The following is a 57,671-nucleotide window of genomic DNA, read 5'->3' on the forward strand; positions in this document are numbered from 1 at the left end:
ACGAGGTCCGCCGGGGGCGGGCCGAGCGCGCTGGCGATCAGCCGGATGTTGTTGGAGAAGGCGACGTCGAGCAGCGGCTCGTAGGTCTTGGGCGAGATGTTCAGGCCGCCGAGGGAGCCGCGCGGTTCCGCGGCGGGCGCGGTGACCCCGTAGCGGGCCAGCAGGTCGTCGACGAAGGCGCGGTGCTCGTCGGGCAGCAGGGTGCGGGCCTGGCTGGTGTCGATGCCGCCCTGCTCGGCGCCGACGTATTTGGGCGGCAACAACAGGTCGACCCCGTAGGGCTTGCCGCCGGTCTGCTCCTCGATCCAGGCCAGCTCGCTCTGTAGGCGCTGCGGGCTGTGTGCGGTGGCGCCCAAGATGCCGAAGCCCCCCGCGTTGGTCACCGCGGCCACCACGTCACGGCAGTGGCTGAAGGCGCAGATCGCGAATTCGACTCCGAGCATCTCGGCGACCCTGGTTCTCATTGCCCGACGCTAAGATCTATCGATTGCGAAGTCAATCGGCCACGGGGCGTGGGCAACTCAGGTGCGCGCCGCGCTCGCGATCACCCCTAAGCCGATGGGGGCGACCCGCTTCGCCCGGCCGCGCCGCGCTCGCGATCACCCCTAAGCCGATGGGGACCGGCCGTCCGGCGGCCAGCTCGCCACGCCCTCCTCCAGCGGCACCTCCAGGCTCTGCAGGATCGAGGCGACCATCCGCCAGGCCCCGATGACCGTGACCAGTTCGACGAGAATCGTTGTGTCACCGCTGAATTCGCGCTCACATGCCGCCCAGTTCGCGGCGCTCACCGCGCCGTCGCGCACCACGTCGTCGGTGGCGGCGAGCACAGCCCGCTCGACGACCCCGAACCCGGCGTGGTTCTGCCAATCCCGCACACCCAGCAGATCATCGGCCGGCACGCCGAGCCGGGATGCGACGCGCCAGTGCTGGGTCCACTCGTAATCGCAGCCGGTGAGCCAGCCGATCCGCATGATCACCAACTCGCGCAACCGCGAATCGAGGGCGCCGTGCCAGAGCATGGTGGCGAGCAGGTCGTTGATGCCGCGCGCCAGCGGCGGATGGTTGAGCAGCACCTGAAAGATGCTGAGTTCGGCCATATAGTTGGGGACGGCCGCCTCGTCGGCCGCGGCCTTGGCTTCGTCGAGTGGCAGTTGAGGCAGGCGCGCTGTTGTCATCGGATGAGCACTCCTCCGTGCGGGCGGGACCGTCGCGTTCTCCCGTCATGGTAGCCAGCCGACGGCGCGGCGACGACGGGTTTGAATGCGGCAACGAAAACCGCTATCACCCAACGGATTTCAGAGCAGACCGAGCAGCTCCAGGTCGGTCACGTATTTGACGATCACGGACGGGCTGATCTGCGGAATGTCGTTATCGGGACCGATCTTGGCTTCCTGCACCGCGGCGCGGAAACGCTCGGTCGGCCCCAGGCACCCGCGGGCGGGATCCGCCGCCGGCACGTGCAAGGCGTTGCGCAACTGCAACAGTTGCAGCACCGACTGGTGGCGCTGCCGCTCCGGCAGGGCGTGCAGGGCGGTCTCCATCCGCTGCAGCCATTCGGTGAAGTCGTCGACCCGCTCGATCGGGTAACCGGCCTCGATGAGCCAGTCGACGTACTCGTCGAGGCCGATGCCGTCGTCGTGCGGGTTCATCACGTGGTAGGTCTCGAACCCGTCCATCACCTGGGCGCCCAGCGTGGCGATCGCCTCGGCGACAAACTCAACCGGCAGCGCGTCGAAGTGCGCGCGTTGCCGGTTGCCGCGCGCGTCAAGCGCATAGAACGAGCGCGGCGCGACGCCGCTCGCCACCACGCTGTGCACCATCCGGGTGAACATGTCCGACAAGTTCAGCTGGCCCCGATAGGTGGTGTCGGCCAGGATCATGTCGCAGCGGAACACCGAAACCGGCAGCCCGCACAGGTCGTTAGCCTCGCGCAGCAGCACCTCGCCCGCCCACTTGCTGTTGCCGTAGCCGTTGCCGTAGCTGCCGTCGACGGTGCGAATCGGGCCGGCCGTCCGGACGTCGGCGTCCTCGGTGAACGCCGCCGGCTCTATCTGGTCACCGACGTTGGCCGTCGACACGTAGGTGTATGGCTTGAGTTTGGTGGTGACCGCCAGCCGGATCAGCTCGGCGGTGCCCGCGACGTTGGGGGCGAACAGCTCGCTGTAGGGCAGCACGCCGTTGACTACGGCCGCGCAGTCCACGATCAGATCGACGGTGTCGGCCAGTCGCTGCCAGGTCCGTTCGTCCACGCCGAGGTTCGCGCGACCCTTGTCACCGGCGATCACCTCGAGATGGTCGTCGGCGAGTTCGTGGAAATACCGCAGCAGCGCCGGATCGCCGCTGTCGAAGGTCTTTTCGAGCCGGCGGCGCGCATCCTCGTCGGAGGTGGCCCGCACCAGGCAGATCAGCTTTCCGTCCGCCAGTTCCAGCCGTTCGAGCCACTGCAGCACCAGGTAACGGCCGAGGAAGCCGGTGGCCCCGGTCAGCAGGACCGTACGCACGTCGCCGCGCGGGGCCGGCAGCGCCGGCGCGGTCGACAGCGTCGGGGCGTCGATGAACTTGTCCAGCGTCAGGTCGCTGGCGTACACCTCGGTCGCGTCGCGGCCGTGCACGGACGCGAAGTCGGCCCGAAGGCCTTCTGCGGCACCGTGTTCGGCGTTGAGCTGCTGGCTCAGGGCGCGCACCGACGGCGCCTCGAAGACTGCCCGTACCGGCAGGTGGACATCGAGGGCGTTGTAGATCGCGGCGACCAGGCGCATGGCCGACAGCGAATCCCCGCCCAGGTCGAAGAACGATTCGGAGACCCCGACCCGTTCCAGGCCGAGCACCTGGGCGTACAGCCAGGCCAGGATCTCCTCCACGGCGGTGGCCGGGGCCAGGTAGTCGTCGGTGCCGTAGTCGGGCGCCGGCAGCGAGCGGGTGTCGAGCTTGCCGCTCGGTGTCAACGGGAGTGCCGGCAACACCACCACCGCGGACGGCACCATGTAGGCGGGCAGGCGCTCGGCCAGCACCGTGCGGATCTCTGCCGGGTTGGCCGTGCCGGTGACGTATCCCACCAGCCGCTTGTCGCCCGGGCGGTCCTCGCGGACGATCACCAGCGCCCGCTCCACGCCGGCCAGCCCGGCCAGCGCGGCCTGGATCTCGCCGAGTTCGATGCGGTAGCCGCGGATCTTGACCTGCTCGTCGGCGCGCCCGACATAGCGGAGCTGCCCGTCGGGGCCCCACCAGGCCAGGTCCCCGGTGCGATACATGCGCGCCCCGGTCCCGCCGAACGCGCAGGCCACGAACCGCGACGCGGTCAGGCCGGCCCGGCCCAGGTAGCCGGTCGACACGCCGGCACCGGCCACATACAACTCGCCGACCACACCCGCGGGCACCGGCCGCAGGCACCCGTCGAGCACGAACAACGCGGCGCCCGACACCGGCGAACCGATCGGCGGCGCCTCGGGTCCCGGGGTGAGCGGGGCGCTGACGGCCGCGACGATCGTGATCTCGGTGGGGCCGTAGACGTTGACCATCACGCGTCCGGCCGCCCAGCGGTCCACCACTTCGACGGGGCAGGCTTCGCCCGCGACGGCCAGCACCGTCGAGTCCAGCCCCTCCGTGGCGAGCATCCCCACCTCGGACGGCGTTTGGGTCAGCATGTCGACGCGTTCGGCCACGAGCAAGGCGTGCAGGTCTTTCGGCGAGCGCACCACCTCGTCGGGCACCACCAGCACCCGTCCGCCGTGCAGCAGCGCACCGAAGATCTCCCACACCGAGAAGTCGAAAGCCAGCGAGTGGCATTGGCTCCACACCTTCCCCGGCGCCGCGGGCAGGCCGGCGGCGCCCAGCGAGGCGAACAGTTGGGTGGCGTTGCCGTGGGTCACGGCCACCCCCTTGGGGACACCGGTGGTGCCCGAGGTGTAAATCGTGTAGGCGATGGCCTGCGGCGCCGGCACGGGCAGCGGCGTCGCTGGCTGGTGCTGGATCTTTGGGTCGTCGATCTCGATGACCAGCGGGCCGAGATCTGCTGCGTGCGAACGATACTCGGCGGTGGTGAGCACGACCGTCGGCTCGGCATCGGTGAGCATGAAGTCGATCCGGGCCGCCGGCAGGGCCGGGTCGATCGGCATGTACGCGGCGCCCGTCTTGAGCACGGCCAGGATCGCGGCGACGGCCCGGGCGGAGCGTTCGACGAGCAGCGCCACGCACCGGCCCGGGCCCGCGCCGTGGTGAATGAGCAAGTGCGCCAACCGGTTCGCGGACTCGTCGAGTTCACGGTAGTTCCACGAACACGCTCCGTCGGTGACGGCCACCGCCTCGGGAGCGCGCGCGACGTGCTCGGCGAACACCTCCGGGATCGACGCGGGTGGGTGCGCCTCGCGTGTCAGCGCCGGCCGGTTGCCGATCGCATCGAGGCGGGCGTGCTCGTCGGCGCCCAGCACGTCGATCGAAGACAACCGCGCGGCGGGGTCGGCGGTGATGGCCGTCAGCACCCGATGCAGCCGGCACACCAGGCCTTCGATGGTGGCCGTGTCGAACACGTCGGTGCGGAACTCCACCGCGCCGCCGATCCCGGCGGGCTGGCCATCTCGAGTCCAGCGTTCGGCCAGCGACCACGCGAGATCCATTCGCGCGGTGCGGGTCTCTACCGGGACCGGGGTGACCCGCACGTCGCCGAGGCTCAGTTCGGCGGCATCCGTGTTCTGCCAGGCCAGCATGACCTGCACCAGCGGATGATGAGCCAGGCTGCGGGTCGGGTTGAGCCGCTCCACGAGTACCTCGAAGGGCACGTCCTGATGTTCGTAGGCGGCCAGGCTGCGCGCGCGCACGTGCGCCAAGACCTCGGCGATGGTGGGGTCACCGGTTAGGTCGACCCGCAGCACCAGGGTGTTGACGAAAAAGCCCACCACGTCGTCCAGGGCCGGATCGCGCCGCCCGGCGATCGGAAAGCCCACCGCCACATCCGAACTCGCGCTGACCTTGGCCAGCAACACCGCCAGGGCGGCCTGCACCACCATGAAGCTCGTCGCGTTGTGAGTGTTGGCCACCGCCCGTACCCGCTGCTGCAACTCCGCCGGCCAATCCACCGCCACGCTGGCCCCGCCGAAGTCGGCCACCATCGGGTAGGGCCGATCGGTCGGCAGTTCCAGCCGCTCGGGCATTCCGGCCAGGGTGTGTTCCCAATAACGCAACTGCCCGGCGATCAGGCTGTGCGGGTCCTGCAATTCGCCGAATTGCGCGCGCTGCCATAGCGTGTAGTCGACGTACTGCACCGGCAGCGGCGCCCAGCCCGGGGCCTGTCCGGCCACCCGGCTGGCATAGGCCTCGCCCAGATCGCGCACCAGCGGCGTCAGCGACCACCCGTCGGCGGCGATGTGATGCAGGACGGCCACCAGCAGATACTCGTTGTCGTTCACCCGAAACAGCAGCGCCCGCAACGGGAGTTCGGTGGCCAACTCGAAGCGGTGGCCCACCACGGTGTCGATGGCCTTGCCCAGCCGGGCGGCCGACCACCCACGCGCATCGCTGATCTGCCATCCGAAGTCGGCCTCCCCCGCCTCGACCACCAGTTGCTGGGGTATGCCCTCGTGCGCCGGGAACAGGGTCCGCAGGCTTTCGTGGCGGGCCACGACGTCGGCCAGCGCGGCGCCGAACGCCTCGTCGTCGAGGCGCCCGTGCAGTTGCAGGGCGATGGCCATGTTGTGCACCGGTGAGGGCCCATGCAATTGGCCGATGAACCACAACCGCGACTGGGCGAACGACAACGGCACCACCGCCGGCCGCGCTGCGGCGACCAGGGGCAGGCGCCCACCCCCATCGGCGCCCAGGCGGCCCGCCAGGCGGCGAATGGTGGGCGCTTCGAACAGGGCCCGCACGCCGAGGTGGACGTCGAGACCGGCGTTGATTTCGGCCACCAGCCGCATGGCCGATAGCGAGTCGCCACCGAGGTCGAAAAAGGAGTCGTCGATCCCGACGCGGTCGACGCCCAGCACGTGGGCGTAGATGTCGGCCATGGTCTGCTCGACGGCGGTGGCCGGGGCGCTGTATTGGTCACGGACGTGATAGTCCGGTGCCGGCAGGGCGCGGACGTCGAGTTTGCCGTTGGGTGTCAACGGTATTGCGTCGACGGCGACCACCGCGGCCGGCACCATGTAGGCCGGTAACCGCTCGGCCAGCCGGGCACGGGCCTCGGCCGGATCGGCGGTGCCGGTGAGATAGCCGACGAGTCGCTTCTCGCCCGGCCGATCCTCACGGGCGATCACCGCCGCCTGCTTCACCCCGTCCAATTCGGCTAAGGCGCTGTGTATTTCGCCGAGCTCGATGCGGTGGCCACGGATCTTGACCTGCTCGTCGGCGCGTCCGAGGTAGTGCAGCTGACCGTCCGGGCCCCAACGCACCACGTCCCCGGTGCGATACATGCGCGTCCCGGTCCCACCGAACGGGCAGGCCACGAACCGCGACGCCGTCAATCCGGCCCGGCCCAGGTAACCGGCGGCCACTCCGGACCCGGCCACGTACAGCTCGCCGGGCACACCGGCGGGCACCGAGCGCAGCCACGGATCCAGGACGAAAAACGCCAGGTGCGCCAACGGTTTTCCGATGGGACTGACGTGACCGTCGATGTCCGCGTCGCAGATCTCCCGGAAGGAGGCGTGCACCGTCGTCTCGGTGATCCCGTACATGTTGATCAGCCCCGGGCGGCGCGGATGGTTATGCAACCACTTGCCCAGCCGCTGGGGAAGCAGCGCTTCGCCGCCGAACACCACGGTCCGCGGGGTGAACTGATGCGCCGACCGCGACGCGTCGGCGCCCTGTAGCGCGAAGAAGGCCGACGGGGTCTGGCTCAGCACGCTGACGTCTTCGTCAATCAGCAAGGCGCGCAGGTCCTCCGGTGAGCGCACGACGTCGTCGGGGACGATCAGCAATCGTCCGCCCGAGAGCAGCGCCCCGAAGATCTCCCACACGGAGAAGTCGAAGGCCAGCGAATGGCACTGGCTCCACACCCCGGTCGGCGACGTCAGCCGGCCGTTCATCGAGGCCAGCAGTTCGGTGACGTTGCCGTGGGTGACTGCGACGCCCTTCGGGGCCCCGGTGGTGCCGGAGGTGTAGATGAGGTAGGCGATGTCGGCGGGTTCGGGCGCGGTCAAGGCGCTGCCGGGCCCGGTGTGCACGGCGGGCCCGTCGACGTCGATGATCGCGACGCCGCATCCGTCGAGCCGCGACCGCAGGTTCGTCGTGGTGATGGCGGCGACGGGCGCGGCGTCGGTGAGCATGAATCCGATGCGCTGTTGCGGCACGGCGGGGTCGATCGGCAGGTAGGCTGCGCCGGTCTTGAGCACCGCGAGGATGGCGACGACGGCGTGCGCCGAGCGCTCCATCAGGACCGCCACGCATTGCCCGGACCCGCATCCTTCGTCAATGAGCCGGTGCGCCAACCGGTTCGCGGCCGCGTCGAGCTCGCGATAGGTCATCGACAGGCCGCCACACGTCAGCGCCACCGCCATCGGGTCGCGGGCCACCTGATCGGCGAACAGCGCCGGAATCGAGGACGGCCCGCCGGCCTGCCGCGTCAGCGCCGCGCGGTTACCGATGGCGTGAAGGCGCGCGTGCTCGTCGCCGTCGAGCAGATCGATCGACGACAGTCGCCGGGCGGGGTCGGCCGTCATCGCCGCCAAGACCCGCCGCAAGCGCTCGATCAGCGTTTGCACGGTGTCGGTGTCGAACACGTCGGCGCGAAATTCCACCGCGCCGCCGATCCCGGCGGGCCGGCCGTCGGAGGTCCAGCGTTCGGCCAGCGACCACGCCAAGTCGGTTCGGGCGGTGCGGGTGTCGACCGGCAGCGGGGTGACCCGCAGGTCGCCGAGGCTCAGGTCGGTCGGCTCGTGGTTCTGCCAGGCCAGCATGACCTGCACCAGCGGATGATGCGCGAGGCTGCGGGTCGGGTTGAGCCGCTCGACCAGCGCCTCGAAGGGCACGTCCTGGTGCTCGTAGGCGGCCAGGCTGCGCCGGCGAACCTGGGCGAGTAGTTCGGCGATGGTCGGGTCCGCACCGACGTCGACCCGTAGCACCAGGGTGTTGACGAAAAAGCCCACCACGTCGTCCAGGGCCGGATCGCGCCGCCCGGCGATCGGAAAGCCTACCGCCACATCCGAACTCGCGCTGACCTTGGCCAGCAACACCGCCAGGGCGGCCTGCACCACCATGAAGCTCGTCGCGTTGTGCGCGTCGGCCAGGGCGCGAATGCGCTGCTGCAACTCCGCCGGCCAGTCCACCGCCACGCTGGCCCCGCGGTAGTCGGCGACCGCCGGATAGGGCCGATCGGTGGGCAGCTCCAGCCGCTCGGGCAGCCCGGCCAGCGCCCGTTCCCAATACGCCAGTTGCTTGGCGATCGGGCTGTCCGGATCTTCCAGATCGCCGAACCGCGCGCGCTGCCACAGCGTGTAGTCGGCATACTGCACCGGCAACGGCCCCCAGTCCGGGGCCTGTCCGGCCGCACGGCTGGCGTAGGACAGCGCCAGATCGCGCACCAGCGGCGGCAGCGAACCCCCGTCCGCGGCGATGTGGTGCACCACGGCCACCAGCACGTGCTCCTCATCCTCGAGGCGGAAAAGCTTGGCGCACAGCGGGATCTCGATTGCCAGGTCGAACGTGTGCCGCGCCGTGTCGCGGATGGCGTCCTCCAGGCGGGCAGGTGACCAGCCCGTGGCGTCGACGTCCTGCCATGGGAGGTCGGCGCGCTCGGGGGGCAACACCACCTGCTGCGGTATGCCCTCGATGGCGGCGAACACCGTGCGCAGGCTCTCGTGGCGTGCCACCACGTCGCGCAATGCCGCCGCGAGCGCGGTGGCATCCAGGCGTCCGCTCAGCCGCAGCGCCGCGGCCATGTTGTAAACCGGTGAGGGGCCGTGCAGCTGGTCGATGAACCACAACCGCGACTGGGCGAACGACAACGGCAGCACCGCCGGCCGTTGGTGCGCCACGAGCCCGTCGAGCCTGCCGCCGCCCGCGCCGACGCGTGCGGCCAACTCGCCAACGGTGGGCGCCTCGAACAACATCCGCACCCCGATGCCGGCGTCGAGGGTGGTGTTGATCGTGGCGATCGCCCGCATCGCCGACAGCGAGTCGCCGCCCAGATCGAAGAACGAATCGTCCACCCCGACCCGCTCGAGCCCCAGCACCCGGGCGTAGATGTTGGCCAGGATTTCCTCGACCGGGGTGGCCGGGGCCCGATACTCACCGGCGGCGTAATCGGGTGCCGGGAGGGCGCGGGCGTCGATTTTGCCGTTGGGCGTCAACGGCATCGCCTCGATGGCCACCACTGCGGACGGGACCATGTAGGCGGGCAGCCGCGCGGCCAGCTGGGCGCGGATCTCGACCGGGTCGGCGGTGCCGGTGTGGTAGGCGACGAGCCGCTTCTCGCCCAGCCGGTCCTCACGGGCGATCACCGCCGCCTGCTTCAGCCCGTCCAATTCGGCGAGGGCGCTTGTTATTTCACCGAGCTCGATGCGGTGGCCACGGATCTTGACCTGCTCGTCGGCGCGCCCGGCGTAGTGCAGCTGACCGTCCGGGCCCCAACGCACCAGATCCCCGGTGCGATACATGCGCGTCCCGGTCCCGCCGAACGGGCAGGCCACGAACCGGGATGCGGTCAGACCGGCGCGCCGCGGATAGCCGACGGCCACCCCGGCGCCGGCCACGTACAGCTCGCCGACCACGCCGGCGGGCGCTGGCCGCAGCCACGCGTCCAGCACGAACAGCGCGGCCCCGGCCACCGGCGAGCCGAGCGGTGGCGCTCCGGTGTCCGCGGCCAGCGGCGCACTGAGGACCACATCCACCGTGGTTTCGGTGGGCCCGTAGGCGTTGATCATCACCCGGCCCGGGGCCCACGGGTCGGCCAATGCGGCCGGGCAAGGTTCGCCGCCGATGATCAGCGCGGTATGCAGACCTTGCGGTGACAGCGCCGCCAGCGCCGATGGGGTTTGGCTGAGCACGGTGACGCTTTCGGCGATCAGCACGGCGTGCAGTTCGTCCGGGGAGCGCGTCACCTGCTCGGGCACGATCACCAGGCGGCCGCCGCCGGCCAGGGCGCCCCAGATTTCCTGGATCGACACGTCGAAGCCGTAGGAATGGCACTGCGACCACACGCCGGCTTCGGGCAGCGCGGCGTGCAGCGATTCCAGGAGTTGGGCGACGTTGCGATGAGTGACGGCAACGCCTTTCGGGACGCCGGTGGTGCCCGAGGTGTAGATGATGTAGGCGACGTTGTCGGGTGCCGGCGCCGGCAACGCGGTGCTGGAGTGATCGTGGACCGCGGCGGCGTCGATGTCGATGACCGGCAGTCCGGACCCGGCCAGGCGCGAGCACAGGCCCGTCGTGCTGAGTGCGACGGTCGGTGCGGTGTCATCGATCATGAATTCGATCCGGGCCGGTGGGAGCGCCGGGTCGATGGGCAGGTACGCCGCCCCGGCCTTCAGGGCCGCCAGGATGGCCACGATCGCCTCGGCCGATCGGGAAAACAGCAGCGCCACAACATGTCCCGGCCCGATGCCGTGGTCGACCAGCAGGTGCGCCAAGCGGTTCGACGCCTCGTCGAGCGCGCGATAGGTGATCGTGCGGCCCTCGAAGGTCACCGCGACTGCGTCGGGGCTGCGGGTCACCTGGGTCGCGAACAGCGCGGGCAGTGACAGCGGTGCGGCCGCGCCCCCGGTCAACGCCGCCCGGTTCCCCCAGTCGGCAAGCCGCGCGTGTTCCCCGCCGTCGAGCGCGTCCACGGACAGCAACGGCCGGGCCGGATCGGCGGCCATGGCGACCAGCAGCCGGTGTAACCGCGTGGTCAGCGTGTCGATGCGGGCCGGGTCGAACACGTCGGTATCGAATTCGACCCGCAGGCGCAGCTCTTCACCGGGCACGGCCTGCAGCGACAGCGGGTAATGGTTGTATTCGTGGCTGGTGAATTCGGTGGCGGTCACGTCGTGGGCGGCCGACAACGTCGTGGCGTCGACCGGATAGTTCTCGTATACGAGCAAGCTGTCGAACAGCTGGTCGTGTCCGGTGATGCGGTGAATCTCGTTGAGCGCCAGGTGCTGGTGCTCGAGGGTGTCGTTGTGGGCGCGTTGCAGCTGGCCCAGCAAGTCGGCGACCGTGGTCGCCGCGGTGACTCGCGCGCGCACCGGCACGGTGTTGATCAGCAGGCCCACCATGGATTCCGCGCCGGGCAGATCGGCCGGGCGGCCCGAGACGGCGGTGCCGAAGACGACGTCGCGTTGACCGGTCTGCCACATGAGCAGCTGCGCCCACGCCGCCTGCAGCACGGTGTACACGGTGGTGCGACAGGAGCGCGCGAGTTCGCCCAGCGCACTGGTGGTTTCGGCCGTCAGCCGCAGGGTCGCCACGGCGCGCGGGCCCAGCTCGATGCGGCCCGCCGTGCCCACCAGGGTGGGGGTGTCGAAACCGTCGAGCGCAGCGCACCACGCCTGGCGGGCGGCGGCGACGTCCCGATCGGCTAGCCAGGTGAGGAACTCGCGGTACGGCAGCACCGTCGGCAATCGCGAGCCGTAGTAGCAGGCGAAGATCTCTTGCAGCAGGATCGGAAGCGACCAGCCGTCCATCACGATGTGGTGGACGGTGAGGAGGAACCGGTGTTCGTGATCCGCGGTGCGGATCAGCGCGGCCCGCAACGGTGGATCCTCACCGAGCTTTCGCGCCGCGACCCGCTCGGCGGTGCAAAGCCGCTGCACCTGTTCCTCGACGTCGCCGTCGCGGATCTCGACATGCTGATAGGCGAGGTCGGGAGCGGCGGGGATGATCTGCACGGGATCGCCGAAGTCCGAACGGAATCGGGCGGCCAGGTTGGGGTGGCGGGTGACGACGGTATGCAGGGCACGCTGCAGTCGGTGCGCATCGAGGGCGCCGCGCAGCGTGATGTTCAGCTGGACGGCATACACGTCGGCGTCGCCCCGGCCGGCGGTCGCATGGAACAGCAGTCCCTGCTGCAGCGGGGTCAGCGGCAGGATGTCGGCGACGTCGTATTGCCGTTCGAGTTGGTCGATCTGCTGCTGGCTGAGCCTGGCGAGGGCGATGTCCGACGGGGTCAAGCCGCCGCCACCGCGCCGGACCAGGGCGCAGATGCCGACCAGTGCCTCAAACCACAACCGGCTCAGCCGCTTTGCCTCGCCACGGGTCAGCGCCGAGGGTGCCCACGTCCAGTTCGCCTGCAACTGGGGGCCGTCGTCGGTATCCATGGTGCCCGCATTGAGCTCCAGCGTGTGCGGCAGCGGCAGCGCCAGCGCCGCTGCCGCCGCACTCAACGATGGACTGTTCGGGCTCGGGCGCCACCATTCGTCGGACAACCCGGCGGTTCCACCGCCGACGCGACCCAGATAGTTGAACCCGATGCCCGGATCCAAACCAGCCAGTGCCACTTCGGGATTCAGGTAGCGCAACAGCCCGTAGGTCATACCGTTCGGCAGGGCGCGCAGTTGCTCCTTGGCGTCCTTGATCACCGCGCTCAGCGCGGCGTCACCGACCCTCACTCGTCCCCAGTCCAGGCCGGGGATGTCCAGGGCGACCGGGTGTTTGGCGGTGAACCAGCCCACGGTGCGGGAGAGATCGACGTTCGGGCCCAGCTCTTCACCGCGCCCGTGGCCCTCGACGTCGATGCCGATGGGGTTCACCGTGCCGGAGAATTCGGTGATCGCCATCGCGAAGGCGATCAGCAGGATGTCCTGCACCCCGGCGTGGAACGCCGCGGGCACCTCTCCCAGCAACGACCGGGTCGTCTCGACGTCCAGCGACGCCGACAACTGCCCCGCGGTCGCGTAGGTGTCCTCGGGCCGCGCCGGCGGCAACAGCGTCGGTGTCTGCTCGATGCGCCGCCACGCGTCTGCCTGGTCGAGCACCGCCGCGCTGCGGGCGTAGTCGGCCAGCAGCGACGACCACCGGGCGAACGAGGTCCCGCCTGCGGGCAGTTCGATCGGGTGGCCGCTGTGGTGCTGCGCCCAGGCGACGTTGATGTCCTCGATCAGCGTCCGCCAGGACACGGCGTCGACGGCCAGGTGATGAACGATCAATGCCAATTGGTTTGTCGCGCAGGCCCATACCGCGCTCAGCAGCACGCCGGCGCCGGGGTTCAGTCGCGCCCGCGCTTGGCTGAACGCCGCATCGGAGAGCACGTCCACGGTCCGCAAGCAGGCGCGGGCGTCCACCGCACCCACCTCGGGCACCTGCAGGGACCAGTCGCCCGCCCCGTCGTCGTTGACGCAGAGCCGCAGCATGGGGTGCCGGTCCAGCAGTGCCTGCAGTACCACCGGTACGTCGGCCTGACCAACGCCCGCCGGTGCCGCCAGCACCATCGTCTGGTTGAACTGCTCGATGGGGCCGTCCATGTTCTGCAACCACCGCATGATCGGGGTGGCCACCACCGGTCCGGTCCCGTCGTCGGCCGCGTCATTTTCGGCGGAGACCAGCGTGACGACCCGCGCCAGCCGGGCCACCGTCTGTTCGACGAAAACGTCACGCGGCCGGCACATTACGCCGGCGGCGCGGGCCCGGGCGACCACCTGCATCGACAGGATGCTGTCGCCGCCCAGGTCGAAGAACGAATCGTCCACGCCGACTCGCTCGAGCCCGAGGGCCTGGGCGTAGATGCCGGCCAGGATCTCCTCGATCGCGTCGGCGGGGGCGCGGTAGGCCTTCGAGCCGTAATCCGGGGCGGGCAAGGCGCGGGTATCGAGTTTGCCGTTGACGGTCAGCGGCAGCGCGTCGAGCGTCACGACGGCAGCCGGCACCATGTAGGCCGGCAACCGCTCGGCGAGCCGCGATCGCACTTCGGCCGGGTCCGCCGTCCCGGTGACGTACCCCACCAGCCGCACGGTCGCGGAGTGGTCTTCGCGGGCGATCACCGCGGCCTGCTCGACGCCGTCCAATTCGGTGAGCGCGGACTGTATTTCACCGAGCTCGATGCGGTAGCCACGGATCTTGACTTGTTCGTCGGCGCGCCCGAGGTATTCGAGCTGCTCGTCGGCGCCCCACCGCACCAGGTCACCGGTGCGATACATGCGCGCGCCGGGCCCACCGAACGGGCATGCCACGAACCGCGATGCCGTCAAACCGGCGCGGCCCAGATAACCGGCGGCCACCCCACGGCCCGCGATGTACAACTCCCCCACCACACCGGGCGGCACCGGGCGCAACCGGTGGTCCAGTGCGAACAGCGCGGCGCCGGGCACCGGCGAACCGATCGGCACCACGTCGAGATCAGCCGTCAGCGGCGCGGTCATCGCCGCATACATGGTGGTCTCCGTCGGGCCGTATTGGTTGATCATCACCCGTCCGGGCGCCCACCGATCCATCACCTCGACGGGGCACGGTTCGCCGCCGACGATCAGCGCCACCGATTCCAGGCCGTCGGTCGCCAGCGCCGCCACCGCCGACGGGGTCTGGCTCAACACCTCAACACCTTCGGCAATCAGCAAGTCGCGCAGGTCTTCCGGAGACCTGACCACCTGATCGGGCACGACGACGAGGCGTCCGCCGCGCAGCAGCGGGCCGAAAAGTTCCCACACGGAAAAATCAAAGGCCAGGGAATGACAGTGGCTCCATACCCGCCCCAGGCCCAGTTCGGGATCCAGCGACAGCAACAGTTGGGTGACGTTGTGGTGGGTGACCGCGACACCCTTGGGGGCGCCCGTGGTTCCCGAGGTGTAGATGACGTACGCGATGTTGTCCGCCGCCGGCGCAGGCAATCCCGTGGTGGGTTGGACGCGCACGGCGGGGTCGTCGATGTCGATGACCGGTCCGCACCGGGGCAGATCGGCGCGGATCTCGGCAGTGCTGATCGTCGCGATCGGTGCGGCATCGGTGAGCATGAATTCGATGCGGGCCGACGGTAGCGCCGAGTCGATCGGCACATACGCCGCCCCGGTCTTGAGGACCGCGAGGATCGCCACGATCGCCCCGGCCGACCGGGGCATCGCCACCGCGACCCGCTGGCCGGGGCCCGCGCCGCGGCCGATCAGTATGCGCGCCAACTGGTTAGCCGACGCGTCGACCTCGCGGTAGGTCCACGACCACCGGCCGCAGGTGATCGCCGCCGCCGCGGGCGCGTGAGTCACCTGTTCGTCGAAGAGTGCCGGGATGGACACCGGACCGGTCACCGGCTGGGTCAACACCGCGCGGTTGTTGATCGCATCGAGGCGGTCGCGCTCCGATTCGGCGAGGACGCCGATCGTCGACAGCGCCCGGTCGGGATCGGCGGTCATGGCCGAAAGCACTTGCCGCAGCCGGGCGATCATCGTCTCGATGCTGGGCGCGTCGAAGACGTCGGTGCGGAACTCCACCCGTCCGGTGATGCCGGCGGGCCAGCCGTCTTCTCCCCAATGTTCGGCGAGCGAGAAGACCAGATCCATCCGGGCGACCTGGGTCTCCAGGGCCAGCGGCGTGACCTGTATATCGCCCAGATTCAGGTCGACGGGCTGGTTGTTCTGCCAGGCCAACATCACCTGGACCAGCGGGTGGTGGGCGAGGTCCCGGGTGGGGTTGAGCCGTTCGACGAGCACTTCGAAGGGCACGTCCTGGTGTTCGTAGGCCGCCAGGCTGCGTTGCCGAACCCGGGCCAGCAGTTCGGCGACGCTGGGATCGCCGCCGAGGTCCACGCGCAGCACCAGGGTGTTGACGAAGAAGCCCACCACGTCGTCGAGCGCGGGATCGGCGCGTCCGGCGATCGGAAAGCCCACGGCGACATCGGAACTCGCGCTCAGGCTGGACAGCAGCACGGCAAGGCCGGCCTGCACAACCATGAAACTGGTCACGTGGTGGCCTCGCGCCAGGTCGGCGATATGTTGCTGAAGGTCGGCCGGCCACTGCACGGCCACGCTGGCCCCGCGGTAATCGGCCACCAGGGGATACGGCCGGTCGGTGGGCAACTCGACGCGTTCCGGTAACCCGGCCAGGGCTTGTTCCCAGTAGGCGAGCTGCCTGGCGATGGGGCTGTCCGGGTCGTCGAGGTCGCCGAATTGCGCACGCTGCCACAGCGTGTAGTCCACGTATTGCACCGGCAGCGGCGCCCAGTCCGGCACCCGGCCGGCGCGGCGGCTGGCATAGGCCGTCCCGAGGTCGCGCACCAGCGGGGTCAGCGACCACCCGTCCGCGGCGATGTGGTGGGCCACCGCCACCAGGACGTGCTCATCGTCGCCGGTGTGGAAAAGCCATGCCCGCAAGGGCAATTCGTCGGTTAGATCGAAGGTGTAGCGCGCGGCCTCGTGGGTGGCCTCCGCCAGCCAGGAGGCCGGCCACCGGGTGGCGTCGACGACCTGCCAGCCGACCTCGCTGCGCTCGGGCGGAACGACCACCTGTTGCGGCGTGCCTTCGGGCGCGAGGAACAGGGTCCGCAGGCTTTCGTGGCGGCCCACCACGTCGGCCAGGGCCGCCCCCATCACCTCAGCATCCACCGGCCCGCTCAGCTTCAAGGCGACCGCCATGTTGTACACCGGCGACGGGCCCTGGAACTGGTCGATGAACCACAAGCGCGACTGGGCGAACGACAAGGGCACCAGCGCCGGCCGTTCGGCGGGCGCCAAGCGGTCGGTGCGACCGGCGCCGGCCTGCACGTGGGGGGCAAGTTGTGCGACGGTGGGTGCTTCGAACAGGGATCGGACGTTGAGGCCGGCGTCGAGTTCGGCGTTGACGGCCGAGACGAGCCGCATCGCCGATAGTGAGTCGCCGCCGAGGAGAAAGAAGGAGTCGTCGATCCCGACGCGTTCGACACCCAGGATCTGGGCGTAGATGCCGGCCAGGATCTCCTCGAGGACGGTCCGCGGCGCGCGGTAGTCATCGCCCTGGTAATCCGGGGCGGGCAACGCGCGGGTGTCGAGTTTGCCGTTGAGTGTCAACGGCAACGCCTCGAGCACCACCACCGCCGCGGGCACCATATAGGCAGGGAGCCGCTGACCCAACCGGGCCCGAATATCGGCGGGGTCAGCGGCTCCGGTCACATAGCCGACCAGACGCCTCTGGCCGGCCTGGTCTTCACGAACCAGCACCGCCGCCTGTTCAACGCCGTCCAAATCGGCGAGAGCGGTGCGGATCTCGCCCAACTCGATGCGATACCCACGCACCTTGACCTGCTCATCGGCACGCCCCAGATACCGCAACTGCCCATCGGGACCCCAGCACACCAGATCCCCGGTGCGATACATGCGCTGGCCCATCACACCGAACGGGCACGCCACAAACCGCGACGCGGTCAGCCCAGGACGGCGCCAATACCCGACACCCACCCCCGCCCCGGCCACATACAACTCCCCCACCACACCCGCGGGCACCGGGCGCAGCCATTCGTCGAGCACGAAAAACGCCGCACGGGTCACCGGTGAGCCGATCGGCGCCACCCCCGACCCCGCCTGCAACGGGGCGCTCTTGCACGCCCACATGGTCGTTTCGGTGGGCCCATACACGTTGACCATCACCCGCCCCGGCGCCCACCGCTCCACCAACTCCGGCGGACACGGCTCGGCACCGACCACCAACGCCGTGCAACCCAAGCCCTGGGCCGACAGCATCCCGGCCGCCGACGGCGTCTGGGTCAACACCGTCACACCCTCACCCACCAACAGGGCGTGGAACTCCTCGGGCGAGCGGGCCACCGCGCCGGGGACCACGACGAGGCGCCCGCCGTGCAGCAGCGCCCCCCAGATCTCCCACACCGAGAAATCAAAGGCATACGAGTGAACCTGCGTCCACACCTGCCCGGCCGACAAGGCGAACCCGAGCCGCAGGTCATCGAAGAGCTGCGCAACGTTGTGATGGGTCACCGCAACACCTTTGGGCACACCCGTGGTCCCCGACGTATACATCACATGCGCCACATCAACCGGCGCCGGCGCCGGCGGCGGGGTGCCCGGCCGGGCCGCGACCGCCGGGTCGGCCACGTCGATCACGATCAGGTCGAAGCCATCGAACGTGTCGGCCAGCTCCGCGCTGGTTACCGCCACCCTCGGGGCGGCATCGGCCAGCATGAACTCCACCCGCGCGCCCGGCAGCGCCGGGTCGATCGGCAGATACGCCGCCCCGGACTTGAGCACCGCCACGATCGCCACGATCGCCTCGGCCGAGCGCGACAACAGCAGCGCCACAACCCCACCCGGGCCCGCACCGGACTCGACCAGCAGATGCGCCAACCGATTGGCCGCCTCGTCAAGCTCCCGATAGGACATGGACCGGTCCTCAAACGTCACCGCCACCGCGTCCGGAGTCCGCGCCACCTGCGCGGCGAACAACCCCACCACCGACACCGGCACCACCGGGTCGGCCAGCACGGCCTCGTTGCCCCACGCGGCCAGCCGGGCGTACTCGGCGGTGTCGAGCACATCCAGCGCCAGCAGCGGCCGGGTCGGGTCGGCCGTCATCGCGACCAGTAGCCGTTGCAGTAGTGCGGCGAGGTCGGGGGCGTCGAAGCCGGACCAGGGTGCCCACCTGCCCGCGGTGCTGAGGAAGAGTTCGTCGCCGTCACTGGTGAAGATGAGGCCGAAGCCGTCCGCCTGACCGGAATTCGTGTAGGAGGCCGAGGCCGTGACACCGCCGAAGGGCAACGTGAACGTCGACGGGATGAAGTTGACGCTGACCCGCTCCGGCGACTTTGTCAGGCCGCGGACCTTGCGCTCGAGCGCGTGTACCGGGAATCGCTGGTGCACTACCGCCGCGTCGATGCGCGCCTCGACGTGCTTGCAGAATTCGGCGACCGTCGATGCCGGTGCGGCGGTGAGCACCAGCGGCACCACGCCGGCAACCATGCCGGGCAGCGTCTTCAACTCCGGGCGCACGCGGCGGCTGACCGGGAAATCGAGCACCACCTCCGGGCCGTCGGGGGACCAGCCGCGGACCAACAGGGCACAGGCCGCGGTGATGACCGACGTCTGGGATACGCCCCACACGTCGCAGAACCGGTGCACCCGGCGCACCACCGCGGGGTCCAGCGCCACCGGAGCCGACGGCCACGGGTTACGCTCCCCCGCGCCGTCGGGGATGCGGGGTTGCCCGTCGCGTTCGGGCGGCAGGTTCGCCAGCCAGTAGGCCTCGTCATCCCGGTACTCGGCGGAGGCCTCGTAGCGAGCTTCGCAGTCGACCAGCTCGCGCAGGGAGCCGAAGACCGCCGTCGGGATGGGTCCGGCGGACACGATCGCGGAGTAGATGGAGGCGATCCGATGGCCGACCAGCCCGACGCCGGTCCCGTCGATCACGATGTGGTGGCAGCAGGCGAACAAGAAGTACTCGTCGCGCCGGGTCTGAAAGAGAACGAACTTGAACAGCGGCCCGGTGAGCGGCATGCGTGTTCGCTGGATGGCCAACGCTCTGCGCCGGGCTTCTTCGACGGGCTCGGGCAGGTCGCTCAGGTTGTCGAACGTCAGCTCGACGTTCGGGTCGTCGATCGGGCGCTGGAACACCCCGCCGTCGACCTCGACGAAGGCGACCCTGGTCGGTTCCGCTTCATGCACGGCTTGCCGGATCGCCCACTGCAGGGCGTCGCGCTGGACCGTGCCGTTGATCCGCACGAACAGCCCCAGCTGCCACTCCGTGTCGGAGTGACCCGTCTGCTGCGCAAGCCATAGGTCTAGCTGTCCGCGAGTGAGCGGAAGCGTCCGGCCGTCAAGCTCCATCCATCTCCCCAACCACAGGGTGTTCCTTTCAACCCCCCGGTTGAGTGGGGCCGCTCGGGCAGGCGTTCGGGCCGTAGCCCGGTCCGCTGCTGCTCGAGGTAGCCCCGGCACTCGGCGCGGTCCACTTCGCGGCGCTTCACCCGGCGATCGGGAGCAGCGTCGGCAAAGACCGACCGCAACTTCGGTTGCCGCTCATCGTTGGCCGCGACGACTGGGCCGGGAAGCGCCGCCGCAACACGGTTGACGCTCGCCCACTCCGATGACCTCGTAGTCAACATGAGTGCAACAGTTCGGAAATCTAGTAGAGGACCACCCCGTTGGTCCAGGGTTATCCAAACTTAATGTCCTGTGAATTGCCCAAAGTAATGGTTTTCACGCAACCTTCCGGCCTTGATGCATACCCCAAGTACTGGTTAAGATTGTCTCAACAACATACGGTATGGCATGTTTTCGGGGGGTTTCGGCGTTGGTCGCCACGCACTGCGGCATAGTCCGTTATCGCGGCGTTACAGGCGATCGGGTCCCCGCCGGCTGTACCCGGCCATCAAAGCGAATTGCGCGTGACACAAAAGCGGCGTGGCCCGGATGGACCACGCCGCTTTCGGACTCCCCGAAGGAATTACAGCAAACCGAGCAGTTGCAGATCGGTGACGTACTTGACGATCACCGGCGCACTGACATGCGGGATGTCGTTGTCGGAACCGACCTTCGCTTCCTGCACGGCGGCGCGGAAGCGATCCGTCGGCGCGAAGGCGCCCCGGGCCGGTTCGGCGGGTTGCAGGTTCTTCGGGTCGCGCAGCAGCAACATCAACATCTGCAGCACCGAGTTCTGCCGCTGCCGCTCCGGCAGGCCCCGCAGGCCGGTCTCGAAGCGCTGCAGCCACTCACCGAAGTCGTCGACGCGTTCGATCGGGTAGCCCGCTTCGATGAGCCAGTCGACGTATTGGTCAAGGCCGATGCCGTCGTCGTGCGGGTTCATCACGTGGTACGTCTCGAACCCGTCCATCACCTGGGCGCCCAGCTTGGCGATCGCCTCGGCGACGAACTCGACGGGCAGGCCGTCGAAGTGCGCGCTCTGCCGGTTGCCGTCGGCGTCGAGCTGATAGAACGACTTGGGCGCGACGCCGGTGGCCACGACGCTCAGGATCATCCGGGTGAAGATGTCCGCGACGTTGAGCTGGCCGGCGTAGCTGGTGTCGGCCAGGATCATGTCGGAGCGGAACACCGAGACCGGCAGACCGCACAGGTCGTGCGCCTCGCGCAGCAGGACCTCTCCCGCCCACTTGCTGTTGCCGTACCCGTTGGCGTAGCCGCCGTCGATGACGCGGGTGGCGCTGATGACCCGGATGTCGGCGTCCTCGGTGAACGCCGCCGGGTCGATCTGGCGGCCCACGTCTGAAGTCGACACGTACGCGTACGGCTTCTTCTTGGTGGTGAGCGCCAACCGGATCAGCTCCGCGGTCCCCCCGACGTTGGGGGTGAACAGCTCGTTGTAGGGCAGGACGCCGTTGACCACGGCCGCCGAATCGACGATCAGGTCGACGGTGTCGGCCAGCCGCTGCCAGGTCGCCTCGTCCAGGCCGAGGTTGGCCTGCCCCTTGTCGCCTGCGACGACCTGCAGGTGCTCCTCGGCCAGTTCCTGGAAGTGCTGCAGCAGTTCCGGGTCGCCGCTGTTGAAGGTCTTCTCCAACCGGGCCCACGCGTCCTCGTCGGACTTGGCCCGCACCAGGCAGATCAGCTTGCCGCCCACGACTTCCAGCTGCTCGAGCCATTCGAGCACCAGGTAGCGGCCCAGGAACCCGGTCGCACCGGTCAGCAGGACCGTCCGGACCTCGGCGCTCGGACCGGGCAGCGTCGGCGCGGTCGACAGCGTCGTCGCGTCGATGAACTTGTCCAGGGTGAGGTCGCGGGCGTGCACCTCCTTGGCGTCGGCGCCGTGCACCGCCGCAAAGCCGGGTCCGGCGGCGCCCTCGGTGTCGGCCCCACTGGTGATCCGCTGGCTCAGGCTGCGGACCGACTGCGAGTCGAACAGGGTGCGCACCGACAGCGCGCCATCGACGGCGGTGTTGATCTCGGCGATCACCCGCATCGCGGACAGCGAGTCCCCGCCCAGCTCGAAGAAGGAGTCCTCGACCGACACCCGGTCCATGCCGAGGACGCGGGCGAAGATGTCGGCGACGATCTCTTCGGTGGGGTCGGCCGGCGCGACGTACTCACCGCCGCGCTTCTGGTACTCCGGTGCGGGCAGGGCGCGCCTGTCCAGCTTGCCGTTGACCGTCAGCGGCAGCGCGTCCAACACCACCACCGCGGCGGGCACCATGTAGGCGGGCAGCCGGTCGGCCAGCTGGACGCGGATGCCGACCGGGTCGGCGGTTCCGGTGATGTAGCCGACCAGGCGCTTGTCGCCGGGACGGTCCTCGCGGGCGATCACCGCGGCCTGCTCGACGCCGTCGAGCGCGGCCAGGGCGGCCTGCACCTCACCGAGCTCGATGCGGTAGCCGCGCAGCTTGACCTGCTCGTCGGCGCGGCCCAGGTACTCGAGCTGACCGTCGCGGCCCCAGCGGACCAGGTCGCCGGTGCGATACATCCGCGAACCCGGGCTGCCGAACGGGCAGGCGACGAAGCGCCCCGCCGTCAGGCCGGGCCGGCGCGAATACCCGGTCGCCACACCGTGACCGGCGATGTACAGCTCGCCGACGACACCCTCGGGCGCCGGGCGCAGCCACCGGTCCAGCACGAACAGCGCGGCGCGCGGCACCGGCGAACCGATGGGCGCCGATCCCGTGCCGCTCTTCAGCGGCGCGCTCATGGCCGCGTAGACCGTGGCCTCAGTCGGGCCGTAGGCGTTGATCATCACGCGTCCGGGCGCCCACCGGTCGACGACCTCGACCGGGCAGGCCTCACCGGCAACCACCAGCGCAGTCGACTCCAGGCCCTCGGGCGAGAGCATGCCAACCGCCGACGGGGTCTGGCTCAGCACGGTGACCTGCTCGGCGACCAGCAGCGCGTGTAGCTCGTCGGGCGCGGCCGCGACCGACTCGGGCACCACCACCAGGCGGCCGCCGTGCAGCAGGGCGCCCCAGATCTCGTGCACCGAGACGTCGAACACCAGTGAGTGCCACTGCGCCCAGACTCCCGCCTCCGGCAGGTCGGCGTGCAGCGTCTCCACCAACTGCGCGACGTTCGCGTGCGTGACGGCCACGCCCTTGGGGACACCGGTGGTTCCCGAGGTGTAGATCACGTAGGCGATGTTGTCCGACGACGGCATCGGCAGCGCCGTGCCGGGCTGGTTGGCCAGCGCCGGGTCGTCGACGTCGATGACCGTCGGGCTGGCGCCGTCCAGACGCTCCCGCAGCGCCGAGGTGGTGACGACGGCGACCGGCTCGGCGTCGGTGAGCAGGAATTCAATCCGGGCAGCCGGCAGCGCCGGGTCGATCGGCAGGTACGCCGCCCCGGTCTTGAGCACCGCAAGGATGGCGACGATCGCGTCGGCGGACCGCGAGAACAGCAGCGCGACCCGCTCGCCCGGACCGGCGCCCTCTTCGGTCAGCAGGTGCGCCATCCGGTTGGCGGCCTCGTCGAGCTCCCGGTAGGTCATCGTGCTGCCGTCGAAGGTCAGCGCCGGCGCGTCCGGGGTGCTGGCCACCTGGGCGGCGAACATCGCGGGGATCGACTTGGCGGTCGGCGGCTGGCTCAGCACCGCACGGTTGCCGCGCTCGTCGAGCCAGACGTGCTCGTGCTCGTCGACGACGTCCAGCGACATCAGCCGTCGGGTCGGATCGGCCGTCATCTCCGACAGCACCCGCTGGAACCTCTCGGTCAGCTTCTCGATGCCGGCCGCGTCGAACACGTCGGTGTCGAACTCGACGCGCAGGCCCAGTTCCCGGCCCGGCAGCGCCATCACTGACAGCGGGTAGTGGTTGTACTCGCGGTTGGTGACATCGGTGATGGCCAGCTCGTGGAAGCCCAACGGCACGCTGGTGTCGATCGGATAGTTCTCGTACAGGAACAACGTGTCGAACAGCGCGTCGTGACCGGTCACATGGTGGATGTCGCTCAGCGCCAGGTGCTCGTGTTCCAGGGTGTCGTTGTGGTGTTGCTGCAGCTGGTCCAGCACGTCGGCGACGGTGGTCTCCGCGGTGATGCTGGCCCGCACCGGAACGGTGTTGATCAGCAGACCCACCATGGACTCGGCGCCGATCAGGTCGGCCGGCCGGCCCGACACCGCGGTGCCGAACGCGACGTCATGCTGGCCGGTCAGCCGCATCAGCAGCTGCGCCCACGCGGCCTGCAGCACGGTGTTGACGGTGGTGTGGCAGGTGCGGGCCAGCTCGCCCAGGGCGCGCGTGGTCTCCGCGGACAGCCGGTAGGACTCGACGGCCCGCCGGCCCAGCCGCATCCGGCCTGCCGGGCCCACCAGGGTGGGGGTGTCGAATCCGTCGAGCACCTGACGCCACGCGGCCTGGGCGGCGGTGCGATCCTGGCTGGCCAGCCAGGTCAGGTAGCTGCGGTAGGTGGCCGGCGCCGGCAGCTGGTCCCCGTAGTAGTTGGCGAGGATCTCGCGCAGCAGGATGGGCAGCGACCAGCCGTCCATGACGATGTGGTGGTTGGTCAGCACGAACCGGTACCGGTTGTCCGCGGTGCGGATCAGCGCGGCGCGGAACGCCGGCCGGTTGGCCAGATCGCTGACCGCGGCGCGTTCGGCGGCGCACAGCTCCTCGACCCGCTGCTCGGGGTCCACATCCTCGGCGCCCAGCTGGATGTACCGCCAGGCCATGACCGGGTCGGCCGGGATGACCTGGACGGGCTCGCCGAACTGCGGGCAGAACCGGGCCGCCAGGTTGGGGTGGCGGTTGACCACGGTGTGCACCGCGTCGTGCAGGCGGTGCGAGTCCAGCTCGCCGGTCACGGTGATGCCGAGCTGCACCGCGTAGACGTCGTCGCCCGGGTCCTGCGCGAAGCTGGCGTGGAACAGCAGGCCCTGCTGCAACGGGGTCAGCGGCAGGATGTCGGCGACCTGGTGCTGCTTGCTCAGCTCGTCGATCTGGCGCTGGTTCAGCCGCGCGGGCGCGATGTCGGACGGGGTCAGGCCGCCGCCGCCACCCTGCACGTGGGCGCAGATCCCGGTCAGGGCCTCGAACCACAGCTGGCTGAGCCGGCTGATCTGCTCGCGGCCCATCGCCGAGGCCGCCCACGTCCAGTTGGCGTGTAGCTGCGGACCTTCCTCGGTGTCCATGGTGCCGGCGTTGAGGTCGACGGTGTGCATCAGCGGCATCGCGACCGCTGCGGCCGCGCCGCTCAGCGACAGGCTGTCGGGGCTCAGCCGCCACAACTCGCCGGGCAGGTCGGCGGCCGCGCCGAGCCGTCCCAGGTAGTTGAACCCGATCACCGGATCGGTTCCACCCAGGTCGATGTCGGGGTTCAGGTAGCGCAGCAGGCCGTAGGTCAGCCCGTCGGGCAGGGCACGCAGCTGCTCCTTGGTGGCCTTGACCGCCGCGCCCAGCGCGTCGTCGCCGGCGACCACGTTCGCCCAGTCCAGGCCGTCGACCGTCAACGACACCGGGTATTTGGTGGTGAACCAGCCGACGGTGCGGGACAGGTCGACGTGCGGGCCCAGCTCTTCCTGGCGGCCGTGACCCTCGACGTCGATGCCGATCGGCGTGCTGTTACCCAGGAACTGCGTCCAGGCCATCCCGAACGCGATCAACAGGATGTCCTGCACGCCGGCGTGGAACGCCGCGGGGACCTCGCCCAGCAGCAGCCGGGTGGTCTCGACGTCCAGCGACACCGAGAGCTGCTCGGCGGTCTGGTAGGTGTCCTCCTCGGGGCGCACCGCGGGCAGCACGGCCGGGGTGGCGACGACCTCGCGCCAGGCGTCGGCCTGTTCGACCACCTCGGGGCTCAACGCGTGCTCGGCGAGCAGCGAAGACCAGCGGGCGAATGAGGTGCCGCCGGCGGGCAGCGCCACCGGCTGGCCGCTGTGGTGCTGCGCCCAGGCGATGTTGAGGTCCTCGATCAGGGTCCGCCACGACACACCGTCGACGGCCACGTGGTGGATGATCAACGCCAATTGGCTTGTCTCGCTTGCCCAGACGGCGCTCACCATGATTCCGGCGCCCGGGTTCAGCCGGGACCGGGCCGCCACCAGAGTGGCGTCGGACAGCTCGTCGACCGTCTGCAGGCAGTCGCCGGCCTGCACGGTGCCCGGTTCGGGCGCGTGCAGCGACCAGCCGCCCTCGCCGTCGTCCTCGACGCGCAGCCGCAGCATGGGGTGCCGGTCCAGCAGGGCCTGCAGCACGACGACGACGTCGTCGGCGGTCACGCCCGCGGGCGCGGCCAGCACCATGGTCTGGTTGAAGTCGTCGATCGGGCCCTGCACGGTTTGCAGCCAGTGCATGATCGGGGTGGCCAGCACCGGTCCGATCCCCTCGTCGACCACGTCGTCCGCATCGGCACCGTCGGTGGCAACCCGGGCCAGCCGGGCGACGGTCTGCTCGACGAAGACGTCGCGCGGGCGGCACACCACCCCGGCCGCGCGGGCGCGGGCCACCACCTGCATCGACAGGATGCTGTCGCCGCCCAGATCGAAGAACGAGTCGTCGACGCCGACGCGTTCCACCCCCAGCACCTGGGCGTAGATGCCGGCCAGGATCTCCTCGGTGTGGTTGCTGGGGGCGCGGTACTGGCCGCCGCGCTTGTGGTACTCGGGCGCGGGCAGCGCGCGCTTGTCCAGCTTGCCGTTGACCGTCAGCGGCAGGCTTTCCAGCACCACGACCGCGGCCGGGACCATGTAGGCAGGCAGCCGCTTGCCCAGCTGAGTGCGCAGCTCGGTCGGGTCGGCGGTCCCGGTGATGTAACCCACCAGGCGCTTGTCGCCGGGGCGGTCCTCGCGGGCGATCACCGCCGCCTGATCCACGCCGTCCAGCGCGGCCAGCGCCGACTGGATCTCGCCGAGTTCGATGCGGTAGCCGCGGATCTTGACCTGCTCGTCGGCGCGGCCCAGGTATTGCAACTGGCCGTCGGCGCCCCAGCGGACGAGGTCACCGGTGCGGTACATCCGCGCGCCCGGCCCCCCGAACGGGCAGGCCACGAAGCGCGAGGCCGTCAATCCGGACCGACGGGCATAGCCGGTGGCGACGCCACGGCCGGCCACATACAGCTCACCGACCACGCCTTCGGGCGCGGGCCGCAGCCACTTGTCCAGCACGAACAGCGCCGCGCCGGGAACCGGCGAGCCGATCGGCGGGGCCCCGGAGTCGCCCGCGAGCGGCGTGCTCATCGCGGCGTACACGGTGGCCTCGGTCGGGCCGTAGGCGTTGATCATCACCCGTCCCGGCGCCCACCGGTCGACCACCTCGGCCGGGCAGGCTTCACCGGCCACCACCAGGGCGGTGCCGTCCAGGCCCTCCGGCGAGAGCATGCCGACCGCGGACGGCGTCTGGCTCAGTACGTTGACCTTCTCGGCGACCAGCAGGGCGTGCAGCTCATCGGGTGAGCCGGCAACCGACTCGGGCACCACCACCAGGCGGCCGCCGTGCAGCAGCGCACCCCAGATCTCCCAGACGGAGACGTCGAAGACCAGCGAGTGCCACTGCGACCAGACCTTCCCCGGCCCGGTCGGCAGATCGGCGTGCAACGTCCGCAGGAACTCGGTCACGTTGCGGTGGGTGACCGCGACGCCCTTGGGGGTTCCCGTGGTGCCCGAGGTGTAGATCATGTACGCGATGTCCTCGGGCGCCGGCCCCGGCAGCTCGCTGCTGGGCTGGCCGTCCGCCGCGGCTTCGTCGACGTCGATGACGGGCAGGTCGAATCCGTCCAGCCGGGTGCGCAGGCCGGCCGTGGTCACCACCGCGATCGGCGTGGCGTCGCCGAGCATGAATTCCATGCGCGCGGACGGCAGCGCCGGGTCGATGGGGAGGTAGGCGGCCCCGGTCTTGAGCACCGCGAGGATCGAGATGATCGCCTCGGCCGAACGCGAGAACAGCAACGCGACGCATTCGCCCGGGCGCGCGCCCTGCTCGGCCAGCAGGTGCGCGAGGCGGTTGGCGGCCTCGTCGAGCTCGCGATAGGTCAGCGAGCGATCGCCGAACGTCAGCGCCACGGCCTGAGGGTCACGCGCCACCTGCGTCGCGAACACCTCGGGGATCGATTTCGGAGATTTGACCGGCTTGGTCAAGACCGCGCGGTTACCCCACTCATCGAGTCGGTCGTGCTCGCCGCCGTCCAGCAGATCGATCGACAACAATCGCCGTCCCGCACCGACGGTCATGACTGCTCCTCCAAGTCCACGGTCATGGCTTCCAGCACCCGCCGAAATCGCTCAACTAGCTTCTCGATCCTCGCCTCGCCAAACACGTCCGTATCGAACTCGACGCGAAGACCTATTTCGTGGCCTGGCACAGCTTGCACCGAAAGCGGGTAGTGGTTGTATTCCCGATTCGTGAATCCACTAATAGTTAACTCGTCCACGGCCGATAGCGCGGCAGTATCGATGGGATAGTTCTCGTACACGAACATTGTGTCGAAGATTTGGTCGTGTCCCGTTACACGATGGATTTCATTCAGTGCTAAATGCTGGTGGTCCAGAGTATTGGTGTAAGCGCGTTGCAGCTGGTCAAGCAGGTCGGCGATGGTGGTTTCGGCGCCGATCGTGGCTCGCACCGGAACGGTGTTGATCAAAAGGCCCACCATCGCGTCGGATCCGGCCAATTCCGTCGGTCGGCCCGAAACCGCTGTGCCGAACACCACATCGTGCTGCCCGGTAAGCCACATCAGCAACTGCGCCCAGGCGGCCTGCAACACCGTGCTGACCGTCGTACGGCACGAACGGGCCAATTCGCCGAGCAAACGACTGGTCTCGGCGGACACTGCGAACTCGGCGACGCCGCGCGGGCCGAGCCCGGTGCGGCCCGACGGTCCCACCAGCGTGGGGGTCTCGAAGCCCTCGAGCACCTCGCGCCACGCGGCCTGCGCGGCGGCCCGATCCTGCTCCGACAACCAGGTGATGAAGCTGCGATACGGCACTGGCGCCGGTAGCCGCACCCCGAAGTAGCTGGCAAAGATCTCCTGCAGCAGGAGCGGCTTGGACCAGCCGTCGAGCACGATGTGGTGGTTGGTGAGCACGAAGCGGTAGGTGTTCTCCGCGGTGCGGATCAAGGTGCCCCGGAACGGGGGCTGACCGGCCAGATCGCAGACGGCGACGCGTTCGGCGGTGGACAACCGGTCCACCTGTGCTTCGATGTCGTCGCCGGCGTCCAGCTCGACGTACTGCCAGGCCAGCTCCGGGTCGGCCGAGAGAACCTGCACCGGCTCCCCGAAGTCCTCCAGGAAGCTGGCCACCACGTTGGGATGGCGCGTGATGACGGCGTGCACCGCTTGGCGCAGCCGCTCGGGGTCGATGGCACCGGTGACCGAGATGTCGAGCTGCACGGCATAGAGGTCTTCGGATTCTTCGCCACCCTGGGCGGTGCCGGTGTGGAACAACAGCCCCTGCTGCAACGGCGTCAGTGGCAACACGTCGGCCATCCGGTACCGCTGCTGCAGTTCGTCGAGGTCGCGCTGGCTCAGGCGGGCGGGCGCGACGTCGGACGGGGTCAACCCGCCGCCGCCGTTACGCACGTGCGCGCAGATGCCGGCGAGCGCGTCGAACCACAGCTCGCTGAGCCGGCTGATCTGCTTCTCGTCCAGCGCCGAGAGCGCCCAGGTCCAGTTGGCCTGCAGGTGCGGCCCCTCCGCGGTGTCCATGGTGCCGGCGTTGAGCTCCACCGTGTGCGGCAACGGCAGCGCCACCGCGCCCGCCGCGCCGGCCAGCGCGAAGCTGTCGGGGGCCAGCTGCCACAGCTCGGCGGACAAGTCGGCGGCGCCGCCGCCGAGCCGACCCAGATAGTTGAAGCTGATGACCGGATCCGGATCATCCAGTGCCGCTTCGGGATTCAGATAGCGCAGCAATCCGTAGGTCAAGCCGTCCGGCAGGGCGCGCAGTTGTTCCTTGGCGTCCTTGACCAGCCCATCCAGCGCCGCGTCCCCGCCGACGACCTGCCCCCAGGACAGCCCACCGACCCGCAGCGACACCGGGTACTTCGCGGTGAACCAGCCGACCGTGCGCGACAGGTCCACCTGCGGGCCCAGTTCCTCGTTGCGTCCGTGACCCTCCACGTCGATGGCGATCGGCGCGCCGGTGCCCACGAACTGGGTCCAGGCCAGTCCGAAGGCGATCAACAGAATGTCTTGCACGCCGGCGTGGAACGCCGCGGGCACCTCGCTGAGCAGCAGCCGCGTCGTCTCGACGTCCAGCGACGCCGAGAACTGCCCGGCCGTCACATACGTGTCCTCGGGCTGGGCCTGCGGCAACACCGCCGGCACTGCGGCCACCTGCCGCCACTCCTCCAGCCGCTCGACCACCTCGGGGCGCCGCGCGTACTCGTCCAGCAGCGACGACCACCGGGCGAACGAGGTCCCGCCCACCGGCAGGGCCACCGGCTGCCCGCTGTGGTGCTGCGCCCAGGCGATGTTGAGGTCCTCGATCAGGGTCCGCCACGACACGCCATCCACCGCCAGGTGGTGGATGATCAACGCCAATTGGTTTGTCGCGCTTGCCCATACGGCACGCACCAACACGCCGTCGGCCAGGTTCAGCCGCGACCGCGCGTCGACCAGCGCCGCCTCGGACAGCACATCGACCGACTCCACGCAGTCGCCGGCCTGGATCGAGCCCACCTCGGGCACCTCGAGCGACCAGCCGCCGACGCCGTCGTCCTCGACGCGCAGCCGCAGCATCGCGTGCCGATCCAGCAGCGCCTGCACCACCACCGGCACGTCGTCGAAGGTGACCTCCGCGGGCGCCGCGAGCACCATGGTCTGGTTGAACTGCTCGACGGGGCCGTCCATGTCCTGCAGCCACCGCATGATCGGCGTGGCCACCACCGGCCCGAGCCCCTCGTCGACCACGTCGTCGTCGCCGCTGGCCACCGTGGCGACGCGCGCCAACCGGGCCACCGTCTGCTCGACGAAGACGTCGCGCGGGCGGCACACCACCCCGGCCGCGCGGGCGCGGGCCACCACCTGCATCGACAGGATGCTGTCGCCGCCGAGGTCGAAGAAGGAGTCGTCGACGCCGACGCGTTCCACGCCGAGCACCTGGGCGTAGATGCCGGCCAGGATCTCCTCGATCGCACTCACCGGGGCGCGGTAGCGGTCGGCGTCGGAGTATTCCGGCGCCGGCAGCGCGCGGGTGTCCAGCTTGCCGTTGACCGTCAGCGGCAACGCCTCGAGGACCACCACCGCCGAGGGCACCATGTAGCTCGGCAACCGCTCGCTGAGCTGGGCGCGGACCTCGGCCGGGTCGGCGGTGCCGGTGATGTAGCCCACCAGCCGCTTGTCGCCGGGGCGGTCCTCGCGGGCGATCACCGCCGCGTGCTCTACCCCCGACAGCGACGCGAGGGCGACCTGGATTTCGCCGAGTTCGATGCGGTAGCCGCGGATCTTGACCTGCTCGTCGGCGCGGCCCATGTATTGCAGCTGGCCGTCGGCGCCCCAGCGGACCAGGTCACCGGTGCGATACATCCGCGCGCCGGGCGCCCCATACGGGCACGCCACGAAGCGGGTGGCCGACAGGCCGGGCCGCCCGACATAGCCGGTGGCCAGCCCGCCGCCCGCGACGTACAGCTCACCGACCACGCCGACGGGCACCTGGCGCAGCCAGCCGTCCAGCACGAAGAAGGCGAGGTTGGCCAGCGGCACCCCGATGGGACTGACGTTGCTGTCGACGTCACCGTCGACGATCTCCCGGAACGAGGCGTGCACCGTCGTCTCGGTGATGCCATACATATTGATCATCCGGGGCAGGCCGGGGTGGCGGTGCAGCCACGTCGACAACCGGTGCGGCTCGAGCGCCTCACCACCGAAGACCACCGTCTGCAACTTCAGCTGCTCGCCCAGCTCGGGCGCCAGCGCATCGGCGCTCTGCAGCGCGTAGAACGCCGACGGTGTCTGGCTGAGCACACTCACCTGCTCGCGAACCAACAACGCGTGCAGGTCTTCAGCCGAACGCACCACGGCATCCGGCACGATCACCAGACGCCCGCCATACAGCAGCGACCCGAAGACTTCCCACACCGAGAAGTCAAACGCCAGCGAGTGACATTGCGTCCACACCTGGCCCAACCCGAGCTGAGCATCCAGTGTCTCCAGCAACAACGTCACGTTGTGGTGCGGGATGGCCACGCCCTTGGGGGTTCCGGTGGTTCCCGAGGTGTAGATGATGTAGGCGATGTTCTCCGGGGCCGGCACCGGCAGGGCCGTCGTGGGCTGGCTGCCCACGGCGGGGTCGTCGATGTCGATGATCAGGCCTTCGAAGCCGTCCAGCTGTGGCCGCACCTCGGCGGTGGTCACCGCGGCGATCGGCGCGGCATCACCGAGCACGAACTCCAACCGCGCCGCCGGCACGCTCGGGTCGATCGGCACATACGCCGCCCCGGTCTTCAGGACGGCGAAGATCGCCATCACCGCTTCGGCCGAGCGTGGGATCACCACCGCGACCCGCTGGCCCGGCCCGGCGCCCCGCTCAGAAAGCAAGTGCGCCAACCGGTTTGCCGACTCTTCGACCTCGCGGTAGGTCCAGGACCGCTCGCCGCAGGTGATAGCCACGGCGTCGGCGGCGCGGCCCACCTGGGCGGCGAACAACGCCGGAATGGACGCGGGTGCCCGCCGCCGCTGGGTCAGCATGGCCCGGTTACCCCAGGCGTCGAGCCGCTCGTGCTCGGCGGCGTCGAGCAGATCGATCGACGAAAGCCGTTGCGCGGGATCGGCGGCCATCGCCGCCATCACCTGACGCAACCGGTCGATCAGGGTTTCGACGCCGGAGGCATCGAACACCTCGGTGTCGTACTCGACGCGCAGGCTCAGCTCGTGCCCGGGCGTGGCCACCACGGAAAGCGGGTAGTGGTTGAACTCGCGGCTGCTGAACTCGGTGACGGCCAGCTCGTTGACGCCGAGCAGCGCACCGGCGTCGATCGGGTAGTTCTCGTACAGGAACAGCGTGTCGAACAGTTGGTCGTGCCCGGTGGCGCGATGAATCTCGTTGAGCGCCAAGTGTTCATGCTCGAGCGTTTCGGCGTGGGCGCGCTGCAGCTGCTCCAGCAGGTCGGCGACGGTGGTGGCCGCGGCGATGTCGGCGCGCACCGGCACGGTGTTGATCAGCAAGCCGACCATGGCGTCCGCGCCGGCCAGTTCGGTGGGCCGGCCCGAGACCGCGGTGCCGAAGGCCACGTCGTGCTGGCCGGTCAGCCACGTCAACAGTTGCGCCCACGCGCCCTGCAGCACGGTGCTGACGGTGGTGCGGCTGGAGCGGGCCAGTTCGCTCAGCGCGCGGGTGGTGTCCGCCGAAACCGTGTAGGTGGCGACGGCGCGACGGCCGATCTTGCCCGGCGGCGCCACCAGCGTGGGGGCTTCGAATCCGGCGAGCGCCTCGGCCCAAGCCGCTTGGGCGCCAAGACGATCCTGCGCGGCCAGCCACATCAGGTAACTGCGGTACGACGGCGCCGCGGGCAGCCGCTCGCCGTAGTAGCCGGCGAACACTTCGCGCATCAGGACCGGCAGCGACCAGCCGTCGATGACGATGTGGTGAATGGTCAGCACAAACCGGTGCCGGTCGGGCGCGGTGCGGATCAACGCCGCGCGGAACGGGGATTCGCCGGCCAGGTCGCAGACCGCGGTGCGTTCGGCCGCGGCGAGCTGCTCGACCTCCGCGTCGACATCGCCGCCGTCGAGCTCGACGTGGTTCCACGCCATCACCGGCTTGGCCGGGATGATCTGCACCGGCTCACCGAATTCGTCGATGAAGCGGGCCGCCAGGTTGGGGTGGCGGTTGACGACTGTCTGCACCGCCTCGCGAAGCCGTTGCGCGTCAAGGGAACCGCTCACGGTGATGCCGAGCTGCACCGCGTAGAGGTCTTCCAGTTCCTGCGCGAAGCCGGTGTGGAAGAGCAACCCCTGCTGAACGGGGCTGAGCGGCAACACGTCGGCGATCTGGTGCGCACGGCAGAGCTCGTCGATCTGCTGCTGGTCCAGTCGGGCGGGGGCGATGTCGGACGGTGTCAACCCGCCACCACCGCCGCGCACGTGCGCGCAGATACCGGCGAGCGCGTCAAACCACAACTGGCTCAACCGGTTTACCTGCTCGTCGGTCAGCGCAGACGGCGCCCACCTCCAGTTGGCGTGCAGGTGCGGGCCGGCCTCGGTGTCCATGGTGCCGGCGTTGAGTTCCACGGTGTGCGCCAACGGCATTGCCACCGCGGTGGCCACGGCCGCCGACGACAGGCTGTCCTCGCTGACCCGCCACAGGTCCTCGGAAAGGTCGGCTCCCGCGGCCAGCCGGCCCAGGTAGTTGAACCCGATCACCGGGTCTGCGCCCTGCAGGTCGACGTCGTCGTTCAGGTAGCGCAACAGTCCGTAGGTCAGGCCGTCGGGCAGAGCGCGCAGCTGCTCCTTGGCGTCCTTGATCACCGCACCCAGTGCGGCCTCACCGGCGACCACCTGCGACCACTTGAGGGGGCCGTTGATCTTCAGCGCCGCAGGGTATTTGGTGGTGAACCAGCCCACCGTGCGCGACAGGTCAACGCGTGAGGTCACCTCTTCGTGGCGGCCGTGCCCTTCGATGTCGATACCGATCGGCGCGGCCTCACCCAGGAATTCGGTGAACGCCAAGCCGAACGCGATCAACAGAATGTCTTGCACCCCAGCGTGAAACGCCGCGGGCACCTCCCCCAACAGCAGCCGGGTCGTGTCGACATCCAACGATGCCGACAACTGACCGGCCGTCGCGTAGGTGTCCCCGGGCTGGGCCGCGGGCAATGCCGCCGGCGTGGCTGCCACCTGCCGCCACGCGTCGGCCTGCGCGGCCACCGCCGGAGTCTGCGCGTAGTCGGCCAGCAGCGCAGACCACCGGGCGAAAGACGTTCCGGGCACCGGCAGTTCCACCGGTTGGCCGCTGTGATGCTGGGCCCAGGCGATGTTGAGGTCTTCGATCAGGGTCCGCCACGACACGCCGTCGACGGCGAGGTGGTGAATGACCAACGCCAATTGGTTTGTCGCGCTTGCCCATACCGCGCTCAGCAGTAGCCCGTCGGCGATATTGAGCCGGCCGCGAGCCTCGATGAGCGCGGCGTCGGTCAACGTGTCGACCGCACGCACGCAGCCGCCGGCCTGCACCGAGCCCGCCTCGGGCGCCTCGAGGGACCAACCGCCCGCGCCGTCGTCCTGTACGCGCAGCCGCAACATGGGGTGGCGGTCGAGCAGCGCCTGCAGCACGACGACGACGTCGTCGGAGGTGACGCCGGCCGGTGCCGCCAGCACCATGGTCTGGTTGAACTCGTCGATGGGGCCGTCGATGGTCTGCAGCCAGCGCATGATCGGGGTGGCCACCACGGGCCCGATTCCCTCATCGACCGCGCCGAGCTCGCCGTCGGCGGCGACCTCGGACACCCGCGCCAGGCGGGCCACCGTCTGCTCCACGAAAATGTCGCGCGGGCGGCAGATCACGCCGGCCGCGCGGGCCCGCGACACCACCTGCATCGACAGGATGCTGTCGCCGCCGAGGTCGAAGAAGGAGTCGTCGACGCCGACGCGTTCCACGCCCAGCACCTGGGCGTAGATATCGGCCAGGATCTCCTCGATGGCGTCGGCCGGGGCGCGATATTCACTCGCGGCGTACTCGGGCGAGGGCAGGGCGCGCTTGTCGAGCTTGCCGTTGCCGGTCAGCGGCAGGGTGTCCAATACCATCACCGCGGTCGGGACCATATAGGGCGGAAGCTTGTCGGCCAACTGCGCGCGCAGCGCGGCCGGGTCGGCGGTGCCGGTGATGTAGCCGACCAGCCGCTTGTCGCCGGGGCGGTCCTCGCGGGCGATCACCGCGGCCTGGTCCACTCCGTCGAGGCCGGCCAACACGGCCTGGATCTCGCCGAGCTCGATGCGGTAGCCGCGGATCTTGACCTGCTCGTCGGCGCGGCCCAGGTACTGCAGCTGGCCGTCCGGGCCCCAGCACACCAGGTCGCCGGTGCGGTACATCCGCGCGCCGGGACCGCCAAAGGGGTTGGCCACGAACCGCGTTGAGGTGAGCCCGGCCCGGCGCACATAGCCGTGTCCGACGCCGCGGCCCGCCAGGTACAGCTCGCCGACCACGCCGGCGGGCACCGGCTGCAGCCATTTGTCGAGCACGAACATCGCCGCGCCGGCTATCGGGGAGCCAATCGGCACCACCGAGGACCCCGCCGTCAACGGCGTGCTGATCGACGCGCACACCGTGGTCTCCGTCGGGCCGTACGCATCGAGCATCACGCGTCCGGGCGCCGCCCACCGATCGACCACGTCGGTCGGGCAGGCCTCACCGGCCACCACCAACGCGGTGGACTCCAGGTCGTCGGCCGGCAGCATCGCCACGGCCGACGGGGTCTGGGTCAGCACGCTGACTTTCTCCGCGACCAGCAGCGCGTGCAGATCCTGCGGGGAGGACGCCACCGATTCGGGCACGATCAGCAGCCGCCTGCCCCGCAGCAGCGCGCCGAAGATCTCCCAGACCGAGAAGTCGAAGGCCGCCGAGTGGCATTGGGTCCACACGTTGCCCTTGGGCAGGCCGGCGTCGAGCGACTCGATCAGCCAGGTGACGTTGAGATGAGGAATCGCAACGCCTTTGGGGGTTCCGGTGGTTCCGGAGGTGTAGATGATGTACGCGGTGTTCTCGGGCGCCGGCAGCGGCAGCGCGGTGCCGGGCTGGCTGTCGACGGACGGGTCGTGGACGTCGACAACCAGGACGTCGTGGTCGTCGAGCCGTGAGCGCAGCTCCGCGGTGGTGATCACCGCGCTGGGGCCCGCGTCTTCGATCACGAAGTCCATCCGGGACGACGCGTGCGCCGGGTCGATCGGCACGTAGGCCGCGCCGGTCTTGAGCACCGCCAGCATCGAGACGATGGCGTCGGCGCAGCGGGGGAACAGCACCGCCACGCAGTCACCCGGGCCGATGCCGTGACCGGCGAGCAGATGCCCCAACCGGTTGGAGGTCTCGTCGAGTTCGGCGAAGGTCAGGGCGCGGTCGCCGAAGGTCACCGCCACCGCGTCGGGCGTGTTCTGCACGTGCTCGGCGAAAGCCTGGGGAATCGACACGGGGTCGGGCACCGGCTCGTGCAGCGCCGGCCGGTTGCTCCACTCGTCGAGGCGGGCGGGCTCGTCGGGGGTCAGCAGATCGATCGAAGACAGCGGCCGGTCCGGGTCGGCGGTCATCTCCTCGAGGATCTGCTGCAGCCGGCCGGCCAGGTCGGCGACGCCGAAGCTCGCGAACGGTTGGCCCGGGCCCGCGGTGCTGAGGAACAGCTGGTCACCGGCGCCGAGGAAGAACAGCCCGAAGTGCCCGACCGGCCCGTGGTTGGTGTACGACGCGGTCGCCGGGGAGCCGGCGAGGTCCAGCGTCAGGCGGGACGGGATGAAGTTGATGCCCACCCGATTCGGCGCTTGGCGCAGCCCGTCACCCTCCAGGGTGTGCACCGGGAAGCGCTGGTGCTGCAAGAGCTCGCGGATCCGCTTGTCGACGTGCTTGCAGAAATCGGCGACGGTCGACTGGGGCTCCGTCGACAGGACCAGCGGCACCACGCCGGCGAGCATCGCGGGCAGCGTCTTCGATTCGGGACGCACCCGCCGGCTGACCGGGAAGTCGAGCGCCACCTCCGAACCGCTGCCGGACCACCCGCGCACCAGCAGGGCGCACGCGGCGGTGGTGACCGAGAACCGGCGAATGGCCAGCTTCTTGGACAACTCCTTGATCCGGTTGGCAACCGAGGGGTCCAGCTGCACCGACGCGGACGGCGAGTAATGGTCTTGTTCCCCCGCGGCGGTGGGCAGTCGGTCGACCGGCCCGCTCTCCGGCGGCAGGTGCTCGCTCCAGTAGGCCTTGTCTTCGGCGTAGTCGTCGGAGGCTTCGTAGCTCGACTCGAGATCGACCAGGTCCTGCGCCGACCCGAAGTAGGCGTCGGGGATCGGCTTCCCGGCCACCATTGCCGAATAGATGGTGGCCACTCGGCGGCAAACCAGGGCCATGCCCAGACCATCGATGGCGATGTGGTGGCAGCAACCAAACAAATAAAATTCCTCGTGCCCCGTTTGAAACAGCACGAATTTGAAGAGCTGACCGTTCAGCGCCATCGGCGTGCGCTGGATCGCCGAAGCCCTCTCGCGGGCTTCCTGTACGGGGTCGGGCGCCTCCCTCAAGTCGTCGAGCGTCAGCTCGACGTGCGGGTAGTCGACCGGCTTCTGCACCACCTGGCCGTCGACCTCGAAGAACGAGACCCTGCCCGGCTCGGCCTCGGCCACCGCCTGGGTGATTGCGCGTTCGAGGGCGTCGTGGTCGACGGTGCCGTCGATTTTGACCAGGAGACCGAGCTGCCATTGGGTGCCGGCGAACCCGGCTTCTTGGGACAACCAGATGTCAAGCTGACCGCGCGTTAGCGGAAGTGCCCGATCTGCCCGCTCCATCGACTCCCCCAAGTCTCCGCCACCCGCCCCATACCCCTGCTGCTTACTGCTCAAAACCCCGACCCGTTGCGAGCTTGTCGCGCAGGCTCTTCGGCCGAATGTCAGGCCAATGCTGCTCGATGTACTCCAAACACGCAGCTCGGTCGGCTTCCCCGTGTACCACTCGCCAGCCAGCTGGAACATCGGCGAAGGCCGGCCACAAGCTGTGTTGCTCCTCGTCGTTCACCAAGACGAAAAAGCTGCCGTTGTCGTCGTCGAAGGGATTGATGCTCACAATTCTCCAGGATGCATAAGTGGACATGAGTGGAACAGGTCCAAACCATAGTTGAGCCCCAGAGTGCTCGTCCGTGGTTTGGACAAAGTTCCCGGTGTGGCCTAGCAGGCTGTTGACGCCATCGATCCGGTGGTGTGCGGCGGGGCCCCGATGCCCCGAAAAGCGCTGCGATGACCTGCTTCAATGGCGTTGACTGCGAGATATCGCTGTTGGGCAGGCACGGTCTTCAGGCCGATGAAATTATTGTGCTTTGTCGCCGCTCAGCTTAGCCGAAGTCGCGGTGACCGGGAAAATCACCACGAGGCGAACGGGCCCTGCCTCCTCGAGGGCCGTTGAACCATCTGTGCCAGTGACACGTACGGTGTGTTGTGCTTAGGTGGCGTTGCACCGATTCGGGAGTCTTCGGGCGGACTCGTGACCAGCAAGATGTCGTTACGCACGCGATAGGCATTACGATCCCGCATCGCGTTGGCAAAGCACTGATACGGAAGCGACTGCCGTGGTTTACTCATCAAGACCTGGTCGCGCTCCCCGAGGGGGCGGGACCCGCAAGAGGTGACAGAAAAACGGCTGGTCGGCGGCGGCCCTGGCATTCGGAGCGCCGTCACCTGGGGCGATCACGGCCGATGTGTAGTTGCATGGCCGGGGGCGAACACCGCGCGGGCGCGACGGTGCGGCTGAAGGGGGTGCAGTGGTCGAATCGGAGGTACGGGCCCGGCCCGACAACACCATCGCGGAAGGACGAGACATTAGCCATCGCGGTTTCCTGGGCTTTGGTCGTCGATCTTCAACCGGACCCGAGCAGCAACGCGGCCCTGCCAAGGCTCGTCCGAAAACAAAAAGGGGCCCCGGGCTTTTCGGTTTCCTGGGCCGGTTATGGATCCCGCTGGTCATCGTTGCTGTCGTCGTCGCCGGCGGCATGACCGTCTCGCGGTTGCATGGCGTTTTCGGCTCCGAGAAGCGCCCGTCGTACGCCGAATCCAGGCAGCAGGACACCAAGCCGTTCAATCCCAAGCATGTGAAGTACGAGGTCTTCGGCCCTGCCGGCTCGATGGCCGACATCAGCTACTTTGACGCCAACGGCGAACCGAACCACATCAACGGCATCGAGCTGCCGTGGACGTTCGACATCTCGACGACGTTGCCGTCGATCGTGGGCAACGTGGTGGCGCAGGGCAATAGCGATAGTCTCGGCTGCCGCATCGTGGTCGACGGTGTCGTCAAAGCCGAGAGGATCTCGCACGAATTGAATGCCTTCACCTACTGCGTGTTGACGGCCACATGAGCGCGCCCCCATTGGAGACCCAGCCGGCCGCGCGACCACGCATCGCGCGGCTGATCCATCGGCTTTCCGTCCCTATTATTCTGGGCTGGCTCGCGATTGCCGTCCTCATCAGCATCGGCGTTCCTTCGCTGGAGCAGGTCGAAGCGGAAAATGCGGTATCGCTGAGTCCGTTGGGTGCGCCGTCCTTCAAGGCGATGGAGCGCCTCGGCCAGGACTTCCAGGAGACCAATTCCGGCGCGCTGGCGATGGTCTTGCTGGAGGGCCAGCAGCAGCTCGGCGACGACGCGCACAAGTATTACGACCGCCTGGTCAAGCTTCTGGAAGCCGATACCAAGCATGTGCAGCACGTCCAGAACTTCTGGGGTGATCCGCTGACCCGCGGTGCCGCGCAGAGCCAGGACGGCAAAGCCGCCTACGTTCAGGTGAACCTGAACGGCAATCAGGGTGCGGCCGCGGGCGACGAATCCGTGGCGGTGGTCCGAAAGATCGTGCAGGAGGCTTCGCCCCCGCCTGGCTTGAAGGTCTATGTCACCGGGCCCGCGCCCATCGTCGCGGACATGAATATCGCGGGCCAAAAGACCGTCATCCTGGTTACGCTGGCCAGCCTCGCGGTCATCTTTTTGACGTTGCTGCTCGTCTATCGCTCGATTGTCACGGTCATCCTGCTGTTGCTGATCGTCGGCCTGGAATTGCAGATCGCACGCGGGATGGTCGCCTTGATCGGGCATCTCGGGCTGGTCGGTCTCACCACTTTTGCCGTCAACCTACTGGTCGCCGCCGTAATCGCGACAGGTACCGACTACGGCATCTTCTTCGTCGGCCGATATCAAGAGGCTCGGCAGGCCGGCGAAAGCCGCGAAGAAGCCTTCTATACGACGTTCAACGGCGTCGCCAAGGTTGTGTTGGCATCTGGGTTGACCATCGCCGGCGCGGTGCTCTGCCTCAGCTTCACCCGGCTCCCCTATTTCCAGCCGCTGGGCATCCCCTGTGCCGTCGGCATTTCGATCGCGGTCCTGGTGGCGATCACACTGGGGCCGGCCCTTATTGCCGCCGGAGCCCGGTTCGGTCTGTTCGAGCCACGGCGGGCGCTCTCGACCCGCAGGTGGCGACGCATCGGAACCGCGATCGTCCGGTGGCCGGCGCCCATCCTCATCGCGTCCTTGGCCGTAGCGCTGATCGGACTGTTGGCCCTGCCGAATTACCGGCCCAGCTACGACGACCAGAAATTCATTCCGGCCAGCATCCCCGCCAACGTCGGGTACGCGGCCGCGGCCCGGCACTTCCCCGGCCAGCGCATGTCGATGCCCGAGATTCTGTTGATCGAGACCGATCACGATTTGCGCAATCCGACGGACATGCTGGTCATCAACAAACTCGCCAAGGGCGTTCTTGCCGTTCCCGGAATCGCGACCGTGCAGACCGTGACCCGCCCCGAGGGAGTTCCGCTGCAGCACACGACGATTCCCTGGATCGTCAGCATGGGTCAGGCAAGCCAGATGCAGAACATGGCGTTCCAGAAGGACCGCATGGACGACATGCTCACCCAGGCCAACGAGCTGGGGAAGATGATCGGCATCATGCAGCACATGCTGGACCTGATGAAGGAGCTCGTCGCCACCACGCACCACATGGTCAAGACGACGCATGAAATGCAGGACATCACTTCGGATCTGCGAGACCGCGTTTCGGATTTCGAGGATTTCTGGCGCCCGCTGCGCAGCTATTTCTACTGGGAAAAGCACTGCTACGATATTCCCATCTGCTTCTCGCTGCGATCCATTTTCGACGCGATCGATGGCGTCGACGAGATCAGTGACAAGCTGGGCGACCTGGTGAAGAACCTTGATCAGCTGGACGCAATCCTGCCCGAGCTGGTCATGCAGATCCCGCCGATGATCGAAACCATGTCGAGCATGCGCAACATGATGCTGACCATGCACAGCACCATGTCCGGCGTCATGGGCCAAATGGATTCGAGCGCAAAGGATCCCAGCGCCATGGGGCAGGCTTTCGATGCCTCGAGAAACGACGATTCGTTCTATCTGCCGCCCGGCATCATCAACGGCTCGGACTCCTTCAAGCGGGTCGAGAAGGTGTTCATGTCGCCGGACGGCAAAGACGTTCGCCTGCTCATCTCGCAGCGGGGCGACCCGGCGACACCCGAGGGCCTGTCGCGGGTCGAACAGATCAAGACGGCGGCCGAGGAATCGCTCAAGGGCACTCCCCTGGAGAACGCCAAGATCTATCTCACCGGTACCGCGGCGATTACCAAGGACCTGGTGGACGGATCCAAATTCGACCTCTTGATCGCCGGCGTATCCGCGCTCTGCCTCATCTTCATCATCATGCTGATCATGACGCGAAGCTTCATCGCGGCCATGGTGATCGTCGGCACGGTTCTGCTGTCACTGGGCGCGTCCTTCGGGCTATCGGTGCTGGTCTGGCAGTACCTACTGCACATGCAGCTGCACTGGACGGTGCTGTCCACTTCGGTGATCGTGTTGTTGGCGGTGGGTTCTGACTACAACCTGCTGCTCGTCTCCCGCATGAAGGAGGAACTCGGGGCCGGGATCCACACCGGCATCATCCGTGCGATGGGCGGCACCGGAAAGGTCGTGACGAACGCCGGCCTGGTGTTCGCGTTCACCATGGCCTCGATGGTGGTCAGCGATCTGCGCAGCATCGGCCAGGTCGGTACGACGATCGGCTTGGGCTTGTTGTTCGACACGCTGATTGTGCGAGCGTTCATGACGCCGGCCGTCGCCGCATTGCTGGGACGCTGGTTCTGGTGGCCACAGCGCGTCCGCCCGCGCCCGGCCAGCGCCATGCTGCGGTCCACCGGCCCCCGTCCATTGGTGCGTTCACTGCTCCTGAAGCAGCCGCAATAAGTGGTGGCTTTCCACTTCAGGATGGGAACAGCGACCGTGGGGAAGACTGTGACACAGGGCAATTGCTACGCGCGCCTGGCGAGGGCCTTATGACCACGCACCCACCCCGGCCTTCGCGCTTCGCGCGGTACATCCGTCACCTTGCGGTGTTCATCATCATCGGGTGGGTGGCGCTGACCCTGCTGGTGACGTTCGGGGTGCCGCGGCTCGAGATTGTGGGCCAACAGCATTCGGTGCCGCTGGCCCCCCAGGACGCACCGGCGGTCCAGGCCATGCAGCGCATGGGCCGGGACTTCAAGGAATCCGATTCGGACAGCTTCGCGATGCTGGTCCTGGAGGGTCAACAGCCGCTCGACGACAAGGCGCACGCCTACTACGACAAGCTCGTTGGTGAATTAAAAAGCGACACAAAGCATATCGAGCATGTGCAGGACCTCTGGGGCGATCGCCTCACCGCGGCGGGCGCCCAGAGCCCGGACGGCAAGGCCGTCTATGTGCAGTTGAATCTGGCGGGCAACCAGGGCACCACCCTGGGCCAGGAATCCGTGGCCTCGGTCCGCGACGCCATCGCACGAACGCCACCGCCTCCCGGGGTCAAGGCTTACGTCACCGGACCCTCGGCGCTGTTCTCCGATATGCAACTCGCCGGTGACCGATCGATTCTGAAGATGACCATGATCGGCGCCCTGATCATCTTCATCGTGTTGCTCCTGGTGTACCGCTCGATCACGACCGTCATTTTGTTGCTGGTCACCGTCGGGATCGAGGTCTTCGCGGCTCGCGGGGTCATCGCCTTCATCGCCAACAACAACTGGATGCCACTGTCGACGTTCGCCGTCAACCTACTGGTGGCGCTGGCAATGGCCGCCGGCACCGACTACGCGATCTTCTTCTTCGGCCGCTATCAAGAGGCGCGCCAGGCGGGTGAAGATCGGCAGACGGCCTATTTCACCACCTATCGCAGCGTCGCTCCCGTCGTATTGGGTTCCGGCTTGACCATCGCCGGAGCCATGTTGTGCCTGAGCTTCACCCGGATGCCGATCTTCCAGACCATGGGCATGCCTTGCTCGGTGGGCATGCTCATTTCGGTGCTGATCGCCCTGACGCTGGTGCCGGCGGTGCTGACCGTCGGAAGTGGCTTCGGGTTGTTCGATCCGACGCGCACGATCGGGTTCGGCCGGTGGCGGCGCATCGGCACGGCGATCGTGCGCTGGCCAGCCCCCATTCTGTGCGCGACGATCGCGGTCGCCCTGGTGGGTCTGGTGACCTTGCCCGGTTACCAGACGAGCTACAACAACCGGCTGTACATGCCGGACAACGTTCCCGCCAACGTCGGTTACGCCGCCGCCGATCGTCACTTCAACCAGTCGCGGATGATGCCCGAGATCCTGATGATCGAATCGGATCACGACATGCGGAACTCGGCGGATTTCTTGGTGCTGCACCGGCTTGCCAAGGGAGTCTTCGGAGTTCACGGGATCTCTCGTGTGCAGGGCATCACCCGGCCCGAGGGCACACCGATCCAGCACACGTCGATTCCGTTCCTGCTCAGCATGCAGCAGTCGATGATGAGTCAAGACGTCAAGTACATGCGGGCGCGCATGGACGACATGCTCGTCCAGGCGGACATGATGGCCAAGCAGATTACGATCATGAAGCGCATCTACGAACTGCAGAAGCGCATGACCGATATCACGCACGATTCGATCCAGAAGACCAAAGAAATGGCCGTCGTCCTTTGGGAGCTCCGCGACAAGATGTCGGACTTCGAGGATTTCTTCCGGCCGCTGCGTAGCTATTTTTACTGGGAAAAGCACTGCTACGACATCCCGATCTGCTGGTCGTTGCGGCAGATTTTCGAAATTCTCGACGGCGTCGACACGCTCAGCGACAAAATGGTGGGCCTGCTCCAGGATCTCGATCACATGGACCGGCTGATGCCGCAACTGCTCGAGCAGTATCCGCCGATGATCGCGATGTCCGAGGACATGCGGAACATGATGCTGACGAACCACAGCACCATGTCCGGGATCCTCGGCCAGATGGACAGCAACGACAAGGACGCCGTTGCCATGGGAGAGGCATTCGACGCCTCGAAGAATGACGACTCGTTCTATCTGCCGCCGGATATCTTCGAGAATCCGGATTTCAAGCGCGCCATGGCCCAATTCCTGTCGCCGGACGGAAAGGCCGCTCGCTTCATCATTTCGCACCGCGGCGACCCGGCAACGTCGGAAAGCGTGAACCGGATCGACAAGATCCGGCTGGCGGCGGAAGAAGCCCTCAAGAACACGCCGCTGGAAAATTCCAAGATCTACATCGCGGGGACGGCGTCGACATTCAAGGACTTCCGGGACGGCTCCACGTACGACCTCTTTATTGCGGGCATCGGTGCGCTGTGTCTGATTTTCATCATCATGCTGATTCTTACCCGAAGTTTCGTGGCGGCCCTGGTCATCGTAGGGACGGTGACGCTGTCACTGGGCGCATCATTCGGGTTGTCGGTGCTGATCTGGCAGTACATCTTCGGCATCAAGCTGTACTGGATGGTGCTGCCGATGTCGGTCATCGTCTTGTTGGCGGTCGGATCGGACTACAACTTGTTGCTGGTCTCCCGTATGAAAGAGGAGCTTGCCGGCGGCATAAACACCGGCATCATCCGCGCGATGGGCGGCACCGGTAAGGTCGTGACGAATGCCGGCCTGGTGTTCGCCTTCACTATGGCCTCGATGGTGGTCAGCGATTTGCGCATCATCGGTCAGGTCGGAACCACCATCGGCCTGGGTCTGATGTTCGACACGTTGATCGTGCGCTCGTTCATGACGCCTACCATCGCCGCGCTGCTCGGGCGCTGGTTCTGGTGGCCGCAATTGGTTCGGCCGCGGCCGGCCAGTCTGCTGCTGCGCTCCATAGGAACACGTCCGGCGGTACGCACCCTGCTCCACCACGACGACGACATGGACGCCCCCACGGCCGAGATCCCGATCGCCAGGCCTACCGTCTAGGTGCTTTTCGTCGTTTCATTGCCCGGGCAGCGGGGCGGTCGACACCCTCCGCGAAAAGCGCAGCGAAATGGATTGGAGGCCAATGAATTTGCTTCGAGTGCGCGGGACTCCCCCACTGCAAAACTATCGATACCGTCAGCATGCCGTTGCGCACCGTGAAATACTCGTGCCGTGAGTCCACTTGCGATTGAGGTTGTAGGCCTCACAAAGACATTCGGGCGAAACACGATCGCGCTCAATGGCGTGGACTTTTCGGTTCCGGCCGGGACGGTGTGCGGGGTGCTCGGCCATAACGGCGCCGGCAAGACCACCACGATCAATATCCTTTCCACGCTGATCCGCCCCAGCTCGGGCCGGGCCAGCGTCGCGGGGTACGACATCATCCGCCAGCCGTCCGAGGTGCGTGCCAGCATCGGGATGGCCGGGCAGTTCACCGGGATGGACCCCATGCTGACGGGCCGGGAGAACCTGGTGCTGTTCGGCCGGCTGCGCGGGCTGAACCGCAAGCGGGCGAAGGCTCGTGCCGATGAATTGCTCGAGCAGTTCGATCTCGTCGCCGCCGCAGACCGGCGGCTGTCGACCTACTCCGGGGGCATGTTCCGCCGCGTCGACCTGGCCAGCGCTCTGGTGGTGCCGCCGCAGGTGCTCTTCCTCGACGAGCCGACCACCGGGCTGGACCCACGGAGCCGCCGCGACGTGTGGGCCCTGGTGAGTTCGCTGACGGTGCAGGGCATCACCGTGCTGCTGACGACGCAGTATCTGGAAGAGGCCGACGTGCTGAGCGACTCGATCGTCGTCATCGATCACGGAAAGGTGATCGCCAGCGGCACCGCCGAGGAGCTCAAGAGGGCGGTGGGGACCAGCTACTGCCAGGTGACGCCGGCCAACCCAGCCGACCTGCCTCAGGTCGCGGCGGCGCTGAACGGTCTCGAGGGCGTCGACATCGACAACGACACCAATTCGGTGTCGGTGTTCGCGCCGGATGGGGTGGCCACCCTGGTCGAGGTGTTCCGCCGGGTCGACGCGCTCGGGCTCGAACTCACCGACATCTCGCTACGCAAGCCCTCCCTCGACGAGGCCTTCCTGCACCTGACCGAGCGGACCGCCTCCCGGTCATGAGCGCCCTGTCCGCCCTCACCGAGCGTTCGCTGATGTCGGCGGCCCGCGACGGCGAGATGATCTTCGAGATCCTCTCGCCGGCAGCGTATTTGGCGGGGTTCAGTGTGGCGCTGCACGGCCTGATCGATACAGGACACATCAGTTACACGCAGTACTTCCTGCCCGCGGTGGTCGCCCAATCGATGATCTTCGTCGGCCTCCTTACCGCGGACCGCGCGGCTCGCGACCACGTGTCCGGATTCGGCGAACGAATGCGAACGCTGCCCGTCGCCGCGGTGGCCACTGTGACCGCGCGCACCGCAGCTACCCTGATGCGCGCCGTGCTCTCCCTGGTGGTCGCGCTGATCGCGGGCTATGCCTTCGGTTTCCGGATCAGCGGCGGGTGGGGTCCCGCGCTGGCGTTCTTACTCATCTCCTTGCTGCTGTGCCTGGCGGTGGCGCTGGGCGCCGACGCGCTCGGATCGCGCGCCAAGACCGTGCAGGGGGCCAGCCACCTCTTGTTCGTCCCCCAGCTGCTGCTGTTCATGCTCTCCACCGGCATCGCCCCCGAAAAGACCTTTCCGGACTGGCTGCGCCCCTACGTGCGTAACCAGCCGGTGTCACAGTTCGCCGAGACCCTGCGCGGCTTGGCCACCGGTCACGTGATCCTCAGCAACCTGATGGCCACCCTTGCGTGGTGCCTCGGCATGGTCCTGGTGTTCGGCGCAATTACCGTGCGGATGCAGAGGCGCGGCTAGTGACGCATCACCTCGAGGCAGAGGGATCTCTGTTGGCCCAAAGCTGGGTGCAGGCCGGCCGACTCCTGTTGCGATGGCGGCGCGACCAAGCGGTGCTGATGGGGTCGCTTCTGCTACCCGTGTGCCTGCTATTGATCTACAAAATCGTGCTGGGCGAGCAGGTGCAGAAGGTCACGGGTGTCGACAGCATTTATGGCATCGTTCCCATGTGCGCGGTGATCTCAGGGCTCTTCGGGTCTCTGGGCAACTCCGTCGGGATCACCATGGACCGCGAGTCGCGCCTGCTCAGCCGGATGTGGATACTGCCGATTCACCGAGCCAGCGCGATCACCGGCTGGATCATCGCCGAGGTAGTGCGGGCTTTCATCGGCACCATCCTGATTACCGCCCTTGGGCTGGCAATGGGACTGCGCTTCCTCCAAGGTTGGCCTGCGGCAGTGCTTTTCCTGCTGATCCCGTCAATTGTGGTGACGGGGTTTACCGCCCTGGTGATGGCGATGGCGATCCGCAACAATGGCCGAACCGCGATGACTTGGGTGCTCGGCGTCACTTTTGCACTGGCGTTCGTCAATCCCGGTGCAACTCCGCTCAAGTTGTTCCCGGATTGGGCTCAGCCCTTGATCCGCATACAGCCGGTTTCGCCGCCCATCGAGACGATGCGCTCCCTGGCACTCGGCGGTCCGATCATGTGGCCACTTCTGACGACTTTGATCTGGGCGGTCGTGCTGCTAGCGGTGTTCATCCCAGTGGCCGTGCGCGGCTACCGGTTGGCTGCCGAGGCCAACGCGTGACTCACCCGGACCAGGTACCGGCCAATCCACTGGTCTCGGTGTGCGTGCCGATGTACAACAACGGCACGACCATCGAGCGCTGTCTGCGCAGCGTCCTGGATCAGGACGGCGTGGAGTTCGAGATCCTCGTGGTCGATGACCAGTCGGCGGATGACGGCACCCGCGTTGCCGCGTCGCTGCTCCGCGAGGGAGACCGGCTGGTACGCAACGAATCTCGGCTCGGCCTGAACGGTAATCACAATAAGTGCCTGGAACTCGCCCGCGGCGAATACATCCAGTTCCTGCACGGCGACGACTGGTTACTTCCCGGAGCCCTGCGGACGCTGGCCCGCTGTTTCGACGACCCCGACGTAGGACTGACCTTCGCTCCCCGGCGGGTGCAAGCCGACGACCTTCCCTGGAGCGAGCGACGAAAAGCACCGAGCAAGCTGCATGTCTACTTTGCGAAGCTGCGCGAGCATAACCGCGGGTCGTCACTGGTCCTTCAGTTGGTCGGCCTCTGGGGTGCGAGCGCGAATCTGGTCGGCGAACCGAGTTGCGTGATGTTCCGGCGCCAGCTGGCACTGGATGCCGGCGGCTTACGCGACGACGTCTATCAGACCGTCGATTTGGACTTCTGGTTGCGCCTCATGCTGCGGGGGGCGGTTTGTTTTGTGCCCCAGGAACTCTCGGTGCGACACCACACCGCGGCAACGGAGTCGGCGAATATCACGAAGGCCCACCGACACTGGCTCGACCAGCTACGAATTCTGACCTGGATGATCATAGATCCGGCGTCTACCCGTCTGGTCCGCGCCGCAGCGATTTCCTGGTGGTTGCTTGCATGGCTGGGGCTGTTCATCAAGGTGACGCTCTTTGGGCCTCGGCGGTCGTCACGACTGAAAACATTGCTAGCAGCGCCTTTTAGTGAGTTCGCGCGTGCGAGACGATTCCGCGACCAGTTGATGCGGCGATCGGGGTGATGGCGGTGGGATGTAAAACCGCCCATTGCAATGCAAAAGGCTGCATCATGACGGGACAGTGGTCCGTCGACGTAAGTGGGTGATGTCGGGGTGTATCAGGCAACGGAGCACGCTGCCGGCAAGACGCCGACGCGTGTCGGCCTCCTCGGTGCTGGGGCACAGGCCCGCGAAGTCGCCTCCTACTTGCCGTCCGGTACTGAGGTGTTTTGGGCCGTTTCCGCCACCCACCTCGATCTGAACGCAACCGATCAAATTGATATCGCCTCCCCCTCATCGGCTGCAAGAGATTTGCCGGTCGTCGGCGCAGTTGGCGCACCGGCATTGCGTCGCGAATTGGTCGCCGCGTGGCCGGGTAAGCGCTTTCTGACCGTCGTCTCTACTGCGGCTTACATCGACTCGTCGTGCCTGATTGGTGACGGCGTCGTCATCGCGCCTGGCGCGGTCCTTACCGTCGACGTAGTCGTCGGTGATCATTGTCAGGTCAACATTGGAGCGACTATCAGCCATGACGTGCGCCTTGGATCATTCGTAACTGTTGGCCCTGGCGCACACATTTCGGGTCATGTCCACCTCGGCGACGGTGTGTTCGTCGGCGTGGGGGCAAGCATTTCTAATAACGTGTCAATAGCATCGGGTGTCGTAATCGCCGCTGGCGCGACGGTGCTGGCCGATGTGATGACACCAAACGCAGTCGTTGCAGGCGTTCCTGCATCGGTCGTGAAGACTCGGAACGGGTGGCTCGATGTCCTCTGAGATTCCGTTCATCCGCCCAAACTTTCCCGAGCCCGCTGAGGTGGCTGAGGACCTAGCAGAGATAGTGCGCGCCAATCGGTACACAAACTTTGGCCCAAAAGAGCAAGAGTTCACCCTCGCCTTGGAGCGGTACTTAGGACCAGACCTGCACGTGGCGACGGTCGCTAACGGGACCCTTGCCTTGATCGCTGCGCTGCAGGTCACGCTGGGCCATGGCGGCCGCGATCGCTACTTGTTAATGCCCTCGTTTACGTTCGTCGCTGTTGCCCAGGCCGCTGAGTGGACCGGATACTTGCCTTTGTTCATCGACATTGACGCCGAAACTTGGCAGCCAAGTGTTGCCTCCGCGAGTGCCGTGCTGAAGACCCGACGCGATCGGGTGGCCGGAATTTTGCTTCCGAATGTCTTCGGGGTCGGCAACCCCGACATTGATTCGTGGGAGAAGCTCGCAGCCGAGTGGGACTTGCCGCTCGTGATCGACTCTGCGGCCGGGTTCGGTTCGGCATACGCGGACGGCAGGCGCGTCGGCGGACGCGGGGCCTGTGAAATCTTTTCCTTTCATGCAACCAAGCCATTCGCAGTTGGCGAAGGCGGCGCATTGGTCTCACGCGATCCTCACGTTGTCGAACAGACGCGTCGGTTTCAAAACTTTGGGTTTAACGAAGCCCGAGAGTGCACGCAGCTCGGAATTAACGGCAAGCTGCAAGAGATTAGCGCCGCCATCGGCCTGCGCCAGCTGGTCGAGCTTGATCGCCGCCTGGCGAGCCGTCGCAAAGTCTTCGACTGCTATCGCGCCGAATTGAGCGGCGTCGGCCTGCAATTCCAGCCCAACGCCGAAGCCTCATCGCTGTGCTTTGTAAGCGCCTGCTGCAGTTCAGTGGAACATAAAGCCAAGGTACTCGGCAGTCTGCAGAGTTACTCGATCCAAGCCCGCGATTACTACAACCCACCGCTACACAAGCAGCCGTACTTCATGGCGGACTCGCGACTGCCGCCAACCGAACTACCGGTCACGGAAGACATCTGCTCGCGGATCGTATCTCTGCCAGTCCATGACGACATGGCATCCGCCGACGTCTCACGCGTCGTGGCGGGTACACGGAATGGGAGTTAGATTGACAAATACTTCGCCGACGAGCGCGCCCAAAGTCAGCGTTGTGTCGATCAGCTACAACCACGAAGCTTTCATCCGCGACACCCTTGACGGCTTCGTTGCTCAAGATACCGACTTCCCAGTTGAGATAGTCATCGCTGACGATGCGTCGACCGACGGGACTGCGACGATCATCCAGGACTACGCCAACCGGTATCCACATCTATTCCGGCCGATCTTGCGATCGACGAATGTCGGCATCCACGAAAACCTGAGCGATGCCCTGTCGGCCGCTCGGGGCGAGTACCTCGCCATATGCGAGGGTGACGACTACTGGACCGATCCGATGAAGCTCAGCAAGCAAGTAGCCTTTCTGGATCAGCATCCCGAGACCTCGTTGTGTTTCCATCCCGTGCAGGTGCTTTGGACCGATGGCCGCAAGGGGTCCGAGTTTCCGCCGGCTGGCTGGCGCCGCGACTTGAGCATCGACACCCTCATCCGGCGGAACTTCATTCAAACGAACTCTGTCCTGTACCGGCGTCAGGCTCGTTACGACGATATTCCGACCGACGTCATGCCGATGGATTGGTACTTACACGTCCGCCACGCGGCAGACGGCGGCATCGCGATGCTGCCGGATACTATGGCAGTCTACCGTCGCCACCCTCAAAGTTTCTGGTACGGCGCGGAAGTGGACCGCGCAAACTTCTGGGTCTCGCATGGCCGCGGCCATGCGGCGATGTTCGAAGCGATGCTGGATATCTTCCCCGACGACCCTGACCGTGAAGAAATAATCGCTGGCAGGGCCGACTGGATCCTGCGCGAGATTGCCAGGATCCCAGGCCCGGAGGCCCAGGCCGCGCTTCTAGAAACCATCACGCACCATCCGCGGTCCGCCATGCTGGCACTGCAACATCGCTGGAGATCGCCGATGCGGCGCCTTAAAGCCCTGTCGCGCAGGCTCAGAAGGACATAGACGCCTAGAATTCACGGTGCCGCGGCATCTCTCGAAAACGGGCAATCGAATTCAGACGTCGGCGATCATCGGCCTTGAGCCCCAGAATCACAGTCCGGTTTGCGCACGATATACAGCACCGACCCGAGAGCTATGGCGTGCCGGTTGAAAACCTCTTCACCGAACGTCTGCGAGTCGAGGGCGGAAACCTCAAACCCGCTAGTGCGAATCCGCGAGCACAACGTGGGACGGTCGTAGAGCCGCACGTGGTCGCCTTGGGCGAACCGGCGCCACCGCTCGCTCTCGTCCGTGACCGTCGGATCTTCGTCGAAGCTGCCTTCAGGGGCTACCGGAGTCATGATGATGCCGCAACCACCCGGTGCAAGTATTCGGTACAGCTCGTTCAGCGCGCGGGCGTCATCCGAAACGTGCTCAAGCACGTGTGAACAGATGAAGAAGTCGACCGAGCCGTCCGCATAGATTGGCATGTCGGTGATGTCAACGACGTCATCGACACCGCTCATCATCAAATCGGCGCTGCGATAACGGAAATCGTTGCGGCTCTTCAAGTACCCCGACAGGGGTGGCGACGGCGCAAATTCGAGCACCTTTCGCTCGCCATCGGGCGGCAGAAACCGGTCGACGTAGAGCTTGTAAAGGCGGTCCCGGTCGACCGAGCCGCACACCGGACAGACGTACCTCCGGTGATTGATCGTCTCCATCTCGTCGAGGGAATACGGGAATCCGTACTTGGCGAGCTCGCCGCCCAGTCTGCGCGTAACGCTCAAAAAGCGGATCCGGCTCCCGCACATGTTGCACTGACCTGGGCCCACGAAGCAGATTCGGCGGATGAAGCGGCCAGCACGTTGGCCTGTGTCCGAGAGCGGCATGTGTCTCATTCAATAACAGCCTGCCGGCCAACGGCACCATATTGCGGTGCATGCCGCACAAGCGTGCCGACTACTGGGCTGGCTGGACGGCAGGCGTCAGCATCAAGCGTGCCCGACCGCGGTCGATCGAGTGCTGCCCGGCGAGGCGCTCCCTGCACGGCGAAGCATGCGGTAGAAGTGGAACTGGGCGATGTTCTCACGAAGTGGCGGCCGGTTTCATCAACCGAGCCAATGCGCGAGCGGTACATACCGGCGACGCCAAAGTCGTCCGGCGCGGAGTTTAGTGCAGTGAAACGGCGATCATCTGAAAGGGATCAACGCGTAATGTCGGCGGAGAAGCAGACCTTCGAATTCACGGCTCATAACATCCGTCTCGACGACGGAACTTATACGAAACCCGAATCCATCAATTCGATCGCGGACCACCCGTGGTTCGTATCGGCCCGGGGGGTCCTGGACACCGTCTTTCCAGGAGAAGACAAAACCAGCTTCCGCGTGGCGGACGTTGGCTGCTTGGAGGGCGGATACGCTGTTGAATTCGCGCGCATGGGTTTTCAAGTCCTTGGCATCGAGGTGCGGGAATCGAATGTGGCGGCGTGCCACTATGTCAAATCGAAGATCGACCTACCACGGTTGGAGTTCGTCCAGGACAACGCTTTGAACATCGCAAATTACGGCGCCTTCGACGCCGTCTTCTGCTGCGGCCTTCTCTACCACCTGGATCGCCCGAAAGAGTTCCTCGAAACAGTCTCGAGCGTGACGAACAGGTTGCTGATCCTACAGACGCATTTCTCCCTCATCAGCGATTTCGATAAACGGTTCCGTCTGTCAACGCGGGTGCGATGGTTCGCGGATCGCATCTTGAGAAGGTCCGCCGCCACGAAGTTCGTGCTCTCGTCCCCCACCACGAACGAGGGCCTGCCAGGACGTTGGTATACGGAATTCGCCGATGACCAGTCATTCAGCAAGAGAGAAACCGCAAAGTGGGCCTCCTGGGACAACCACCGATCTTTTTGGATCCAGCGGGAGCACTTACTGCAGACAATCCATGACGTCGGATTCGATGTAGTGATGGAACAATACGACAATCTCGAACCGAGCATCGCAGAGAACTTGCTCGAAGGCTCCTATCAAGCGGATCTGCGGGGCACATTCATCGGCATCAAAACTCGCGACCGAGCCTGACCTCGCCTGTGCACGCTGCTGGGTGCCCGACTAAACCCTTGACCGGCAGCAATGCCCAAATGGCCTCCGCGGATCAAACCACTAGAGATAATGACCTCTGCCGCCGCCCACTCGCACGGCCACCGGAAGGATTCGTCGTGAAGATCGCCCTGGCCAGCTACGGAACCCGCGGCGATGTCGAGCCTTGCACGGCTCTGGGCCGCGAACTGCAGCGCCGGGGTCACGAGGTCCGCCTTGCGGTTCCGCCCAATCTGGTCCCATTGGTCGAGTCGGCCGGGCTGACGGCGGCCGCTTACGGGCCCGATCAGCAGGACGGATTCTGGGACACCGATTTCCTCGGCAAATTCTGGAACTTTCCGGAGGTGAGAAGGCGGTGGCGGGAAGCGCAGGAGCTGCTTGTGCAGTCCTGGGCGGAGATGGGTGCGACCCTGATATCGGTTTCCGACGGCGCCGACCTGGTCTTCACCGGCCCGGGCTTCCCGGGCGTCGCGGCGAATGTCGCCGAATACCGCGACTTGCCCTTGGCCACGATGCACTACTTCCCCATGCGACCCAACGGTCAGCTCGCGCCGAATCTGCCGGCCCCGCTGGTGCGCGGCGCCATGGCGGCGCTGGACTGGACGCAGTGGCGGGTGACGAAAAGGGCCGAGGACGCACAACGCCGTGAACTCGGCCTACCGAGGGCGAAAAGCCCTGCGCCACAGCGGATGGCCGCCCGCGGTGCACTGGAGATTCAGGCCTACGACGAGGTGTGCTTTCCCGGGCTGGCCGACGAATGGGCGAAATCGAATGGCCGACGGCCGTTTGTCGGCACATTGACGATGGAGATGACGACCGACGCCGACGACGACGTCGCGACCTGGATTGCCGCCGGCACGCCCCCGATCTGCTTTGGCTTCGGCAGCACAGCGGTCGAATCCCCGGCCAATACAATCAACATGATCGCTCATGCCTGCGCCCAGCTGGGTGAGCGAGCGCTGGTGTGCTCCGGCAAAACCGACTTCAGTGGTGCCGAACGGTTTAACCACGTCAAGGTGGTCGGCCCGGTGAACTACGCGGCGGTCTTTCCCGCCTGCCGCGCGGTGGTGCACCACAGTGGCGCGGGCACCACGGCCGCGGGACTGCGCGCCGGAGTTCCCACCTTGAGTCTCTGGAGTCTCAGTGATCAAAAGATCTGGGCTGGGCAAATCCAGCGGTTGAAAGTTGGTCTCGCTCGGCCCTTTTCGGAAACCACGCACGAATCGTTGGTCGCTGACCTGCGGGAGATCCTTTCTCCGCAATACGCCACCCGCGCCCGCGAAATCGCGGCGCGAATGACCAAACCCGCTGAAAGCATCGGAACCGCCGCAGACCTTCTGGAGAAATTTTCCGCCTGAGAAGCACGCATGTTGCCAGGCAGAGGCTATCGATCGTGACGGCGTGCGGCAACGCCACCTCAGAGCGGTGGTATTCGTTTGCTGTACGAGCACCAGCATTGTAAAGACTGTGCGTCATACCTGTTGCCTGGCAAGCGAATCACTCGCGCAACCTTTACGATTGACGCACGGGTCAGTATCGGTGCTGTTTTCGGCCCGGGGACTGTTAGGGTCGGCAACTAGCTGAAGCCGTCTCCCTTCTCGCGTCCCTGCTGGTCGGACCAACTACGTTTCGACGACCGCGCAGACCGAGCAACTGCGCAGAAGGGAGGCTCGCAGTGACCGTAAGGCCAACAGCGAAGCCCCCCAAGGTCAGCGTGGTTTCGACCACTCACAATCAGCAGGCCTACATCCGGGAGACGTTGGACAGCTTCCTCGCCCAGCAGACCGAATTTCCGGTGGAGATCATCGTTGCCGACGACGCCTCGACCGATGCGACGCCGCGAATCATTCAGGACTACGCCGACCGCCACCCGCACCTGTTCCGACCGATCCTGCGATCCAAGAACCTCGGCCTCAACGCGAACCTGACCGGCGCGCTGTCAGCAGCGCGCGGTGAGTACATCGCGCTGTGCGAGGGCGACGACTACTGGGTCGACCCGCGCAAACTGAGCAAGCAAGTCGCACTGCTCGACCAGAACCCGAACACCGCGGTGTGTTTTCACCCGGTGCAGGTCGTCTGGACCCACGAGCGCGCCGAAGACGAAAAGCTCGTCCACGCCGTGTATCGCAAGTTCGAACAGACCTTCCTGCCGACCTTTCCGCCGCCCTTTCGGGCCGGCGACCTCAGCTTCGAGACACTGATCTCACGAAACTTCATCCAGACCAACTCGGTCATGTACCGCCGCCTCCCCCGCTACGACGACATCCCGGCCGACGTCATGCCGGTGGACTGGTACCTACACGTCCGCCACGCGGCGCAAGGCGACATCGCCATGCTGCCGGAGACGATGGCCGTCTATCGTCGCCACCCACGCGGCATGTGGTACAAGTCCATCACCGACCCCGCAACGTTCTGGCGCACGCAGGGTCGAGCGCATGCGGCGACCTTGGACGCCATGCTCGATGTCGTCTCCGGCGATCCCACGCACGAATCGATCGTCGCCAAAAACGCCAACTGGGTACTCCGCGCGATCGCCAAACAGGTGCCCGGCCCCGAAGGACATGCCCTCCTGGTCCAAACCACTGCGGAGTACCCGCGCATCGCGACACTGGCCCTGCAGAACCGGTGGACCAGGACGCCCGGAGGGCTCCTGAAGAAGTTGCGGCGCAAGGTCGTTCGTAATGCCGCCCGACCGAAGCACGGCGCGGTGCAGCGGCTCAACGAGAGACTGAGCGCCTGACGATGCCCGCCACCGCAGACCCGACCGTCGCCTACCTCGGCTGGCACGGCCTGGGCAATCTCGGCGACGACGCGATCTACGACGCGGTTCGCGGCCAGCTACCCGGGGCGACCTTCCTCGATCTGCCGCGCCTGCCCCACCAATTGATTTATGCAACCGCCACCGCCGCAATTGGTTTGAACCGTTCGCTACGGCGCAGCAGGCAGGTAGTGGGGGGCGGCACTCTCGTCGGCCGGAGCCAGTGGCGGCTCCTGGTCAACCGAGGATTGGCGCTCACCAAGGACAACGGAAGCCACGCAATTGGGGTGGGCGTCGAAGATCCGGCCTTCGGCGGACGCAACAGCGGTTCAGGCAAGGGCGAGCTGAAGCGGTGGGCGCCGATACTTTCCAGATTCCGTACCGTATCGGTGCGGGGGCCGCGCAGCGCCGAACTGCTGGCCGACATCGGGTTGAGCGTCGAGGTGTCCGGCGACCCGGCGCTGCTGCTCCCCCGACCCGACGTCAGTCCCGAAGAGGACTTGATCGGCGTGAATCTCGGTTTCGGGGACGACCTGTGGGGGCACGATCCAATCATGTTGGCCGGCGAAATCGCCAACGCCGTCAAACAGCTGGCCTCGCACGGCTACCGCTTCATCGGGATACTGATGAATCCGGAAGACCGGCGGTGGACCGAAGCGGCGCTGAGGGACATCCCGGAAGCCCAGCTGGTGCTGCCGGCCAACCCCGACGCCGCCGCGCGGGAATTCGCCCGCTGTTCGGCAGCGATCGTCACCCGACTACACGCGAGTGTGCTGGCGTCGCTGTCCGACACTCCCGTCGTTTC

General features: G+C 67.2%; 20 protein-coding genes and 1 pseudogene (1 of these 21 running past the window's edge). 14 read left to right on the top strand and 7 right to left on the bottom strand.

Annotation, left to right across the window (positions count from 1 at the left end):
• The 6 genes and pseudogenes from DQP58_RS06800 to DQP58_RS06825 all read right to left on the bottom strand — a co-directional run.
• Positions 1-464 (bottom strand): nitronate monooxygenase (locus tag DQP58_RS06800; RefSeq protein WP_205869359.1); only part of this gene is annotated, 464 nt, incomplete at its 3' end.
• Between the two features lie 141 nt (positions 465-605).
• On the bottom strand, positions 606-1,175 hold the full coding sequence (locus DQP58_RS06805) for a carboxymuconolactone decarboxylase family protein (RefSeq protein WP_112707709.1): 570 nt from the start codon (positions 1,173-1,175) through the stop codon (positions 606-608).
• A 120-nt stretch (positions 1,176-1,295) separates the two neighbouring features.
• Positions 1,296-19,607 (bottom strand): annotated as a pseudogene (locus DQP58_RS06810) (amino acid adenylation domain-containing protein); the annotation flags it as partial.
• Positions 19,608-20,256: 649 nt separating this feature from the next.
• Positions 20,257-27,906: a non-ribosomal peptide synthetase gene (locus tag DQP58_RS06815; RefSeq protein ID WP_112707710.1), complete on the bottom strand. Its 7,650-nt coding sequence runs from the start codon at positions 27,904-27,906 to the stop codon at positions 20,257-20,259.
• A complete protein-coding gene (locus DQP58_RS06820; RefSeq protein WP_112707711.1) occupies positions 27,903-38,153 on the bottom strand; it encodes a non-ribosomal peptide synthetase in 10,251 nt (3,416 codons plus the stop codon). Before DQP58_RS06820 ends, DQP58_RS06815 begins: the two co-directional genes overlap by 4 nt.
• A gap of 43 nt (positions 38,154-38,196) precedes the next feature.
• Complete coding sequence (locus tag DQP58_RS06825) at positions 38,197-38,427, bottom strand: MbtH family protein (protein WP_066871596.1); 231 nt, start codon at positions 38,425-38,427, stop codon at positions 38,197-38,199.
• Positions 38,428-39,292: 865 nt separating this feature from the next.
• Here DQP58_RS06825 and DQP58_RS06830 point away from each other — a divergent pair.
• The 10 genes from DQP58_RS06830 (at position 39,293) to DQP58_RS06875 (ending at position 52,036) form a co-directional block, all read left to right on the top strand.
• The gene (locus DQP58_RS06830; protein ID WP_112707737.1) at positions 39,293-39,712 is read left to right on the top strand and encodes an MmpS family protein; all 420 of its coding nucleotides are present in this window, start codon (positions 39,293-39,295) and stop codon (positions 39,710-39,712) included.
• On the top strand, positions 39,709-42,600 hold the full coding sequence (locus DQP58_RS06835; RefSeq protein ID WP_112707712.1) for an RND family transporter: 2,892 nt from the start codon (positions 39,709-39,711) through the stop codon (positions 42,598-42,600). Before DQP58_RS06830 ends, DQP58_RS06835 begins: the two co-directional genes overlap by 4 nt.
• A gap of 89 nt (positions 42,601-42,689) precedes the next feature.
• Positions 42,690-45,605 carry an RND family transporter gene (locus tag DQP58_RS06840; RefSeq protein ID WP_112707713.1) on the top strand — a complete coding sequence of 972 codons (2,916 nt, stop codon included), beginning with the start codon at positions 42,690-42,692 and terminating at the stop codon, positions 45,603-45,605.
• A 171-nt stretch (positions 45,606-45,776) separates the two neighbouring features.
• On the top strand, positions 45,777-46,724 hold the full coding sequence (locus DQP58_RS06845; protein ID WP_112707714.1) for an ATP-binding cassette domain-containing protein: 948 nt from the start codon (positions 45,777-45,779) through the stop codon (positions 46,722-46,724).
• Positions 46,721-47,461, top strand: coding sequence for an ABC transporter permease (locus DQP58_RS06850; protein ID WP_112707715.1), 741 nt, complete (start codon positions 46,721-46,723; stop codon positions 47,459-47,461). Before DQP58_RS06845 ends, DQP58_RS06850 begins: the two co-directional genes overlap by 4 nt.
• 32 nt (positions 47,462-47,493) lie before the next feature.
• Entirely contained in the window at positions 47,494-48,252 is a 759-nt protein-coding gene (locus DQP58_RS06855; RefSeq protein ID WP_240629589.1) for an ABC transporter permease, read from the top strand.
• On the top strand, positions 48,249-49,214 hold the full coding sequence (locus DQP58_RS06860) for a glycosyltransferase family 2 protein (RefSeq protein ID WP_276310490.1): 966 nt from the start codon (positions 48,249-48,251) through the stop codon (positions 49,212-49,214). The genes DQP58_RS06855 and DQP58_RS06860 overlap by 4 nt, the downstream gene beginning before the upstream one ends.
• A 75-nt stretch (positions 49,215-49,289) precedes the next feature.
• Positions 49,290-49,967 carry a hypothetical protein gene (locus tag DQP58_RS06865; protein ID WP_112707717.1) on the top strand — a complete coding sequence of 226 codons (678 nt, stop codon included), beginning with the start codon at positions 49,290-49,292 and terminating at the stop codon, positions 49,965-49,967.
• A complete protein-coding gene (locus DQP58_RS06870; RefSeq protein WP_112707718.1) occupies positions 49,957-51,081 on the top strand; it encodes a DegT/DnrJ/EryC1/StrS family aminotransferase in 1,125 nt (374 codons plus the stop codon). Before DQP58_RS06865 ends, DQP58_RS06870 begins: the two co-directional genes overlap by 11 nt.
• Complete coding sequence (locus tag DQP58_RS06875; RefSeq protein ID WP_112707719.1) at positions 51,071-52,036, top strand: glycosyltransferase; 966 nt, start codon at positions 51,071-51,073, stop codon at positions 52,034-52,036. Before DQP58_RS06870 ends, DQP58_RS06875 begins: the two co-directional genes overlap by 11 nt.
• Positions 52,037-52,101: 65 nt before the next feature.
• On the opposite strand, the gene DQP58_RS06880 is transcribed toward DQP58_RS06875, so the two are convergent.
• Positions 52,102-52,905, bottom strand: a complete 804-nt coding sequence (locus DQP58_RS06880) for a class I SAM-dependent methyltransferase (RefSeq protein ID WP_205869360.1) — start codon at positions 52,903-52,905, stop codon at positions 52,102-52,104.
• Between the two features lie 324 nt (positions 52,906-53,229).
• Between DQP58_RS06880 and DQP58_RS06885 the strand changes: the two genes are divergently transcribed.
• The 4 genes from DQP58_RS06885 to DQP58_RS06900 all read left to right on the top strand — a co-directional run.
• Positions 53,230-54,090, top strand: a complete 861-nt coding sequence (locus DQP58_RS06885) for a class I SAM-dependent methyltransferase (protein WP_112707721.1) — start codon at positions 53,230-53,232, stop codon at positions 54,088-54,090.
• 137 nt (positions 54,091-54,227) lie between these two features.
• Positions 54,228-55,466, top strand: coding sequence for a glycosyltransferase (locus DQP58_RS06890; RefSeq protein WP_165827810.1), 1,239 nt, complete (start codon positions 54,228-54,230; stop codon positions 55,464-55,466).
• A 356-nt stretch (positions 55,467-55,822) separates the two neighbouring features.
• The gene (locus DQP58_RS06895) at positions 55,823-56,848 is read left to right on the top strand and encodes a glycosyltransferase (RefSeq protein ID WP_112707723.1); all 1,026 of its coding nucleotides are present in this window, start codon (positions 55,823-55,825) and stop codon (positions 56,846-56,848) included.
• 2 nt (positions 56,849-56,850) lie between these two features.
• Positions 56,851-57,671, top strand: the 5' portion of a protein-coding gene (locus DQP58_RS06900; RefSeq protein ID WP_112707724.1) for a polysaccharide pyruvyl transferase family protein. The gene runs 229 nt beyond the window's last position; only the first 821 of its 1,050 coding nucleotides appear in the window; the start codon lies at positions 56,851-56,853; the stop codon falls past the right edge of the window.

Origin of the sequence: Mycobacterium colombiense, assembly GCF_003284975.1 — a bacterium.
GTDB classification, from domain to species: Bacteria; Actinomycetota; Actinomycetes; order Mycobacteriales; family Mycobacteriaceae; genus Mycobacterium; species Mycobacterium europaeum_A.

Coding starts and splice junctions, on each gene's coding strand:
- DQP58_RS06805 (WP_112707709.1), bottom strand. CDS start 1,175: ATGACAACAGCGCGCCTGCCTCAACTGCCACTCGACGAAGCCAAGGCC.
- DQP58_RS06815 (WP_112707710.1), bottom strand. CDS start 27,906: ATGACCGTCGGTGCGGGACGGCGATTGTTGTCGATCGATCTGCTGGAC.
- DQP58_RS06820 (WP_112707711.1), bottom strand. CDS start 38,153: ATGGAGCGGGCAGATCGGGCACTTCCGCTAACGCGCGGTCAGCTTGAC.
- DQP58_RS06835 (WP_112707712.1), top strand. CDS start 39,709: ATGAGCGCGCCCCCATTGGAGACCCAGCCGGCCGCGCGACCACGCATC.
- DQP58_RS06840 (WP_112707713.1), top strand. CDS start 42,690: ATGACCACGCACCCACCCCGGCCTTCGCGCTTCGCGCGGTACATCCGT.
- DQP58_RS06850 (WP_112707715.1), top strand. CDS start 46,721: ATGAGCGCCCTGTCCGCCCTCACCGAGCGTTCGCTGATGTCGGCGGCC.
- DQP58_RS06870 (WP_112707718.1), top strand. CDS start 49,957: ATGTCCTCTGAGATTCCGTTCATCCGCCCAAACTTTCCCGAGCCCGCT.
- DQP58_RS06875 (WP_112707719.1), top strand. CDS start 51,071: ATGGGAGTTAGATTGACAAATACTTCGCCGACGAGCGCGCCCAAAGTC.
- DQP58_RS06880 (WP_205869360.1), bottom strand. CDS start 52,905: ATGCCGCTCTCGGACACAGGCCAACGTGCTGGCCGCTTCATCCGCCGA.
- DQP58_RS06885 (WP_112707721.1), top strand. CDS start 53,230: ATGTCGGCGGAGAAGCAGACCTTCGAATTCACGGCTCATAACATCCGT.